At 71.6% G+C, this 56,241-nt stretch carries 51 protein-coding genes and 5 pseudogenes (2 of these 56 cut by a window edge); 26 read left to right on the forward strand and 30 right to left on the reverse strand.

Translation table 11 applies throughout. The annotated features are described in order from the left end of the window. From ACFY9S_RS19145 to ACFY9S_RS19155, 3 genes are all read right to left on the reverse strand, one after another. Positions 1-560: the 5' portion of an ATP-binding cassette domain-containing protein gene (locus ACFY9S_RS19145; RefSeq protein WP_391129775.1), read on the reverse strand. Its footprint begins 310 nt before the window's first position; the window shows 560 of its 870 coding nt (coding positions 1-560); its start codon is at positions 558-560; its stop codon lies beyond the left edge, outside the window. A gap of 240 nt (positions 561-800) precedes the next feature. Continuing rightward, positions 801-1,334 (reverse strand): DUF1360 domain-containing protein, encoded by a 534-nt coding sequence (locus ACFY9S_RS19150; RefSeq protein WP_391129778.1) that lies wholly within the window; start codon positions 1,332-1,334, stop codon positions 801-803. Next, complete coding sequence (locus tag ACFY9S_RS19155; RefSeq protein WP_391129781.1) at positions 1,327-2,307, reverse strand: Rieske 2Fe-2S domain-containing protein; 981 nt, start codon at positions 2,305-2,307, stop codon at positions 1,327-1,329. The genes ACFY9S_RS19150 and ACFY9S_RS19155 overlap by 8 nt, the downstream gene beginning before the upstream one ends. Positions 2,308-2,680: 373 nt before the next feature. Between ACFY9S_RS19155 and ACFY9S_RS19160 the strand changes: the two genes are divergently transcribed. Together ACFY9S_RS19160 and ACFY9S_RS19165 are read left to right on the forward strand one after the other, a co-directional pair. After that, the gene (locus ACFY9S_RS19160; protein WP_391129784.1) at positions 2,681-3,013 is read left to right on the forward strand and encodes a universal stress protein; all 333 of its coding nucleotides are present in this window, start codon (positions 2,681-2,683) and stop codon (positions 3,011-3,013) included. 26 nt (positions 3,014-3,039) lie between these two features. Then, entirely contained in the window at positions 3,040-3,315 is a 276-nt protein-coding gene (locus ACFY9S_RS19165; protein ID WP_391129787.1) for a hypothetical protein, read from the forward strand. Positions 3,316-3,508: 193 nt separating this feature from the next. Here ACFY9S_RS19165 and ACFY9S_RS19170 read toward each other — a convergent pair whose 3' ends face one another. From ACFY9S_RS19170 to ACFY9S_RS19195, 6 genes and pseudogenes are all read right to left on the reverse strand, one after another. Continuing rightward, on the reverse strand, positions 3,509-4,030 hold the full coding sequence (locus tag ACFY9S_RS19170; protein ID WP_391129790.1) for a YetF domain-containing protein: 522 nt from the start codon (positions 4,028-4,030) through the stop codon (positions 3,509-3,511). 160 nt (positions 4,031-4,190) lie between these two features. Beyond that, positions 4,191-6,473 carry a protein translocase subunit SecD gene (gene secD, locus ACFY9S_RS19175; protein WP_391129793.1) on the reverse strand — a complete coding sequence of 761 codons (2,283 nt, stop codon included), beginning with the start codon at positions 6,471-6,473 and terminating at the stop codon, positions 4,191-4,193. Between the two features lie 575 nt (positions 6,474-7,048). Continuing rightward, positions 7,049-7,279 (reverse strand): annotated as a pseudogene (locus ACFY9S_RS19180) (response regulator transcription factor); the annotation flags it as partial. 522 nt (positions 7,280-7,801) lie between these two features. Beyond that, the gene (locus ACFY9S_RS19185; protein ID WP_391129796.1) at positions 7,802-9,337 is read right to left on the reverse strand and encodes a potassium/proton antiporter; all 1,536 of its coding nucleotides are present in this window, start codon (positions 9,335-9,337) and stop codon (positions 7,802-7,804) included. 1,155 nt (positions 9,338-10,492) lie between these two features. Beyond that, positions 10,493-10,795, reverse strand: a complete 303-nt coding sequence (locus tag ACFY9S_RS19190; RefSeq protein WP_391129799.1) for a DUF3040 domain-containing protein — start codon at positions 10,793-10,795, stop codon at positions 10,493-10,495. Positions 10,796-11,346: 551 nt separating this feature from the next. Continuing rightward, positions 11,347-12,243, reverse strand: coding sequence for a universal stress protein (locus ACFY9S_RS19195; RefSeq protein ID WP_391129802.1), 897 nt, complete (start codon positions 12,241-12,243; stop codon positions 11,347-11,349). A 289-nt stretch (positions 12,244-12,532) separates the two neighbouring features. On the opposite strand from ACFY9S_RS19195, the gene ACFY9S_RS19200 reads away from it, so the two are divergent. Next, entirely contained in the window at positions 12,533-13,264 is a 732-nt protein-coding gene (locus ACFY9S_RS19200) for an alpha/beta fold hydrolase (RefSeq protein WP_391129805.1), read from the forward strand. Positions 13,265-13,552: 288 nt separating this feature from the next. Here ACFY9S_RS19200 and ACFY9S_RS19205 read toward each other — a convergent pair whose 3' ends face one another. Genes ACFY9S_RS19205 through ACFY9S_RS19220 form a run of 4 tightly spaced genes read right to left on the reverse strand, consistent with a single transcriptional unit; the run spans position 13,553 to position 15,755 of the window. After that, positions 13,553-14,170, reverse strand: a complete 618-nt coding sequence (locus ACFY9S_RS19205) for a hypothetical protein (RefSeq protein ID WP_391129808.1) — start codon at positions 14,168-14,170, stop codon at positions 13,553-13,555. A gap of 52 nt (positions 14,171-14,222) precedes the next feature. After that, positions 14,223-15,014: a hypothetical protein gene (locus ACFY9S_RS19210; RefSeq protein WP_391129811.1), complete on the reverse strand. Its 792-nt coding sequence runs from the start codon at positions 15,012-15,014 to the stop codon at positions 14,223-14,225. Beyond that, complete coding sequence (locus ACFY9S_RS19215) at positions 15,011-15,385, reverse strand: TraR/DksA C4-type zinc finger protein (RefSeq protein WP_391129814.1); 375 nt, start codon at positions 15,383-15,385, stop codon at positions 15,011-15,013. Before ACFY9S_RS19215 ends, ACFY9S_RS19210 begins: the two co-directional genes overlap by 4 nt. A gap of 34 nt (positions 15,386-15,419) precedes the next feature. After that, positions 15,420-15,755 (reverse strand): TraR/DksA C4-type zinc finger protein, encoded by a 336-nt coding sequence (locus ACFY9S_RS19220; RefSeq protein ID WP_391129817.1) that lies wholly within the window; start codon positions 15,753-15,755, stop codon positions 15,420-15,422. A gap of 178 nt (positions 15,756-15,933) precedes the next feature. On the opposite strand from ACFY9S_RS19220, the pseudogene ACFY9S_RS19225 reads away from it, so the two are divergent. The 3 genes and pseudogenes from ACFY9S_RS19225 to ACFY9S_RS19235 all read left to right on the forward strand — a co-directional run. Then, positions 15,934-16,122 (forward strand): annotated as a pseudogene (locus ACFY9S_RS19225) (glycoside hydrolase family 15 protein); the annotation flags it as partial. Between the two features lie 768 nt (positions 16,123-16,890). Next, entirely contained in the window at positions 16,891-17,805 is a 915-nt protein-coding gene (locus ACFY9S_RS19230; RefSeq protein ID WP_391130401.1) for a HipA family kinase, read from the forward strand. Next, positions 17,802-18,134 (forward strand): SelT/SelW/SelH family protein, encoded by a 333-nt coding sequence (locus ACFY9S_RS19235; protein WP_391129820.1) that lies wholly within the window; start codon positions 17,802-17,804, stop codon positions 18,132-18,134. The genes ACFY9S_RS19230 and ACFY9S_RS19235 overlap by 4 nt, the downstream gene beginning before the upstream one ends. A 1-nt stretch (position 18,135) precedes the next feature. On the opposite strand, the gene aceB is transcribed toward ACFY9S_RS19235, so the two are convergent. After that, positions 18,136-19,761 (reverse strand): malate synthase A, encoded by a 1,626-nt coding sequence (aceB, locus tag ACFY9S_RS19240; RefSeq protein WP_391129823.1) that lies wholly within the window; start codon positions 19,759-19,761, stop codon positions 18,136-18,138. Positions 19,762-19,969: 208 nt separating this feature from the next. Then, entirely contained in the window at positions 19,970-20,584 is a 615-nt protein-coding gene (locus ACFY9S_RS19245; RefSeq protein ID WP_391129825.1) for an NTP transferase domain-containing protein, read from the reverse strand. A gap of 243 nt (positions 20,585-20,827) precedes the next feature. Between ACFY9S_RS19245 and ACFY9S_RS19250 the strand changes: the two genes are divergently transcribed. After that, a complete protein-coding gene (locus ACFY9S_RS19250; protein WP_391129828.1) occupies positions 20,828-21,157 on the forward strand; it encodes a DUF5955 family protein in 330 nt (109 codons plus the stop codon). A gap of 455 nt (positions 21,158-21,612) precedes the next feature. Here ACFY9S_RS19250 and ACFY9S_RS19255 read toward each other — a convergent pair whose 3' ends face one another. Beyond that, complete coding sequence (locus tag ACFY9S_RS19255) at positions 21,613-22,410, reverse strand: IclR family transcriptional regulator (RefSeq protein WP_102912795.1); 798 nt, start codon at positions 22,408-22,410, stop codon at positions 21,613-21,615. 256 nt (positions 22,411-22,666) lie between these two features. Between ACFY9S_RS19255 and allB the strand changes: the two genes are divergently transcribed. Both allB and alc read left to right on the forward strand, forming a co-directional pair. After that, positions 22,667-24,007 (forward strand): allantoinase AllB, encoded by a 1,341-nt coding sequence (allB, locus tag ACFY9S_RS19260; protein WP_391129831.1) that lies wholly within the window; start codon positions 22,667-22,669, stop codon positions 24,005-24,007. A 38-nt stretch (positions 24,008-24,045) separates the two neighbouring features. After that, complete coding sequence (gene alc / locus ACFY9S_RS19265; protein WP_391129833.1) at positions 24,046-25,161, forward strand: allantoicase; 1,116 nt, start codon at positions 24,046-24,048, stop codon at positions 25,159-25,161. Between the two features lie 57 nt (positions 25,162-25,218). On the opposite strand, the gene ACFY9S_RS19270 is transcribed toward alc, so the two are convergent. Next, positions 25,219-25,962, reverse strand: coding sequence for an SDR family oxidoreductase (locus ACFY9S_RS19270; protein ID WP_391129836.1), 744 nt, complete (start codon positions 25,960-25,962; stop codon positions 25,219-25,221). A 199-nt stretch (positions 25,963-26,161) separates the two neighbouring features. Here ACFY9S_RS19270 and ACFY9S_RS19275 point away from each other — a divergent pair, with 199 nt between their 5' ends. After that, positions 26,162-26,788, forward strand: coding sequence for a dihydrofolate reductase family protein (locus ACFY9S_RS19275; protein ID WP_391129839.1), 627 nt, complete (start codon positions 26,162-26,164; stop codon positions 26,786-26,788). A gap of 138 nt (positions 26,789-26,926) precedes the next feature. Here the strand turns inward: ACFY9S_RS19275 and ACFY9S_RS19280 are convergent. Further along, positions 26,927-28,524: pseudogene (locus ACFY9S_RS19280) on the reverse strand (IS200/IS605 family accessory protein TnpB-related protein); the annotation flags it as partial. Between the two features lie 187 nt (positions 28,525-28,711). After that, positions 28,712-28,912: a hypothetical protein gene (locus ACFY9S_RS19285; RefSeq protein WP_391129842.1), complete on the reverse strand. Its 201-nt coding sequence runs from the start codon at positions 28,910-28,912 to the stop codon at positions 28,712-28,714. A 217-nt stretch (positions 28,913-29,129) separates the two neighbouring features. Between ACFY9S_RS19285 and ACFY9S_RS19290 the strand changes: the two genes are divergently transcribed. Together ACFY9S_RS19290 and ACFY9S_RS19295 are read left to right on the forward strand one after the other, a co-directional pair. Then, entirely contained in the window at positions 29,130-30,365 is a 1,236-nt protein-coding gene (locus ACFY9S_RS19290) for a histidine kinase (RefSeq protein ID WP_391130404.1), read from the forward strand. Between the two features lie 46 nt (positions 30,366-30,411). Beyond that, positions 30,412-31,089 (forward strand): response regulator, encoded by a 678-nt coding sequence (locus tag ACFY9S_RS19295; protein WP_391129845.1) that lies wholly within the window; start codon positions 30,412-30,414, stop codon positions 31,087-31,089. A 16-nt stretch (positions 31,090-31,105) separates the two neighbouring features. On the opposite strand, the gene ACFY9S_RS19300 is transcribed toward ACFY9S_RS19295, so the two are convergent. Beyond that, positions 31,106-32,125, reverse strand: coding sequence for a Gfo/Idh/MocA family oxidoreductase (locus tag ACFY9S_RS19300; RefSeq protein WP_391129848.1), 1,020 nt, complete (start codon positions 32,123-32,125; stop codon positions 31,106-31,108). A gap of 128 nt (positions 32,126-32,253) precedes the next feature. Here ACFY9S_RS19300 and ACFY9S_RS19305 point away from each other — a divergent pair, with 128 nt between their 5' ends. From ACFY9S_RS19305 to ACFY9S_RS19325, 5 genes are all read left to right on the forward strand, one after another. Then, positions 32,254-32,991, forward strand: coding sequence for a UTRA domain-containing protein (locus ACFY9S_RS19305; RefSeq protein ID WP_391130407.1), 738 nt, complete (start codon positions 32,254-32,256; stop codon positions 32,989-32,991). A 156-nt stretch (positions 32,992-33,147) separates the two neighbouring features. Continuing rightward, positions 33,148-34,296, forward strand: coding sequence for an ROK family glucokinase (locus ACFY9S_RS19310; protein ID WP_102913129.1), 1,149 nt, complete (start codon positions 33,148-33,150; stop codon positions 34,294-34,296). Then, positions 34,293-34,874 (forward strand): sugar kinase, encoded by a 582-nt coding sequence (locus ACFY9S_RS19315; protein WP_102913130.1) that lies wholly within the window; start codon positions 34,293-34,295, stop codon positions 34,872-34,874. Before ACFY9S_RS19310 ends, ACFY9S_RS19315 begins: the two co-directional genes overlap by 4 nt. A 148-nt stretch (positions 34,875-35,022) precedes the next feature. Then, a complete protein-coding gene (locus ACFY9S_RS19320; RefSeq protein WP_391129853.1) occupies positions 35,023-37,875 on the forward strand; it encodes an SNF2-related protein in 2,853 nt (950 codons plus the stop codon). A 383-nt stretch (positions 37,876-38,258) separates the two neighbouring features. After that, on the forward strand, positions 38,259-40,637 hold the full coding sequence (locus ACFY9S_RS19325) for an SWIM zinc finger family protein (protein WP_391130410.1): 2,379 nt from the start codon (positions 38,259-38,261) through the stop codon (positions 40,635-40,637). 17 nt (positions 40,638-40,654) lie between these two features. Here ACFY9S_RS19325 and ACFY9S_RS19330 read toward each other — a convergent pair whose 3' ends face one another. Continuing rightward, positions 40,655-41,680, reverse strand: coding sequence for an RNA polymerase subunit sigma-70 (locus ACFY9S_RS19330; RefSeq protein WP_391129856.1), 1,026 nt, complete (start codon positions 41,678-41,680; stop codon positions 40,655-40,657). A gap of 348 nt (positions 41,681-42,028) precedes the next feature. Between ACFY9S_RS19330 and ACFY9S_RS19335 the strand changes: the two genes are divergently transcribed. From ACFY9S_RS19335 to ACFY9S_RS19355, 5 genes are all read left to right on the forward strand, one after another. Then, positions 42,029-42,592, forward strand: coding sequence for a hemerythrin domain-containing protein (locus ACFY9S_RS19335; protein ID WP_391129859.1), 564 nt, complete (start codon positions 42,029-42,031; stop codon positions 42,590-42,592). A gap of 502 nt (positions 42,593-43,094) precedes the next feature. Further along, complete coding sequence (locus tag ACFY9S_RS19340) at positions 43,095-43,298, forward strand: cold-shock protein (protein WP_067443276.1); 204 nt, start codon at positions 43,095-43,097, stop codon at positions 43,296-43,298. Between the two features lie 119 nt (positions 43,299-43,417). Beyond that, entirely contained in the window at positions 43,418-43,906 is a 489-nt protein-coding gene (locus ACFY9S_RS19345; protein ID WP_391129862.1) for a GNAT family N-acetyltransferase, read from the forward strand. 13 nt (positions 43,907-43,919) lie between these two features. Beyond that, the gene (locus ACFY9S_RS19350; protein WP_391129865.1) at positions 43,920-44,123 is read left to right on the forward strand and encodes a hypothetical protein; all 204 of its coding nucleotides are present in this window, start codon (positions 43,920-43,922) and stop codon (positions 44,121-44,123) included. A gap of 50 nt (positions 44,124-44,173) precedes the next feature. After that, entirely contained in the window at positions 44,174-44,482 is a 309-nt protein-coding gene (locus ACFY9S_RS19355) for an SCO5918 family protein (RefSeq protein WP_391129868.1), read from the forward strand. Between the two features lie 689 nt (positions 44,483-45,171). On the opposite strand, the pseudogene ACFY9S_RS19360 reads toward ACFY9S_RS19355, so the two are convergent. Together ACFY9S_RS19360 and ACFY9S_RS19365 are read right to left on the reverse strand one after the other, a co-directional pair. Continuing rightward, positions 45,172-45,663 (reverse strand): annotated as a pseudogene (locus tag ACFY9S_RS19360) (sugar phosphate nucleotidyltransferase); the annotation flags it as partial. A 19-nt stretch (positions 45,664-45,682) separates the two neighbouring features. Beyond that, positions 45,683-48,934, reverse strand: a complete 3,252-nt coding sequence (locus ACFY9S_RS19365; protein WP_391129871.1) for a BTAD domain-containing putative transcriptional regulator — start codon at positions 48,932-48,934, stop codon at positions 45,683-45,685. Positions 48,935-49,080: 146 nt separating this feature from the next. Here ACFY9S_RS19365 and ACFY9S_RS19370 point away from each other — a divergent pair, with 146 nt between their 5' ends. The 4 genes and pseudogenes from ACFY9S_RS19370 (at position 49,081) to ACFY9S_RS19385 (ending at position 52,732) form a co-directional block, all read left to right on the forward strand. Next, positions 49,081-49,665, forward strand: a complete 585-nt coding sequence (locus ACFY9S_RS19370; protein WP_391129874.1) for an NAD(P)H-dependent oxidoreductase — start codon at positions 49,081-49,083, stop codon at positions 49,663-49,665. Positions 49,666-49,725: 60 nt separating this feature from the next. After that, a complete protein-coding gene (locus ACFY9S_RS19375; protein WP_391129876.1) occupies positions 49,726-51,306 on the forward strand; it encodes an MFS transporter in 1,581 nt (526 codons plus the stop codon). Between the two features lie 197 nt (positions 51,307-51,503). Continuing rightward, positions 51,504-52,151: pseudogene (locus ACFY9S_RS19380) on the forward strand (methyltransferase); the annotation flags it as partial. A gap of 254 nt (positions 52,152-52,405) precedes the next feature. After that, a complete protein-coding gene (locus ACFY9S_RS19385) occupies positions 52,406-52,732 on the forward strand; it encodes a methyltransferase C-terminal domain-containing protein (RefSeq protein ID WP_391130412.1) in 327 nt (108 codons plus the stop codon). A gap of 253 nt (positions 52,733-52,985) precedes the next feature. Here ACFY9S_RS19385 and ACFY9S_RS19390 read toward each other — a convergent pair whose 3' ends face one another. The 7 genes from ACFY9S_RS19390 to ACFY9S_RS19420 form a co-directional block, all read right to left on the reverse strand. Next, positions 52,986-53,399, reverse strand: coding sequence for a hypothetical protein (locus tag ACFY9S_RS19390; protein ID WP_391129878.1), 414 nt, complete (start codon positions 53,397-53,399; stop codon positions 52,986-52,988). A 779-nt stretch (positions 53,400-54,178) separates the two neighbouring features. Next, positions 54,179-54,400 carry a hypothetical protein gene (locus ACFY9S_RS19395; protein WP_391129881.1) on the reverse strand — a complete coding sequence of 74 codons (222 nt, stop codon included), beginning with the start codon at positions 54,398-54,400 and terminating at the stop codon, positions 54,179-54,181. A 53-nt stretch (positions 54,401-54,453) separates the two neighbouring features. Next, a complete protein-coding gene (locus tag ACFY9S_RS19400; RefSeq protein WP_391129884.1) occupies positions 54,454-54,789 on the reverse strand; it encodes a YnfA family protein in 336 nt (111 codons plus the stop codon). 11 nt (positions 54,790-54,800) lie between these two features. Beyond that, positions 54,801-55,115: a hypothetical protein gene (locus ACFY9S_RS19405; protein ID WP_391129887.1), complete on the reverse strand. Its 315-nt coding sequence runs from the start codon at positions 55,113-55,115 to the stop codon at positions 54,801-54,803. Then, entirely contained in the window at positions 55,096-55,545 is a 450-nt protein-coding gene (locus ACFY9S_RS19410; protein WP_391129890.1) for a MerR family transcriptional regulator, read from the reverse strand. Before ACFY9S_RS19410 ends, ACFY9S_RS19405 begins: the two co-directional genes overlap by 20 nt. A 94-nt stretch (positions 55,546-55,639) precedes the next feature. After that, positions 55,640-55,894 carry a hypothetical protein gene (locus ACFY9S_RS19415; protein ID WP_391129893.1) on the reverse strand — a complete coding sequence of 85 codons (255 nt, stop codon included), beginning with the start codon at positions 55,892-55,894 and terminating at the stop codon, positions 55,640-55,642. Between the two features lie 243 nt (positions 55,895-56,137). Then, a protein-coding gene (locus ACFY9S_RS19420; protein ID WP_391129896.1) for a hypothetical protein crosses the window boundary here: on the reverse strand, positions 56,138-56,241 show its 3' portion. Its footprint extends 565 nt past the window's final position; 104 of the gene's 669 nt are visible here — the last part of the coding sequence; its start codon lies off the right edge, out of view — the gene reads right to left on this strand; it ends in the stop codon at positions 56,138-56,140.

Genomic DNA, 56,241 nt, shown 5'->3' on the forward strand with positions numbered 1-56,241 from the left:
AGGTCGAGATAGGTCGTCGGCTCGTCCAGCAGCAGGACGCCGGTCTCCTGGGCGAGGCAGCTCGCGAGCCACACGCGCTGCAACTGCCCGCCGGAGAGGTGGTCGGCGCCGCGCTCGGCGAGGTCCGTCACCCCGGTGAGCGCCAGCGCCCGTTCGACGGCGGCGGGCGCGTCGGGGTCCGGCCGGCCGAAGCGGCCCCGGTACGGATAGCGGCCGAACTCGACGAGATCCCGCACGGTCAGCCCGCTCGGCGTGGGGCGCCCCTGTGTCAGCAGGGCCACGTGCCGGGCGAACTCCCGGGCGGACAGGGCGAGGCCGTCGGTGTCGCCGTCGATGCTGAGCTCGGCACGGCGGGCCCGCTGCAGCCGGGCGATCGTCCGCAGCAGCGTCGACTTCCCGCTGCCGTTGGGACCGACCAGGACGGTCACCTCGCCGGGGCGCAGCGCCATCGCCGCGTCGTGCACGACGTCCGTGCCGTCGTACGACACGGTCACGCCCGTGGCCGACAGCTGATGCCCGCGCAGACGCGGTCCGCCGGCCGTTTCTTCACCAGATCTCACGCGGCGAAGGTTAGCCTAACCTAATATCGCCTTGACAAGGGGGTGTGGCTTCCGGATCACCCGCGGTGTCCGGCCGCACCTCAGGGCGTCAAAGGGCCGCTGTGATCGCCGGCGACGGACAGGGCCATGGCCGGGCTCCGCGTCCCGGCGGGGCACCGGAGCGGTGGGACGTCGTCATCCGGCCAGGGGGGACGGAGCGGTGGGACGTCGTCATCCGGCCAGGGGCGCCGCCGGGCCGCGTCAGTCGCCCGTCGTCCTGCCCACCAGCGCCCCGTACGCCAGTTGCAGCGCGTCCGCCCCGGCCAGGGCGGACAGCGTGCCCATGGCCGTACGGGTGGCGCGCGGCCAGAGCAGCCGGCCGGCGGTCAGGGCCGAGGCCACCCAGACGCTCATGCAGAACGGACAGGTCGCGAGCTCGCCGACGGTGTGCCTGCCCTGCTCGGGCTGAGCCTCCTCGTGCAACTCGGCCGGGCCCTGCGGCCCGACGTACCGGGTGAAGGGAGCGCGCAGCGGGCTGGTCACCGACGCCTTGCTCAGCAGCCGGCTGAGCCGGAAAGTGGCCACCGACGTCAGGACCAGGTCCCACGGCTCGGGCCGCTCGGGCAGCGGGCGCCCGCTGCGCCGTACCACCGTGGTCAGGGCCGCCGTGTAGGCCGCGAAACCGGCCATGGCCGCGAGATAGCCGCCCAGCGGGCGATCGTGCCCCGCCGCGTAGTCCCGGCGGGTGCGCCGGAGCACTCCGTGCAGCCGGCGCGCGAGGCGGTTGTCAGCCATGGTCGCCGTGCCCACCGGCAGCCCCCGATCGTGTTCCGTGCACCTGCCCGTTCGGCTCCCGGCCGGGCCTCGCGGGCTCCCCGCCGTCCTGGTGCCGCAGGCGCACCTCGACCTCGCCGCCGGTGATCCGCGTTTCGAAGGAGGGCTGGGGGGCGGTGGCCGGTCCGCGTACGTTCCAGCCGTCGGAGAGCCGGAACACGCTGCCGTGCCACGGGCACCGCACACACCCGTCGGCGACGGCGCCCTCGGACAGCGGCCCCGCCAGGTGGCTGCACCGCTCGGCCAGCGCGTGGATCACCCCGCCGGACTCGCGCACCACCAGCACCGGAACGTCGTCCACGCTGCGCCGCACCGGCTCACCGGCCGGGAACTCGTCGACGGTCCCGACCCGGTGCCAGCCCGGGGAGACGACGTTCGGGACCTCTTCGGCGTGATTGGCGCCGGAGGCCTGCCGGTAGGCCAGGTGGCCGCCCAGCATCCCCCCGGCTCCGACCGCCGTGAGCCCGAGGAAGCCGTAGGCCCGGCCCGGCCCCTGGCGCCCCTTGACGCGGCTGACGAGCGAAGCGGCGTACAGACCGACGGCCGCCGTGTTGCACACGGCGTGCACCAGCCCGATCCGCTGCTGGCGGTGGTGCAGCTCCGCCCAGTCCACCCAGCCGGCCACGGCCGCGGGGGCCGCGGCGCCCAGCCCGACCCCGATCAGCAGCCCCGACTCGCGCGAGCGGCCGGGGCGCAGATCCAGGACGGCCGCCGACAGCCAGCTTCCGATCGGCACCTGCACCATCAGCGGATGCACCGGGTGCCCGAGCCACCTGCCGTGCAGCAGGTCCCGGCCACGCCCCAGGGGAAGGGCCCGCACGCCCCTGCGGAGCGTGTCGATCAACGCGTCGGCCCGGGGCTCCCGCTCCAGACGGTCCAGCAACCACAGGACCCGGTTCTGCCGCATCACGCGGCGACGTGGGGTTGCGCTCATGCCCCGCCGGGTCCCCATTGCCACCGACGGCAAACGGAGCGCGCGGACGGCGACGGTCCTGGTCAACCGCCCCGCCGGCTCGGGCGCCGCGGAATACGCGCCGGCGCGGCAGGAGTCGCTCGGCTCGGACGCCCCGCGCTGGTGTACCGCCCGGACGCGAGCCGGTCCAGGACCGCGTCCGGCGCGGGTCGGGAGCGTCCCCGGCCGGTTCCCCGGCGGGGCCGGTGGGCACCCGCCGCGCGCTCACAGACCATGCAGCCACCGCCCGCCGGGGCCGGTGATCTGTCGGGTTCTTCGACTGCTCAGCCATGGGCCGACATGGGTGCAGGCGTCGCCATTCGGTCACGGGGATTCGCGGCGTTCCGATCTACTCATGCTGCTGCGTCGCGCCTGGCGCCGACCGGAACCGACTCCTTTCGACAGAACCATCGCCGAGCAGGCCCTCGTCAACCAGGTGCACCAGGTTCTTGGCAAGTCCGGTGCTGCCAAGGTGCGAAAGCGTCTGGTCAAGGGCAATCCCGTCGAGGTGCTGCCCAGTGAGGCGGAGGGGGCCACGGCCCTCGTCGTGGGCAGCCGGGGGATGGGCGGATTCCGTCGAACGCTCCTGGGCTCCGTGAGTCAGCAGTGTGCGCTGCACGCCACGTGTCCGGTCGTCATCGTTCGTGGGACCGTCGAGGTGACGGACTCCGTCGCACCGGCCGAGTGAGGCGGGGCTCGTCAGCGGACAGGCCCTTGGCGGTCCATTCCCGCAGCGCGCAGTCCCTGCTCCTCTTCCGTGCGGAGGCCACCACCGACCGCTACCGCGGGATCTTCGGCGTGTCGGAGCAGCCGATCGTCTCCAGCGACATCATCGGTGATTCCCGGGCCTCGATCGTCGACGCGGAGATGACCCGGGTCGTGGACGGCACCCTGGTCAAAATCATGAGCTGGTACGACAAAGAGTGGGGCTTCACCCACCAGATGGTTCGCGAGGCGCTCTCCGTGCTCGGCGTCGCTCGACCGCGGTGAGACCACATTCCAGCCCGATCGGGAGCACAAGAAGGCCGATGAGGCGGTGACCGCCAGGTGGTCACCGTGCCCGAGGGCAACCGGCCGAGGTGGCGGTGTGCGCGGGCACCGGATCAATGCCGTTCCGGACTCGCCGCGCTGTGGCGCAGCCCGGGCCGCGCGGCCCAGCCGGGGCTGGTGGTGGTTCGCCGTCCTACAGCACTTCGGGTCGGGCCGGCTCGTCGGTCTCTGTCCCGTTCTGGCGGAGGATGCTGATCATCCCGTTCGGTTCGAGGCAGGCGCGCTGTACCTGCGAGATGTCCTCGATCCCGTGCAGTCGCAGCTGGACCGTTACCTCGCTCCTGGTCATCAGTTCCCGCCGCATGACCTTGTGGTTGAGCCGGCCGTGTTCGATCAGCAGTCGGGGGCGGGCCTTGATGACGCGGCTCAGGCGGGGCCACCGGTAGGCGACAGCGTCCAGCACCAGGCTCCAGAGAATGACCGTGGCTGCCAGGATGACGCCGTCTGTGATGGAGTGGCTTTCGCCCACCAGGCCGGGGGCGACCGCCTGCGCGACCAGCACCACGAGGAAGACGTCGGTGATCCCCAGGCCGCCGGCCTCGCGCTGTCCGGCAGCCCGCATCATCGCCATCAGCACCAGGAAGGTGATCGTGCCGCGCAGGAAGATCTCCAGGACAGGGGTGCTCGGGACGAAGACCGCGTTCCAGTCAGGCATGCACCGAGGTAACCACCTCGCGGCGGCGCCCCTATGGGCGACGCGCGAGGTGCTCTGCCGCACTGGCCGCACATCTGCCCGGCCCGCCGCCGGCGGGTAGGGGCGTCTCCCTGCCGGCGTCATGTTCCGGGGCGGAGCATGACGCCTCACACGTACCGCGTCAGGGCGTTTGCGTGCTCTGAGTGCCCGCTCCGCGGGTGGTTCCCGGTGGCGGGGTGCCGCGGGAGTGGAGTTCGACGGCCAGCGGTGCTGCGGTGAACATCGAGGAGTAGGTGCCGACGACGATGCCGATGAGCAGGGCGAGGGCGAAGTCGGTCAGCGAGTCCCCGCCCAGCAGGGCGAGCGCGGACAGGATGAACGCCGCGCCCATGCCGGTGTTGATGGTGCGCGGAACCGTCTGCAGGATCGCAGTGTTGGTGATGCGCGCGAAAGGTGTCTTGCGCGGCGCGGCAGCGCTCTTCCTGCCCGCCCACAGTTCCCGGATGCGGTCGAAGACGACAACGGAGTCGTTGACCGAGTAGCCGATGACGGTGAGCAGGGCTGCCAGGAACACTCCGTCGATGGGCTTGCCCAGCCAGGCGAACACACCGATGAGGATGAGCGCGTCGTGTGCCATGGCGGCGACCGCTGCCGTGCCGAACGTCCAGCGGAAGCGGACGGCGAGGTAGAGCAGCTGGGCGGCGAGAGCCGCGGCGAGGGCGATGACGGCGCCGCGGCGCAGCTCTGCACCCAGGCTCGGCCCGATCAGTTCGTCCCGCGTTTTCTCCGCGGTGCCGGCCAGGTCGTCGATCGTCTCGGTGATCCGGGCCTCCTCGGCGTTGGAGAGCTCGTCGGTGCGCACGGTCAGGGCGTCTTCCCCGGAGGTCTGGACGACAGCGCGGGGGAAGCCCGCGTCGGCCAGGGCATCACGGGCCCGGTCGACAGACACCGGTGCGCTGGTGGAGTACTCGATGAGCCGGCCGCCGGTGAACTCCACGCCGAAGTTCAGCCCGCGCACGACGATCCCGGAGGTGGCCAGGACGAGGGCCGCGGCGGACAGGGCCAGCCAGCGCCGCCGGTGGCGCATCAGGTCCGGGTTGCGGCGGGAGAGCCAGTTGCGGACCGTGCCGGTGCCGGCGATACCGGTGAAGCGGGGACGTCGTCGTACGGCGCGGCGGGCGACGGCGAAGTCGGCGAGGACGCGGGTGATCACCAGGGCGCTGAGCATGGAGGCGAGCACGCCGATGCCCAGGGTGACGCCGAAACCGCGCACGGGGCCGGAGGCGAGGAAGAACAGCAGTCCGGCGGCGATGAGTGTGGTGATGTTGGAGTCGGCGATAGCGCTGAAGGCGTTGCGGAATCCGGCCGTCAAGGCGGAGCGCAGGCCCTTGCGGCGGCGGGTGGCGTATTCCTCGCGGGCGCGCTCGAAGACGAGGACGTTGGCGTCGACCGCCATTCCGATGGCGAGGACGAACCCGGCGAGCCCGGGCAGGGTCAGCGTGGCACCCAGGGCGGCGAGAGCGGCGTAGGAGATCAGTCCATAGCAGGCCAGCGCCAGTACGGCCAGCGTGCCCATGAGCCGGTAGACGGCGATGAGGAACAGGGAGGTCAGCACGGTGCCGATGACGGCGGCCTGCGCGCTGGCCCGGATGGCCTGAGCGCCCAGAGTGGGGCCGACGGTGCGCTGTTCAACGGTCTCGACCGGCACCGGCAGGGCGCCGCCGTTGATGAGCAGGGCCAGTTCCCGGGCCTCTGACTGGCTGAAGGATCCGGTGATCTGGGTGCTGCCGCCGGTGATGCCGGTGCGGCAGGCGACCGAGGGGTCGACCTGCGGGGAGGAGATGACCTTGTCGTCCAGCACGATGGCGACGCGGCGCGTGGGATCGCCTGCCGGGGCGCAGGCTGCAGCACCGGTCAGATCCGCCCAGCCGCCCGCGTCTTTGAAGTCGACGCTGACGAACCAGCCGCCCACGCCCTGCTGGTCGATCCGCGCTTCGGCACCCTCGACGTCTGCTCCCGTCAGCGCGGAGGGCCCCAGGCGCAGCCGTTGTCCGGATTCGTCGGGCAGCGTGCGTTCCTTTGGCCGCTCGGGCGGTGCCTGTCCGGGTTCGGCCGCGCCGAGCACGGGGTGGAAGGTGAGCTGGGCGGTACGGCCCAGGACGTCCGCGGCCTCACGCGGGTCCTGCACACCGGGCAGCTCGACGATGATCCGGTTGTCCCCGGAACGGGCGATGGCCGGCTCAGCGACGCCGAGTGCGTCGACGCGGCGGCGCAGCACCTCCAGGGTGCGATCGGTTGCCGCCGGGTCTGCCTCGGCGGTGGGCGAGTCACGGGTTTCCAGCACGATCTGCGTCCCGCCGCGCAGGTCGAGGCCGAGGCGGACCGGTACGGCCGCGGCGATGTAGAGCGACAGGGCAACAACAGCGAGGGCGAAGAACGCCCGTACACGCGTGGCGCGCGTCAAGAGTGCCTCCAGCAGACGTACCGCAACCGCCCCGGGCGGCGCGGAAGAAGACAAAGGGGAAGATGTCAGACGCCGGCTGGAGACGGTGGCGCCCGCCCACTGTGCCACGCGGTGTGCTCAGGAGGTCCGGCCGCCTCTGGCGCTTGCGCCGGCAGCGCCCCCGGCTCGGGCTGCGGCAGCACGGGGCATCGTGGGACGGGCGTGCCCCCGGTCGGCGGAGCGTGCCGCTCAGCGGTGGTGTCCCGGAGTGTTCGCGCCGGGACTCCCCGGCTCGTGGTGCACGTGTCGTCGGTGTGCGGGGCCGTACCGCCGCCACTTCCCTGAGCCACCACCGGGATCGAAGCCGTTATGCCGCTGGAAGAGGCGGCAGCTGTGGTGCCGAGCATGCTCAGAAGGCCGAGGAAAGCGACCAGTACAGGTAGCAGCCTGCCGACGGTGTCCGCGCGGCGCGGACAGCCGCACGGGGTGACGGCGCGACGGGACTGGGCCATAGCCGCCTCCTCCTCGGGCTCTGGTCGTCATAGCCCGATCCGGCACGTGGAACCGGGGGCAAGGCTTCGTGAGGTGCGGGCGGTTCAAGGCTCGATCAAACCCGCCCGAATGGCATAACGAGTCAGCTCAAGACGGTCGCGCAGTCCCAGCTTCTGCAGCAGGTTCGCCCGATGACGCTGCACGGTCTTGACACTGATGGACAACGTCCCCGCGATCTCCTTGGAGAAATGGCCCTCGGCGACGAGTTTGAGGACCTCCTCCCGCAGCCGGTCGAGCATGGCGTTGAAGGTGCGGATCAGCTCGGCCACCCTGCCGTGTCCGGCCACGGGCAGGCGCTGGCCCGGACGGAGCAGGTCCACGCTGGTCATGAGTGAGCCGGTCCAGCGGGGCCAGCCCGATACGCAGCAGGGCTGCGTTGGCCACCAGCATGACGATCAGGCCGCCGACCAGGATCACCGCTTCGGTCAGCAGCACCGGCACCGAAACGGTCACCGGTGCCCACAGCGGCAGCGCTGTGGCCATACCGAGCACCACGGCGTCGAATCCGAAGATCCGCCAGAACAACGACACAGCCTGTTCAGTCTCCTTTGGCATACGCCCCTGACGCCACTGTCCGTCAGGGGCGTCCGAGCTCACCGCGCTTGCATCCCGCGCCGGCTTCGTATCAGCCTCCCTGGGCGCGGAGTGCGCGTCGATGGGGTGCGAGACCCATCTCCCCTGACTCCTGCATCACCGAGCCCGCTGCAGATGGGTGCTGATGCCGATGGCTTCCCGTGACCGGGCCGGCAGCAGCGGTCCCGCTACGTGGAGCTGCGGGACTACCCACTCGCGGGCACCTACGACGAGGATCCGCCATGGGGAGCCGGGCCTGTCGAGCCGGGATGGCCGTGTTCGCCGAGCCAGCGGGCGAGTTTGCCGCGCCGGCCGACCGCGCGCAGCCGCCGTTCGGCGGCCTCGCGTACGCGGGGGGTTGTGATCAGGAGCAGTTCGTCTCCGGTACGCAGCATGGTGTCCTGGGTGGGGACGATGGTGGCGTCTTCCCGGACGATCAGCGTCAGGACGGTGGGCGGGGGCAGGCGCAGTTCGAAGACCGCCACCCCGGCCAGGCGAGAGCCCAGTGGAACGGTGACGGTGAGCAGGTCGGCGTCCAGGACGTCCAAGGGGGCGGTTTCCACCTCGATCTCGCGCAGCGCGCCGGGGCGGGTCAGGCCCAGCCATCGAGCGGCGGCAGGCAGGGTGGGACCCTGAATGAGGGTGAAGAGCACCACCAGGACGAACACGATGTTGAGCAGGTCACGCGCACCGGCGATGCCGGAGACGATGGGGTAGGTGGCCAACACGATCGGCACGGCGCCGCGCAGCCCGGCCCAGGAGATGAACGCCTGTTCGCGCCAGGGAATACGGAAGGGCAGCAAGCAGGCCAGGACGGAGATGGGCCGGGCGGCCAGCAGCAGGATCAGGCCGGCTGCGAGAGCCGGAAGGACAGCGGAGGGCAGCTCGCTGGGGGTGACGAGCAGGCCCAGCATGACGAACAGACCGATCTGGGCGAGCCAGCCCGCTCCTTCGGCGAAGGAGCGGGTGGCGGCGCGGTGGGGCAGCTGGGTGTTTCCCAAGACGAGTCCGGCAAGGTAGGCGGCGATGATGCCGCTGGCGCCCACGGCTCCGGCGGCAGCGAAGGCGATGATTCCGAAGCCGACGGTGGCCAGCGGATACAGCCCGGTGGCGGGCAGGGCGATGTGCCGCAGGGCGGCGGCGCCGACGCGGCCGGTCAGCAGCCCGATCGCGCCACCGGTAGCGAGCTGGTACAGCACGTTGCCGAGGATGTGCGCCGGGTCAGGGGTGTCGCCGGTCGCGGTGGAGAAGACCAGCACCAGGATGATGGTGGGCGCGTCGTTGAAGCCGGACTCAGCTTCCACCAGGCCGGTGACCTTCTGCGGCAGCGGCAGCGTGCGCAGGACTGCGAAGACGGCGGCGGCGTCGGTGGAGGAGACGATCGCCCCCAGCAGCAGGGCCAGGCTCCAGTTCAGGCCCAGCAGCCAGTGGGCTCCTACGGCGGTGACCGCGACCGAGACGGCCACGCCCGCGGTGGCGAGCACTCCGGCGGGTGCTACCAGGCGCTTCACGTCCGCCCACCGGGTGGACAGGCCGCCTTCGATGAGGATGACCGCCAGGGCGGCGTTGCCCAGGGACTGGGCGAGCTGGGCGTCGTCGAAGTCCAGACCGATGACGTCCTCACCGGCGATGACACCGACCGCGAGGAACAGCAGCAGGCTGGGCAGCCCCAGCCGGTGAGCGGCGCGTGCAGCGGCGATGCTGGCCAGCAGCACCGTGCCGCCGATCAGCAGCATGAGGTACAGCTCTTGCAACGTCATCCGCACGTCCTCGCGATGCCGGCGGCTGCCTGGTGGGCACGGCGGCCGTGACCGGGATACTCGGGCGCGAGCTGCTGTGCGCGTGAGGGTCGGCAGGAGACCGGGGAAGTACCCGCCGGACGCGGCCAGGACCGGATCCGGCGCGGTGAGCGGATCCCGTCCCTGGGCGAGGTTCGCCGGCGGCTCGGCCATCGCGGCAGCCGGCCACGGTACGGCACGGTCGTATCGATATACGCTCGGTCGGCGAAGGTCGCACCTGTCTGCGGCGCCGTCGAAACAGGGAATCCTGCATCCCGGCCGGAATGCCAGACTGCCGGGCCGACCGCCATCACCTGCCTGGCGCTATGCGTCACCGGCAGGCACCGGGAAGGCAGACCAGCGCTGCTGTCGGCTGTCGAGGCCATCGGCTTCTCCTCGTCTGTGGTCGTGACGATCACACCAGGGAGAAGCAGCACAGCCACGCACGCCCGGCCGAGAACGCGCGATGACTGACGCGGTCGGGCGGACTGCCGGAGCGGCACCCGGCCTGTGCACGCCGCAACAGCGATTCAGCGCCCAAGGTCTGGCCCACGCTGGTCGGCGATGACTCGACCAGGTGAGCAACCAGCTTCGTCGACCTGCGTCTTGTCTCAGGGTCGAGAGCCCCGTACGACGACGTCAGGGGGCAGCAGCGGATTCGTGGCGTGGCCCGGCACTGGAGCACTGGTCCTGGCTGTCGCTCCCGTGCCGACCGGTCCGTGTCGCAGCACAGTGCCGACTCGCGGCGAATCCCGAAGAAGAGCAATGGGGCGCACGTACACATGTTGGCTACGGCGGCGACGGTGAACACCACCAACTGGAGAGGCACCGGAAGCCCGACTGCAACGGCTCCTGAGGGCGACCAACGCGGTCACTCTCAGCATTCCCAGTGCCCGGCAGAGTTAGATCTCCACCACTACCAGCACAGTTGAGATGATCAACCAGATCAGTCATGGAACGATTGCATGCTTCGTGTGGCTGGTGCGGGTGGGCGAATGACGGCGATCACCCCTTGGCCGCTGCTAGGGACAGCCGCGCATCATCGAAAATCGTGAGAGTTCCGTTGAATCTACTCCGTCTTGGCATGTGCCCGTTCCCGCTTCTCGATCGCTTCTCCGGCAGGCCCTGCCAGAGGCTTCACCGGTGCCCCTGGCGTAATGGTTGATAGAAACGTCCCAAGGCGTTGTCGCGGTGGGGATCGAACAGGTGCCCCGCGATACCCGCCACGACCAGGCCCGCTGCGATCAGCAGCCCGTTCGGCAGCACCATGCCAGTGACCACCATGGCCAAAGCCCCGGCCAGGACCAGCCAGGCTGGTCCGTGTCCGTACTCCCGCGGTCGGCGCGGGCGCCCGGAATCCAGGGCCTGGGCGAATCGTGGATCGCTCTGTTCCATCTGCTGTTCGAGATCCTTCAGCAGCCTTTCGTCGAAGTGCGCCACAGCTCCTCCTTCCTCGGACCATCGAGCCGGAATGGCGGCTCCGCTCCAGGGTCTCCCGCATTCCGTAGCGGCTGGAATCGGGACGAGCACCCATTTGTCTCGGAACCCAATGTGCAGGGAGGTTCAGGAATCGGTACGTCCCTGAAGTGGGGTCGTATGCCCGGTCCCTTCAAGCCCTGAGCGGCTCATCCTTTCCGGGTGGCAACAGCGGCACCCGGACGTGTCCTTCCACTACTCCTGCCGCCTGGGTGCTGGAACGCTCTGGCGGGACACACGTCAAGGCACAACATGCGTCAAGACAAGACGGCGGCGCGCTGACATCAGGCGTCCGCGGACGAGAAGGACGAGGTTGGCGATGCGTTCATTGACCGTGCGACCCGGCGAAGAGGACTCCCTGGAGGTGCGGGACGTACCTGAGCCCGTCCCGGCTTCCGGGGAACTGCTGGCGGAGGGACTGGCGGTGGGGGTGTGCGGAACGGACAGGGGGATTGTCCGGGGTGAGTACGGTTGGGCTCCCGGGAGCCCCGCCATGACCGGAGCACACGACGGGATCAGCTGTCGCGCTGAACAGGTACTACGGCGACGGGGCAGTGTGCGGTGTGCAGCACTGCGGCGCTGACCGACCCGAGCAGGAGTCGGCGAATCCCAGTGCGTCGACGGGAGCCGACGACCAGCAGGCACGCACCGGTGGAAGCTTCGACGAGCAGCGGTCCGGGTGAGGAGTGCTCAATGCGCAGGTTCACTTCTACGCCGGGTTGGCGGTCGCGCCGTCTTCTTAGTTCGGAGTCGAAGAACTCCCGCTGGCCGCTTCTGACCCCTGTGGGGTCCACCGGGACGGTTGTGATGGCCCCTGTGGGAGACGTGGCGACATCGAAGGCGCAGTGCACCACGTCGAGACGAGCACCGCGCAGACCGGCTTCCAGATACGCCATGTCCAGGGCCCGCAGCGAGACCTCGTCGGTGTCGACGCCGACCACGACACTATTGTCCGGCCGCTCCGCCGTCTCCGAGGGACGCACGATGATGACCGGGCCCTCGGCGTGTGTGGCGACCTGCCAGCTCACCGATCCCAGTGGCAGCCGGGCAAACCCACCACCGCCCCCATGGCCGATCACGATCAGCTCCGCATCCGCAGAGCGTTCGATCAGCCCGTCCGCCGCAGTACCCATGATCAGCTCGCCGCCGACGAAGAGGCCGGGAACCTCATCGCGGGCCAGTCGCTCGTAATGCTCCACGAGCTGGGCACTCGCCTTGGCCGCAGAGCGGCTCTCCTCCTCGTCGGAGACGGATCCTCCGGGCAGTGGCAGCTCCAAGGCGTGCGCGATGTGCAGGGGGCGTGTGTGCAACGCTGCCTCGCGGGCTGCGAACCGCACGAGATCCTCATGGCCAGGCCCCCTGTCGATACCGGCCACGACGGGGCGCTCCGGCTGCTGCATGGCACTGGTCATGGCTACTCCCGGCGGGCATCGGTCCCAGGGCCGTTACGAGTACCCGAACCCGGGCGGCTCCAGACGCCCGCCGGTGACGCCTCTGGGCGGGGTGGAACGAAGCCCGCAGGGGGCCAGGAATCTCGAGTGGAGCATCTCCGGGCGGCGTTGCTCGGGCATGCGCTGCTGCCGCCCCGTCGCTCGCGCTCCGCCAGGCACCGCAGTTGGGCTGAGCACTCCAGCGTATTCCTTGATCGCGAGGGAGACCGCGCCGGTAGAGTCGGCTGGACGGTACACCCTGGGGGAACCGATGACGGCAGCGGATGCAGTGCCCATAGTCTTCGTTCACGGGACGCGCTTCAGCGCGGGACAGTGGAGCGTGCAGCTTGCTGCACTCCGGGACGAATTCCCGGTAGTCGCCGTCGACCTGCCCGGCCATGGGCAGCGCTCGACTCAAGCCTGGAGCCTGAGCAGGGCGACAGAGATCATCACTTCCGCGGTGGACTCGCTCGACCGTGGGCCAGCTCTGGTCGTGGGGCACTCGCTCGGCGGATACGCCTCGCTTGAGTTCGCGCGGCGTCGTCCAGAACTACTGCGCGGGCTGATCCTCGCGGGAGCCAGCGCCTCCACCCGCGGCCTTTGGGCAGCGCCATATCGGTGGGTCGCCAGACTGGTCCCTCGCGTACCGGCGGATTGGCTGGCCCAGTGGAACGACCGGTTACTGCGGCGGCTCTATCCACCAGAAGTGGTGGAGGCGACCATCCATTCCGGCTACGCCTTCCATACCCTGCCGGCAGCCTGGGGCGAGGTACTGGGACGCTTCGACGCGGGCGCGATGCGCTTTGTCAAAGCTCCGGTACTGATTCTGAACGGCGAGAAGGACGCCGTCTTCCGGAGCGGCGAGGCGGAATTCGCCCGCGCACATTCCCACGCTCGCGTCGAGTTGATCCCGCGGGCAAGACATCTCGCGAACTTCGACGACCCAGACGCCTTCACTGATGCCGTTCGCCGCTTCGCTCGGCAGCTCCCTGCCGTCAGCTGAGTGCGCCATCGCCGGAGGCCCGGCACCCCGTGCCCACCAGCCAATTGCGGTGCTCAGCCACGGAGTCGCTGGGTGGATTACAAAACCGCGCCGGAGTGCTAGTACTTCATCTCCACACCGCGAGCATCCCAGAGAGTCTTCGATGACAGTCCGGCCGGGCCCGGAAGCCATGGAGCGGTCGGCGAGCCGTGCAGTCCGGCCGACGAGGGCCTACCCGGTGCGTGGATTGCGGGCCGCTGGCCTTCCAGAGAGCCGATGACCCAGCCGCCGGCCGGCAGGCGCTCGGACTCATGGGGAGGTGGTCCACCGGCGGGCGGTCTGCTGCCATTCGGTCTCCCATGCGCGCATGCGGCGCTGGTCCAGGACGCGTGCGGTGAGGCGGTAGGCGAGTGTGCCGGTGATGAGCATCGTGATGCCAGTGAGGGCGCCCGCGCCGACGGCGCGGTTGCGGATCCCATCCGGGGGCATGGGCGGTTTGGTCAGCGTTCCTTCGGCGTTGGTCCACACCTCTACGCGGTGCCCGGCCGGAAGACCGGGGTCGACGTCGGTGGTGGCGGTGCGGGCGGTGCCGTCGGGTGCGGTGTAGCGGACCTTGACCGGGTACTGGGTTTCTCTGGCTTCTGCTGAGCCGGGCTCCGGGTGCCCAGGAGCGTCGTTGAGGAGCACGGCCGTGGTGTCACCTCCGGAGCGGGCCTGTTCGTTCGCGGCGGCGGTGAGCCTGTCGTGCACGGTGGTGCCGACCGCCCACGCGGTCAGGGGGGCGGTGATCACCACGGTGATGGCGAGGATGAGGCCGATCCATGCCTGGAGCAGGTCGTTTGGGCGGCGCAGTGGGTTGCGCCGCCACCGCCACCATCGGACGGTGCGGATCGGCGGCGGCTGAGCTCGCGGAATCGGGTCGGGCACGTCGCCTCCAGCCACGAGTCGGGGGGAGCAGGAGCCGCTGGGGGCAGCTCCATCACGGGGTGGGGTGCAAAGGGGGCCCCAGCGAGGGGTGGTGCTGGGCGGAGCGCAGGGCCTCGGCGGCTCCGCGCACGGCGGCCGTGTGCGGCTGGGGCACCGGCTGAACGGGCGCGTGCAGCTGCGCGGACAGCTGGGAGACCAGCTCCGGGCGCAGGGCCCCGCCCCCGGCGAGCAGCGGCCCGCGGTCAAGGGCGTCGACGAACTGCGGCAGCGGATCGTCGCGCATCATCGTGGTGACCACGGCCGTGATGTCAGTGACCAGATCCGCCGGGCCGCTGTCCTCCAGGCCGCGGGTGCCCCTGGCTTCCCGCCGGGCGGTCATGATCTCGCCGTCAGCCAGCAGCGCCACCTCGATCAGGTGGAAGCCGATGTCGATCACGAGCAGCGGACGAAACGGGTCGGCGCCGGTGGCCAGGGCGATGGCCATGACGCTGTCGAGCGCCAGCACGGTGCGCGGGCGCAGCGTCTGAAGGGCGCCCACGGCGGTGGTGTAGTGCTGCTGGCCGCTGAGGACCGGCATGGTGAACGCGATCACCGGCTGCGCGTCCTTGGGGATGCGGTGGGCAAGCAGGCGGGACAGCATCCGCGCGGTACCGGCCGGATCGACGATGGTGCCGCGCTGGACGGGATGGGCGGCGAGGTCGTCCGGGCCGGTGACGGTGGGCACGTCGATGATGCCGTGGCGGCCGGCTGTCCAGGCGCGGGTTCGGGCGCTGCCCAGGTCGATGGCGATCGCGGGGCAGCGTCGGCAGGCCGGCCACCGAGGGCGACGAATGATGGTGATCATGAGCGGGCCTCCCTGACCTGGTGGCAGCGCCCGCAGTAGCGGGCCTGCGGCACGATGCGCAGCCGTGCCGGCTCGATGGGGTGTCGGCACTGCTGGCAGATGCCGTACGTGCCCTGATCCATGCGCTCGAGAGCGGCTTCGACGTCGGCGAGGACCATGCGGGCCGAGGCACACAGCTTGAGGTGGACCTCCAGCTGGGCGACCGCAGCGCGTTCGCGGGCGCGCTGGGCTCGGGCGGGAGCGCCTTGCCAGAGCTGGGCGAGCTGGTCCAGGCGAAAGGCACGCTGTTCGTTGAGGTTCTCCCGCAGCGCAGACAGTTCGGCCGCGCTCAGGCCCGTACTGCTGACGGCATCGATGACCTGCTGGTTCACGACTTCACCACTTTCCACAGGGAGGCCGCGCTGATCAGCCGGCGCGCTGCCGGCAGGGCACGCAGCACCGCGCGTACGGCAGGATCTCCAGCCGCTCCATCGGGATCGACCTGCCGCACCCCTGGCAGATGCCGTACGTGCCCTGCTCCAGCCGCCCGAAGGCGGCGTCGATCTCCATCAGCGCCTGTTCGATCGCCCCCCTCTGCACGACCTGTAGACCATCGGTCTGCGGAACACCACCGGAGGCTTCGTCGACAGCCTGCAGCTGGTCGAGACGTGCGCTGCGCTCGTGTTCCAGACGGTGGCGTGCCTCAGGCACACTGAGGCGTTCGACAGTAGAACCAGCGTGGGCCGTGGAGTTCAGCGACATCACGAAACAGTCCCTTCCCACATCAGCCGAGCAGGGAGACCACCGCGTTCACGGACACTCTCCCCTTGGCCCTCCACCCTCATCGCCAGGGCAGGAGAAGGCCATCGGGCGCAGGCCCCATTTCGTTGAGAACACACAGTGCAGACGGTCCAGCCGGGTGCCGGGCCGGCACGGTTCAGACGGGGGCATCCGGGAGACCCGCGGCGGTCGCAAAAACTTCCTGTACTCGCGCCTGATGTGCTGGGTAGCGATCGTGCGGGCGATCCGCATGGCCAACCGCCGCGGGCTGCCCGCCGACCTGTCCCGCTGGCAGGAGTCCCGCGAGGAGCGCGGGGAATTCGTGGACCCTCGCGATGGATCCATCATGCTTGCCGACTACATCGCCTCGCATTGGGCGCCGGGCACCAGGGGCGTTCCAAGGACCCAGGACAACCAGGAGCGCAGGGCACGCCTTCACACCATTCCGCATCTGGGCGAATTCCCGCTCCGGAACATCACGGCGGCCGAACTTCGCGCGTACATAGCCACGTTGGAGACGACAGTCTCCTCGGTCGACTACCGGCGCGGCATCTTGTCCGAGCTGTCGAGCATTCTGGAGGCTGCCGTCGACGACAAGCGGCTCGCCAGGAACCCCATGAACGCGAAGTCCGTGCGCTGGCCGAAGGCGCCAAAGGAGCGACGCGAAGCGTGGCCGCTGGAGACGGCGCTCCGAGTCCGTGATGGGATCGGTCCGCGGCACCGAATAGCCGGCGTCGGCCAAGGCCGGCGTCATTCCGCCGCGCGCCAAGGGTGCGAAGGACTGGCAGTGGGAGGCGGCGCCGAAGGACGGTTTCCACGAGCTCGGCACACCTACGCCTCGATCATGCTGGAGGCGGGGGAGTCCGTGGTGACGCTGGCGCGATGGCTCGGGCACTCCTCCCCGGCTGTCACGCTTGGTTACTATGCTCACTTCATGCCGGAGGCCGGAAGTAGGGGGCGCACCGCTATTGACGGACTGCTGGGGAGAACGGGAGACGAGCATGCCAGCCGAAACTCCCCAGATTCTCCCCAGGATTGAACGGGGAGGTTTCCCGGATTGCACCGCGTTGGAGCCGGCCGTGAAATGTAAGGCAATCGAAGTGTGGGGCCTTTGAAGATGCTGAGAGAGGTCACCGCGACCCGCTACATCGAACCCCTGCGATCCGGAGGTTCCGTCCCCGGAGTCGTCGAGGCCGACGACCTCGGCACCTACGTCGTGAAGTTCACCGGCTCCGCGCAGGGCCGCAAGGCACTCGTCGCCGAGGTGATCGTGGGGGAGCTGGCCCGCGCCCTCGGGCTGCGCTTCCCCGAGCTGGTCCTGGTGCACTTCGACCCCGCGATCGCTGACGACGAGCCGCATCAGGAGGTGCGGGGCCTGCACGCGGCCAGCGCGGGCCTCAACCTCGGCATGGACCACCTGCCGGGCGCCCGGGACTTCACCCCGGAGATCGCCCGGGTCTTCCCCGTCGACCCGCTGGAGGCGGGGAAGATCGTCTGGCTGGACGCCCTGACCGTGAACGTCGACCGCACGGTCCACAGTTCCAACCTGATGGTCTGGCCCACCCTCGGCGTCGCACCCCCGCGCCTGTGGCTGATCGACCACGGCGCCGCCCTGGTCTTCCACCACCGCTGGGACGCCACCGACCCCCGCAAGGCCTACGACTTCCGGCACCACGCCCTCGGCCACTACGGGCCCGACGTCCGGGCCGCCGACGCCGAGCTGGCGCCCCGCGTCACCGAGGAGCTGCTGCGGCGGATCCTCGCCGAGGTCCCGGACGCCTGGCTGGCCGACGAGCCGGGCTTCGCCACCGCGGACGAGGTGCGCGAGGCGTACGTGACGTATCTGCACGCGCGCGTGCAGGCCTCCCGCCACTGGCTGCCCACAGGCTTCCCCACCCGGGAGGAACTCGCCGCCGAGGAGGCCCTGCGGACGGCGAAGAACCAGCAAGGACGCCCCGCGTGGCTCAAGCAGGTGCCCGACCTGCACGGCAAGCCCGCGGTTCAGCAGGATGGGTCGGTGCACCTCGGATGACGGACGTTCAGCGGATCGAGACCGAACGGTCGGGGGACTCCCCGGGCGCCGCGCGGCGGGTCGAGATCGAGTACTGCACCCGGTGCCGCTGGCTGCCCCGCGCGGCCTGGCTGGCGCAGGAACTGCTCACGACCTTCGAGGCCGAACTCACGGAACTGGCCCTGAAGCCCGGCACGGGCGGGGTGTTCGTGGTCCGCGTCGGCGACGAGGTCGTCTGGGACCGGCGCGAGCAGGGCTTCCCGGAGCCGACGGCCGTGAAGCAGGCCGTACGCGACCGAGTGGCCCCGGGGAAGCCCCTGGGCCACTCGGAGAAGCCGTCCGCGCAGTGAGTCAGCCCTTGAGCTGCTCGTACGCCGGGAGCGTCAGGAAGTCGGCGTAGTCCTCGTCGAGGGAGACCGTCAGCAGCAGGTCGTGCGCCTGCTGCCAGTTGCCGGCCGCGAAGGCCTCGTCGCCGATCTCGGCCTTGATGTTCGCCAGTTCCCCGGCGGCGACCTCGCGGGCCAGATCGGCGGTGACCTGCTCGCCGTTGTCGAGGACGACCTCCGCGTTGATCCACTGCCAGATCTGGGAGCGGGAGATCTCCGCGGTGGCGGCGTCCTCCATCAGGTTGAAGATGGCGACGGCGCCCATGCCGCGCAGCCAGGCCTCGATGTAACGGATGCCGACCTGCACGGCGTTGACCAGGCCCGCGTAGGTGGGCTTGGCGTCGAGCGAGTCGACGGCGATGAGGTCGGCCGCCTTGACGTCGACGTCCTCGCGCAGCCGGTCCTTCTGGTTGGGCTTGTCGCCGAGAACCTTGTCGAAGGACTCCATGGCGATCGGCACCAGGTCGGGGTGGGCGACCCAGGAGCCGTCGAAGCCGTCGCCGGCCTCGCGGTCTTTGTCGGCGCGGACCTTCTCGAAGGCGACCTTGTTGACCTCCGCGTCCCGGCGGGAGGGGATGAAGGCCGCCATGCCGCCGATGGCGTGGGCGCCGCGCTTGTGGCAGGTGCGGACGAGGAGTTCGGTGTAGGCGCGCATGAACGGGGCCGTCATCGTCACCGCGTTGCGGTCCGGCAGGACGAACCTGGCGCCGCCGTCACGGAAGTTCTTGACGATGGAGAACAGGTAGTCCCAGCGGCCGGCGTTCAGCCCGGAGGCGTGGTCGCGCAGCTCGTAGAGGATCTCCTCCATCTCGTACGCGGCGGTGATCGTCTCGATGAGGACGGTCGCGCGGACCGTGCCCTGCGGGATGCCGCAGTACTCCTGCGCGAAGACGAACACCTCGTTCCAGAGGCGGGCCTCCAGGTGGGATTCGGTCTTGGGGAGGTAGAAGTACGGGCCCTTGCCGAGGTCCAGCAGGCGCTGGGCGTTGTGGAAGAAGTACAGGCCGAAGTCGACGAGGGCGCCGGGCACCGGGGTGCCGTCGGCGTCGACGAGGTGACGCTCGTTCAGGTGCCAGCCGCGCGGGCGCATGACGACCGTGGCGAGTTCCTCGTTCGCCTTGAGGGCGTAGGACTTGCCGGACTTCGGGTCGGTGAAGTCGATGGTGCGGGTGTAGGCGTCGCTCAGGTTGACCTGGCCGAGGACCACGTTCTCCCAGGTGGGCGCTGAGGCGTCCTCGAAGTCCGCGAGCCACACCTTTGCGCCCGAGTTGAGGGCGTTGATGGTCATCTTGCGGTCGGTGGGACCGGTGATCTCGACCCGGCGGTCGTTCAGGGCGTCCGGGGCCGGGGCGACCTTCCAGGAGTCGTCGGCGCGGATCGCGGCCGTCTCCGGGAGGAAGTCGAGGGTGGAGGTGCGGGCGATCTCGGCGCGGCGCTCGGCGCGGCGGGCGAGGAGCTCGTCACGCCGGGGTGTGAACCGCCGGTGCAGCTCGGCCACGAAGGCGAGCGCCGCTTCGGTGAGGACCTCCTCCTGCCGGGGCAGGGGCTCGGCGTCGACGATGGCCAGCGGGGACGGCGCTGGTGCGGACATGAACGGTCACTTCCTTCAGCGAGCTGTGAAGACGAGCCGGCGTGCTTGGCACCGGGTGCCAGTCTTCCCGGATACGGCGTTCGGCGTCCGCGGAGCAGACGGACGCTTCTGAACAGTGGATACTAGTTTCCTCATGGTGGAAGTTCAATCGTCTGTTGATGTCGAGATTCTCCGGGTCGAGGCAAGGTGGCGCTCCGTGCCACCCCGCTCACTCCAGGTGGGCCAGATCGGCTTCGGTGTCGATGTCGAAGGGCCGGGCGACGTCCCCGCACTCGACGAGGGCGACCTCCGGCCGGTGCTCCTTCAGGTAGGCGCGTGCCCCTCGGTCTCCTTGCGCAGTCGCGGCGATGCCCGCCCAGTGGGCGGCGCCGAACAGCACCGGATGGCCGCGCACGCCGTCGTACGAGGCGGAAACGAGCGATTCCGCGCCGGTGTGGGCCGCGAGGACCCGGGTCACCGCCTCCGGTCCGACGCCGGGCTGGTCGACCAGTGACACCAGGGCGGCCGAGGCGCCCGTACCGGCGAGCGAGCCGAGCCCGGCGCGCAGGGAGGTCCCCATGCCCTGCTCCCAGTCGGGGTTGTCGACCAGGACGCATCCCGGCAGCGAGGCCCGGGCGCGCACCTCGTCGGCCTGGGCGCCCAGGACCACGTGGACGGTCGCGCAGCCGCCCTCGCGCAGCACCCGCACCGCGTGCTCCACGAGAGGCCGTCCCCGGTGCGGGAGCAGTGCCTTGGGCCGCCCGCCGAGCCGCCGTCCGCCACCGGCCGCCAGCAGCAGTCCCGCAACCGCCGGTGCCTCGTTCGTCGTCTCCCGTGTCGTCATGGCTCCTGCATACCGCACGCCCCGTACAGGGGTGCGACAGTGCGGGGGGCGCGTCGGACGGGCGTGCGCCTCGGGCCAGAAAGTCACTCAGCGAAACAAGTCGATGACGCAATGGACTGGCGCCCGGCGGTCCGCGTCGTTTACTGTCGCCCGCACCGACCGGCCGGGTCTCCGACGGCTGCCCGGTGTGGGGGACTTGGCGTCGGAAGGGCATGCGCACGGTGAGGTGCGAGGGGGAGGACTGTGTTGCGGAGCGTCGAGCAGAAGCGGCAGGGGCCCGTGACCGGCGGCGACGAGGACCCGCGCGTGACGGAGCTGCGCTCCGCCGTGTCGCGGCTGCGCCGCCGGCTGGCCGCCCATCCCGGCGAGTTCGCCGACCGGACCATCGCCGAGGAGGAGCTGGCCGCCGTGGCCGCCATGGCCGCCGAGGGCATCCCCGAGATTCCCTGTCTGCGCCGCTCCCTGCTGCTGATCGCGGGCGCGATCGGCTCGGTGAGCGCGCTGTCCGCGGAACTGACGGAGGTCCGGCGGGCGGTGGATCTCTTCGGCGGGCAGGTGCGGGGCCAGGGCTAGTCCCTCCCTGCGCGCCCGGGGCCCGGGAGACGCCGGGCCGGCTCCGGGCCGTGGGGTTCCCGTGCTGACGCGGGGCTGATCCGAGCTGTGGCGTTCCGTGCGGACCGGACGCCGGGCCGGCCCGAGCGCCGGGTGCCGAGCTGACGTCGGGCTGTCCGGGCCGCCAGGTTTCCGTGCGGACTCCGGGCTGGTCCGGGCCGCGGGGGTGAGTGCGGACGCCGGGCCGGCCCGAGCGCCGGGGGCCGTGCGGACGTTGGGCGACCCGAGCGCCGGGTTCAGCGCTGACGCCGGGCTGTCCGGGCCGCCAGGATCCCGTGCGGATTCCGGGCTGGTCCGGGCCGCGGGGGTGAGTGCGGGCGCCGGGCCGGTTCGCGCGCAAGGGCGCGCGCGGAGTCGTCGTCGTCACGGCCCCGTCAGGGCGCGGTGGGGGTGCCGGGCCCTGCGGGTTCGTGCCGCTATGCGGGGCTCTGACTCGCGAGCGCCTCGGACAGTTCCCCCGCGACCTGCTGGAGCACCGGCACGATCTTGTCCGTCGCCGCCTCCGTGACCCGTCCCGCCGGGCCCGAGATGGAGATGGCCGCGGCGGTGGGGGAGTCCGGTACCGGGACCGCGAGGCAACGGACCCCGATCTCCTGCTCGTTGTCGTCGATGGCGTAGCCCTGCCGGCGCACGTCCTCCAGGGCCGCGAGGAAGCCGTCGGGCGTCGTGATCGTCTTCTCCGTTGCTGCGGGCATGCCCGTACGGGAGAGCAGCGCCCGCACCTCCTCCGGCGGGAAACCGGCGAGAAGGGCCTTGCCCACGCCCGTGGAGTGCGGCAGCACCCGCCGGCCGACCTCCGTGAACATCCGCATCGAGTGCTTCGACGGCACCTGGGCCACGTAGACGATCTCGTCCCCGTCCAGCAGGGCCATGTTCGCCGTCTCGCCGGTCTCCTCGACCAGTCGCGCCAGGTACGGCCGCGCCCAGGTGCCCAGCAGCCGGGAGGCCGACTCGCCGAGGCGGATCAGGCGCGGGCCGAGTGCGTACCGCCGGTTGGTCTGCTGACGTACGTACCCGCAGGCCACCAGCGTGCGCATCAGCCGGTGGATGGTCGGCAGGGGCAGGCCGCTGCTCGCGGACAGCTCGCTCAGGCCCACTTCCCCGCCCGCGTCCGCCATCCGTTCGAGCAGGTCGAAGGCGCGCTCCAGGGACTGGACGCCGCCGTTGGCGGAGGACCGGGCGGAGTCGGTGGTGCTGGCGCTGGACGTCGGCACGGCGCGTTCCTTTCGGGGCGGGCGGGAAGGGCAGAAGCCTACCCGGGAGTCGGTTGACTCCCCGCTTGTACATAGCTACGTTCTGCGTACTGGAAGTCTAATTCCGCTTTGTGGAAACGTCCAGGAGTATGCGCCAAGGGGCACCGCGGTCAAGTGTGCCCTTGACGTCGGGTAAGAGGGAGTGAAGACTCCTTCAACAGAAAGTTGAATTCCGTTACGCGGAAGTAGCGGAAGTGACGGGACGTAAGGGGTTCGGGTGTCCGACGCTGAACTGGTGCTTCGCTCGACGCGTGTCATCACTCCCGAGGGGACGCGCGCCGTATCGGTCGCGGTCGCCGACGGCACGATCACGGCCGTCCTCCCGTACGACGCGCCCGTACCGGAGAGCGCCCGCCTGGAAGACCTGGGCGACCACGTCCTGCTGCCCGGCCTCGTCGACACGCACGTGCACGTCAACGACCCGGGCCGGACCGAGTGGGAGGGCTTCTGGACCGCCACCCGCGCCGCGGCGGCCGGAGGTATCACGACCCTCGTCGACATGCCCCTGAACTCCCTCCCGCCGACCACGACCGTCCCGCACCTGCGCACCAAGCAGCGGGTCGCCGCCGACAAGGCGCACATCGACGTCGGCTTCTGGGGCGGCGCGCTGCCCGGCAACATCAAGGAACTCCGCCCGCTGCACGAGGCGGGCGTCTTCGGCTTCAAGGCGTTCCTGTCGCCGTCCGGCGTGGACGAGTTCCCGCACCTGGAGCGGGACCCCCTCGCCCGCACCATGGCCGAGATCGCCGCCTTCGACGGACTGCTCATCGTGCATGCCGAGGACCCCCGCCTCCTCGCCTCCGCCCCGCAGCAACCGGGCCCCAGATACGCCGACTTCCTCGCCTCCCGCCCCCGGGACGCCGAGGACACCGCCATCGCCCAGCTCATCCGCGAGGCGAAGGCGCTCCACGCGCGCGTGCACGTCCTGCACCTGTCCTCCAGCGACGCCCTGCCGATGATCGCCGAGGCGCGGGCGGAGGGCGTGCGCATCACCGTGGAGACCTGCCCCCACTACCTGACCCTCACCGCCGAGGAAGTCCCCGACGGTGCCAGCGAGTTCAAGTGCTGCCCGCCGATCCGCGAGGCCGCCAACCAGGACCTGCTCTGGCAGGCGCTGGCCGACGGCACCATCGACTGCGTCGTCACCGACCACTCCCCGTCCACCGCCGACCTCAAGACCGGCGACTTCGCGACGGCCTGGGGCGGCATCTCCGGGCTCCAGCTGAGCCTCGCCGCGGTGTGGACCGAGGCCCGCAGGCGCGGGCACGGCCTGGAGGACGTGGTGCGCTGGATGTCCGCGCGCACCTCCGAACTGGTCGGGCTCGACGACCGCAAGGGCGCCATCGCGGTGGGCCGCGACGCCGACTTCGCCGTCCTCGCACCCGACGAGACCTTCACCGTCGACCCGGTCGCCCTCCAGCACCGCAACCGCGTCACGGCCTACGCCGGCAAGACGCTGCACGGCGTGGTCAAGTCCACCTGGCTGCGGGGGCAGCGGATCGTCGCGGACGGCGAGTTCACCGAACCGAAGGGGCGGCTTCTCACCCGGACCCACTGAAGCCCATCCCGGACACCCGAAAGGAAGACCTGATCATCGTGACGGCGATCCCCAGCTTCACCGGCGACGCGAACCCCTACCAAGGCGGCGACCCGTACGCGGACTACCGCACCGCCGACTTCCCCTTCACCCAGTGCACCGACCTCGCCGACCGGCGCCTCGGTGCCGGTGTCATCGCCGCCAACGACGAGTTCTTCGCCCAGCGCGAGAACCTGCTGGTGCCCGGGCCCGCCCAGTTCGACCCCGAGCACTTCGGGCACAAGGGCAAGATCATGGACGGCTGGGAGACGCGCCGCCGCCGGGGCGCCTCCGCCGGCCACCCCTGGCCGACCGCCGAGGACCACGACTGGGCGCTGGTGCGTCTCGGCGCCCCGGGCGTGATCCGCGGGATCGTCGTCGACACCGCCCACTTCCGCGGCAACTACCCGCAGGCCGTGTCCGTCGAGGGCACCCGCGTCATCGGCTCCCCGTCGCCGGAGGAACTCCTCGGGGACGACGTCAAGTGGACGACCCTCGTCCCGCGCACGCCGGTCGGCGGCCACGCGGCGAACGGATTCGCCGTCGACGTCGAGCAGTGCTTCACCCACCTGCGGGTCAGCCAGCACCCCGACGGCGGCATCGCTCGCCTGCGCGTCCACGGCGAGGTCGTCCCCGACCCGGCATGGCTGGAGGCGCTGGGCACCTTCGACGTCGTCGCCCTGGAGAACGGCGGCCGGGCAGAGGACGCCTCCAACCGCTTCTACTCGCCCGCCTCCAACACCATCCAGCCGGGCCGCTCCCTCAAGATGGACGACGGCTGGGAGACCCGCCGCCGCCGCGACCAGGGCCACGACTGGATCCGCTACCGGCTGGCCGCGCAGGCGCAGATCCGTGCCCTGGAGATCGACACCGCCTACCTCAAGGGCAACAGCGCCGGCTGGGCGTCGGTGTCGGTCAGGGACGGCGAGGACGGCGACTGGCAGGAGATCCTGCCCCGCACCCGCCTCCAGCCCGACACCAACCACCGTTTCGTCCTGCCGGCCCCGGCCGTCGGCACGCACGCGCGCGTGGACATCTTCCCCGACGGAGGCATCTCCCGGCTCCGCCTGTTCGGCTCCCTGACCCAGGAGGGCACGGGCCGGCTGGCGGCACGCCATCAGGAACTGGGCGGCTGAACCACGCCGTGACCGTGGGGCGCACCGGCCGGACAGCACCGGTGCGCCCCACGTACCTCACGCCGCGTGGCCTCCGTCCACCGAGAACTCCGCCCCGGTCACATACGTCGCCCCCGCCAGGTAGGCGACCATCGACGCCACCTCGTCCGCCGTCCCGAACCGCCCCAGCGCCGTCATCGCCGCCTGGCCGGCCGCGTACGGCCCGTCCGCCGGGTTCATGTCCGTGTCGATCGGGCCGGGAAGGACGAGGTTCGCCGTGATCCCGCGTCCGCCCAGCTCCCTGGCCAGCGCCTTCGTCAGACCGGCCAGGGCCGCCTTGCTCGTCGCGTAGAGCGTCCCGCCGGGCCCGGGCACCCGCTGCGCCATGCAACTGCCGATCGTGATGATCCGCCCGCCCTCGGGCATCCGCGCCGCGGCCGCCTGAGAGGCCAGGAAGACACCCCGTACGTTGACGTCGAGGACCCGGTCCACATCCGCGAGCGACAGGGCCTCCAGTGGCCCGAGCACCCCCACACCGGCGTTGTTGACCAGGATGTCGAGCCCGCCCAGCGCCTGCGCCGCCGCGTCCACCACTTCGGCCGCCTCCGTCGCCTGCGCCGCGTCCGCGCGCAGCGCCACCGCCCGGCGCCCCAGCGCCTCAACGGCCCGTACGACGTCCCCGGCCGCCTCCTTGCCGTTCACATGGCCGACGGCCACGTCCGCGCCCTCCCGCGCCAGCCGCACCGCCGTCGCCGCGCCGATTCCACGGCTCCCGCCGGTCACGAGAGCCACCTTGCCGTGCAGAGTTCCTTGAGAAGTCATGGGTCCATCCCAGCGTCCGCACGACACCGGCGCTGGCGGCGAACGGACGTCGAGGTGAGACCGGCGACAACGCCGTGCGGGTGGCCGCAGGCCTTCCAGTGCTCCACTGGGCGGGCGTACGGCCCAGCGATGAGTTGCGGAGGCCGGTGGGGTCTGAAGTGATGACATCAGGACCCACACCAGGAAGCAGGCACCCGCCATGGGCAAGCTCGTCTCCACCCTCTTCGTCACCCTCGACGGCGTCTACCAGGCCCCGGGCGGGCCGCAGGAGGACACACGGGGCGGTTTCACCCACGGCGGCTGGAGCTTCCCATACGCCGACGAGGACTTCGGCCGGTTCATCGGCGAGGTCTTCACCCGCCCGGGGGCCTTCCTGCTCGGCCGCCGCACGTACGACATCTTCGCCACGTACTGGCCCAGGGTGACCGACCCGGCCGACCCGGTCGCCTCCCGGCTCAACTCCCTGCCGAAGTACGTGCCTTCCTCGACCCTGACGGGCCCCGGCTGGGCGGGCACCACGGTGCTGACCGGTGATCTCGCCGAGGACCTCGCTGCCGTGAAGGAGCGCACCGACGGCGAGGTCCAGGTACACGGCAGCGGCGCCCTCGTCCGGTCCCTGCTGGCGCTCGACCTCGTGGACACGCTGCACCTGCTGACCTTCCCGGTCGTGCTCGGCTCCGGCTTCCGGCTGTTCACGGAGGGCGCCGTACCGACCGCGTTCGAGCACACCGGCGGGAGCGTCACCGGCGCGGGTGTGTCGGTCCAGACGTACGACCTGAAGGGCCGCCCGGAGTACGGCGAGTTCGGCCTGCCGGAGGACGCGTGAGGGTGCGGGAGCGCGGGTGAACTTCCCGCGAACGCAGATCGTCGCGGCAGCGACCGACGCCAAGCCGAGAATGCGCTACACCGGCGGCCCTCTGGCCTTCGGCGTACCCCTCCGTGATCAAGGCGACGGCTTGCGCCAGACCGTCCGTGCAGTCGCGTACGGCCGCGCTGACCGACTCCAGCGGGAGCATGTCGTGCTGAACCGTTCTTGGACGGTCCGATGCCCCGCAGCATCACTCTGGTGCTGCGGGGGCGGTGCCGTCCGTCGCCTGATCGGTGTCCGAGGGCGCGTCGCCCGACCGCGATGCTCGCCGCATCGTGCCGGGAAATCGTGCGGGCCGGAGTGCTCAGCGGTTTCTGCCAGTGCTGGGCACCCCACCGGGAGGTATAGGCAGGGTCGACCGCGACGACAGCGATGGCTTGTTCGGCGGCCATCGACACCAACCGGGCGCGGAGTTTCGCGGTCGGGAAGCGGGAGATCAGCCGGCGGAAGCGTTTGCTGCGGCCGTGCTTCTCCCGGCTGGTGCCGTCGGTGAAGTCGAGGTCTTCGATGGCGATCGCGGCCGCCCCACACCGTTGCGTGTAGTGCAGCAACCGGGTCAGGGCGTGCCGGAGCTGCGCGTTCCGGTGATCCGCGCTACCGGACAGGTCGTAGAAGAAGCGCTGTGGTGCGCCGACCGGATTGCCGTGCACATCGAGTCGCCAGGCGGCCAGGTGGTCATCGTTCATGTCCACCCCCACCACCCCCCGGGCCAGCGCCGCCTCAAGCGGGAGTACCGGGGTGGCGGCGCGCTGCCAGGAGGCTGTGACATACCAGCGGCCGCGTCCGGTGTCGTGGTGGATGCGGTACGCCACCGCCCGATTCGCGGTGATCCGGTCGCGCCACTGCGTGTCCCGGTGCTGGAACCGCACGGTCGCCTCCAGCACATACCGGCCGTGCGCAGCGTTCGCCAGATGAGCCAGCGGGGCGGGAAGCTTGATCGAGAGCTGTCCGGTGTCGGTGACGCGGATGGTCTCGTTGCCGAAGCGCTTGCCGGACTCCCCGTCCGCGGCCAGAAACATCCGCTCCGCTTCCCACCGCTGCCGCCACCGCTGTTCGCTCAGCCCGGCCGCCGCCAGGTGGTGGCGGGTGCGGGCGAGGCGCTTGCCGCCGCGCACCACCCGTACCCGGCCCGCCGCCCAGTCCGCCTCCACCACCGCGAGACGGTCCCTCAGAACCTGCAGGCGACGCGCCTTGGCATGCCACTCGCCCCGGGAGGCATACCCGCGCACCAGCCCTGCCCGCTTGTCGGCCCTGGCGCCCAGCGGACGGGCAAGCCGCGCCTCGACCGAGCCGATCTGCCCCCGCAGCCAGCCCATATGGACGGCCTGTCCGCGCCGCGCCAGCGCCCACTGGTCATGGGTGGCCTTGGTGATACTGCCTGCCCAGCGCGCCGACGAGCGCCCGGTCAGTTTCCGCTTGCGCACCGCCCACGACGTGGCATCGTGCGCCACGCCCTGCCGGGTCCGCTCCGCGAGATCACCGGCGGCCAGTGACCCCAGCAACGTTCCGACCTCGGTCAGCACCACCGCATCCGCCGCCGACACCCGCAACCGGTCCCGGATGGCCACCCCGGAAGGACCGGGCACCGCGAACGACGCCGTCAACTCGCTTAACGCGCCCGCCCGTTCACCCCCGCCCGCCCCGAAAGCCTCCGTCACGACACTCAACGAGCACCACTCGCAAAGGTCACCCATTCGACCCAGGAACTCTCGTTCCCCTCTCGCAGCGGGACGCAGAGCACACCGCATCCGAGAAGACCGGCCCGTACAACCAGGCCCAAACCAGCACTCACCCACACTCATCAGAAGTCACTACCGCGCAGTCTTCCGGCAGCAGTCCACAACCCCGCCCCGGCCGCGGGCCGGACATCCGTCAGGCCGCTCAGACGGACTTCCGGCTCCCGGCCGCCGCGAACAGGGCGACCCCCAGCACGAGCAGCGCGACGCTCGCGTAGATCTCGTAGCCGTCGAGGAACCCCAGTCGCCGCACCAGGCCCCAGTGCCAGTCGGTGAACTCGTGCACCAGGCCCGCCACTCCCTGGACCAGGGCGAGGAAGCCGAGAACCTCCAGTACCTGCTTCATGCCGTCAGCCTCGCCCCGCGCGCTCCCCACGCACATCGGCCGCTAGGCGGGCCCCCGAGGGCGGAAGTTCCCGCTCCGGTGCCACGACGGCATCGAAAGTCTGCGCCGGGGCGACTTTGGTCGACGATCCCGCGCGAGGGCGGGTGCGGCGGGCTTCCGCTGCGTAGATTTGGCCCTCGTGAGTGGTGACGACGTGGGGCACGCCTCCCCCCTGCCGATGGGAGAGACGCCCGCGCTGTGCACCGGGCGCAGATGGTTCTTCCCGTCGGCCCTCCTGCACGAACTCGACCCCGACGCCGCACGGGCCGGGCGGCGGCCCCGGCGCACCGCCCGCGACTGGGTCGTCGACTTCTCCTGCTTCCTGCTGGCCGTGGTGGTGGGCGCGACCGCCGTGGAGGCGCTCGCCGACAACCCCCACGTGCCCAACGAACTCGCCGTCGTGGACCAGCTGATCGGTGCCCTGGCCTGCGCGGCGGTCTGGCTTCGGCGCCGCTGGCCGCTGGGGCTGGCCGTGGCGATGACGCCCGTCACCTTCGTCTCGGACACCGCGGGCGGCGCGGGTCTGATCGCCTTGTTCACCCTCGCGGTGCACCGCCCCTTCCGCTCCGTGGCCTGGGTGGGCGGTATCAACGCGGCGCTGGTCCCGCTCTACTACTGGCTGCGCCCCGAACCGGACGTCCCCTACCTGTTGATCGTCCTCTTCGTCGTGCTGCTCACCGTGGCGATCGTCGGCTGGGGCATGTTCGTACGGGCCAAGCGGCAGCTCATGGTGAGTCTCCGGGACCGCGCCCGGCGCGCCGAGACGGAGGCGCGGCTGCGGGCCGAGCAGGCGCAGCGGCTGGCCCGCGAGGCCATCGCGCGGGAGATGCACGATGTGCTCGCCCACCGGCTGACCCTGCTGAGCGTGCACGCCGGTGCCCTGGAGTTCCGGCCCGACGCGCCCCCGGCCGAGACGGCCCGGGCGGCGGGCGTGATCCGGGAGAGCGCGCACGACGCGCTCCAGGACCTGCGGGAGATCATCGGCGTGCTGCGCGCGGGCGAATCCGACGACACCGGCCGGCCGCAGCCGACCCTCGCGGCGGTGGACGCCCTGGTCGCCGAGTCACGGGAGGCGGGCATGAAGGTCGCCCTGAACCACCGCGTGGAGGATCCCGCCGCCGTCCCGTCCTCCGTCGGCCGCACCGCCTACCGGATCGCCCAGGAGGGCCTGACCAACGCGCGCAAGCACGCGCCCGGAACGGAGGTCACGGTGACCGTCACCGGCGCGCCGGGCACCGGCCTCACCGTCTGTGTGCACAACCCGCCGCCCGAGGGCGAGGTGCCACCCGTCCCCGGCTCCGGTCAGGGCCTGATCGGCCTCACGGAGCGGGCGACCCTGGCGGGCGGCCGGCTGGAGCACGGGCCCACCCCGCAGGGCGGGTTCGAGGTGTCGGCCTGGCTGCCGTGGAGGTGACGACTTGTGCGCCGCCGCCCGGCCCGGTCGTGATTACTTAGGGCCCATGACTGCGATCAGACTGCTCCTCGTCGACGACGATCCGCTGGTGCGGGCCGGGCTGTCCTTCATGATGGGCGGCGCCGACGACATCGAGATCGTCGGCGAGGCCGCCGACGGCGCCGAGGCGGAGGCCCTCGTCGACCGCACCCGCCCGGACGTCGTCCTCATGGACATCAGGATGCCGACGGTGGACGGTCTCACGGCCACGGAGCGGCTGCGCGCCCGCGCCGACGCCCCCCAGGTGGTGGTGCTCACCACGTTCCACGCCGACGAGCAGGTGCTGCGCGCGCTGCGCGTGGGTGCCGCCGGGTTCGTCCTCAAGGACACCCCGCCGGCCGAGATACTCGCGGCGGTGCGCCGGGTCGCGGCCGGCGACCCGGTCCTGTCGCCCACGGTCACCCGCCAGCTGATGCGGCACGCCGCCGGCACGGCGGCCGACACCCGCCGCACCCGAGCGCGGGAACGCCTGGCCGTCCTCAACGACCGCGAGCGCGAGGTCGCCGTCGCGGTCGGCCGGGGCCTGTCCAACGCCGCGATCGCCACCGGCCTGTTCATGAGCGTCGCCACCGTGAAGACGCACGTCTCGCGCATCCTGGCCAAGCTGGACCTCAACAACCGGGTGCAGATCGCGCTGCTCGCCTACGACGCGGGGCTCCTGGAGGGGGAGCAGGAAGAGCGCTGACCGCCGCTGCTCGCCGTCAGACGAACGCGGGGGAGGTGCCGGCGATCTCGGCGAGGTGCACCGGCCTGCGCTCCCGCCGCGACAGCTCGCACGCCTCGGCGATCCGCAGCGCCTGCAGCGCCTCGCGCCCGTCGCAGGGATTGGCCCGCTCGCCCCGGACGACCTCCACGAACGCGTTCAGCTCGGCCTCGTAGGCGGGGCCGAAGCGCTCCAGGAAGCCCGTCCACGGCTTGTCCGCGGCCGGTGGCCCGGTCGGCTCGGTGGAGGCGATCGGCGTACGGTCGTCCAGGCCGACCACGATCTGGTCGCGCTCCCCGGCGAGCTCCATGCGCACGTCGTAGCCGGCCCCGTTCATCCGGGTCGCGGTGAGCGTGGCGAGCGTGCCGTCGTCCAGGGTGAGCAGCGCGGCGGCGGTGTCGACGTCGCCCGCCTCGCGGAACATCCGGGGACCGGCGTCGGACCCGGCGGCGTAGACGTCCGTCACCTCCCGGCCGGTCACCCAGCGCAGGACGTCGAAGTCGTGGATCAGCGTGTCCCGGTACAGCCCGCCGGACAGCGGCAGCCACGCGGCGTCCGGCGGCGCCTGGTCGCTGGTCAGGGCCCGCACGGTGTGCAGCCGCCCCAGCCGGCCGGAGCGCACGGCCTCGCGCGCGCCCGTGTAGCCCGCGTCGAAGCGGCGCTGGAAGCCCATCTGGAGAACCGTCCCGGCCGTCTCGACCTCCGAGATCGCGCTCAGGGTCCCCGGCAGATCCAGCGCGATGGGCTTCTCGCAGAACACCGGCAGGCCCGAGCGTGCTGCCCGACCGATCAGTTCGGCGTGGGCCGACGTCGCGGTCGTGATCACGACCGCGTCGACCCCCCAGCGGAAGATCTCCTCCACGCCGGGCGCCGCCGTCTCACCCAGCCGGTGCGCCAGATCCTGGGCCCTCGCGGAGTCCGCGTCCGTGAGGATCAAGGAGCCGACGTCGCGATGACGGCTGAGCGTGTTCGCGTGGATGGTGCCGATGCGGCCCGTACCGATGACGCCGATGCGCATGAAAACAAAGTGCGTGCCCAACTCGCCGCTGTCAATCTGTATGTCCGGACAATCTGACTACACGACTTCCCGTCAACAGCGCGCGGAGCTACGCTCGGCCCGTGCCGAAACCAGAAGTGGACCCGACCGTGCAGCTCGAGCTGAGCGTGGACCGCAGCTCTCCCGTGCCGTTGTACTTCCAGCTGTCACAGCAGCTGGAGGCCGCGATCGAGCACGGCACGCTGACCCCCGGCAGCCTGCTGGGCAACGAGATCGAACTCGCCGCCCGGCTCGGCCTGTCCCGGCCGACCGTCCGTCAGGCCATCCAGTCGCTCGTCGACAAGGGCCTCCTCGTCCGTCGCCGCGGCGTGGGCACCCAGGTCGTGCACAGCCAGGTCAAACGCCCACTGGAGCTCAGCAGCCTCTACGACGACCTGGAAGCGGCGGGCCAGCGCCCGGCCACCCGGGTCCTCGTCAACAAGCTCGTCCCCGCCTCCGCCGAGATCGCCGCCGCACTCGGTGTCGCCGAGGACAGCGACGTCCACCGCGTGGAGCGCCTCCGCCTCGCCCACGGCGAGCCCATGGCCTACCTCTGCAACTTCCTGCCCCCCGGTCTCTTCGACCTCGACACGGACCAGCTGGAGACCACGGGCCTCTACCGTCTGATGCGAGCGGCGGGCATCACCCTGCACAGCGCCCGCCAGTCGATCGGCGCCCGGGCGGCGACGACGGCGGAGGCGGACCGCCTGGCGGAGGAGACGGGCGCGCCGCTGCTCACCATGCAACGCGTCACGTTCGACGACACGGGCCGGGCCGTGGAGTACGGCACACACACCTACCGCCCGACGCGCTATTCGTTCGAGTTCCAGCTGCTCGTACGGCCGTGACGGTCATGCCGCTGAGGGGCGCGGGGCTGTGCCCATGTGCGGCTCAGCCGCGTGGGCGCGAGCAACTCACCACTCACCGCACCCGGCAATGATCCGCGCCACCCCGCCCCTGCCCCGCTCCGCACACGCCCCCGCCGTGAGGCAGAATCGGCGGCGATGAGCACCTACCGCGACTTCACCGCCCCCATCGGCTCCCGCCGTGCCACCGTGCTCCGCACCGTCGGCACCCGGGAGCGCCGCTCGCACCTCACGGCGCCCCGCGTGCCCACGGTCGGCATCGACATCGGCGGTACGAAGGTGATGGCGGGCGTCGTCGACGCCGACGGCAACATCCTGGAGATGCTCCGCACGGAGACCCCGGACAAGTCCAAGAGCCCCAAGGTCGTCGAGGACACCATCGCCGAGCTGGTCCTGGACCTCTCCGACCGGCACGACGTGCACGCCGTCGGCATCGGTGCGGCCGGCTGGGTGGACGCCGACCGCAACCGCGTGCTGTTCGCCCCCCACCTGTCCTGGCGCAACGAACCGCTCCGCGACCGCCTCTCGGGACGGCTCTCCGTACCCGTCCTCGTGGACAACGACGCCAACACCGCCGCCTGGGCGGAATGGCGCTTCGGCGCCGGCCGCGACGAGGACCACCTCGTCATGATCACCCTCGGCACGGGCATCGGCGGCGCGATCCTGGAGGACGGCCAGGTCAAGCGCGGCAAGTACGGCGTCGCCGGCGAGTTCGGCCACATGCAGGTCGTGCCCGGCGGCCACCGCTGCCCCTGCGGAAACCGCGGCTGCTGGGAGCAGTACAGCTCCGGAAACGCCCTGGTCCGCGAGGCCCGCGAGCTGGCCGCCGCCGACTCGCCCGTCGCGTACGGGATCATCGAGCACGTCAAGGGCAGCATCGGCGACATCACCGGTCCGATGATCACCGAGCTGGCCCGTGACGGCGACGCCATGTGCATCGAACTGCTCCAGGACATCGGCCAGTGGCTCGGCGTCGGCATCGCCAACCTCGCCGCCGCCCTCGACCCGTCCTGCTTCGTGATCGGCGGCGGTGTCTCGGCCGCCGACGACCTGCTGATCGGCCCGGCCCGGGACGCCTTCAAGCGGCACCTCACCGGCCGCGGCTACCGTCCCGAGGCCCGTATCGTCCGGGCCCAGCTCGGGCCCGAGGCCGGCATGGTCGGCGCCGCCGACCTCGCCCGGCTGGTCGCCCGCCGCTTCCGCCGGGCCAAGCGCCGCCGCGTGGAGCGCTACGAGCGGTACGAGCGCTACACGCAGTCGCTCCGCAGTACCCAGGAGACGCCGTGACCGCATCCCTGCCCCACCAGGGATCCTGGCCCGACGAGCCGGACCGTCCGGTCGAGGACCGCCGTCACATGATCCGCCGCAGGGCCCTCACCCTGCTGATCATCGTGCTGCTCATCGGTGTCCCGGCCGGCTACCTCGTGATCTCCGCGAACCAGAGCCGCGACAGCGGCAGGGACAAGGAGGCGAAGTACTCGGCGACCGGCCTGACCGAGGGCTGGCCCTCCAAGCTCCAGCGCCGGATCTACCAGGTGCCCGTCCCGCACCCGGCCTGGCACGTGGCGTACTACGAGACCAACAACTGGAAGACCAGCCGCCTCTACACCCAGTTCGAGACCAACGCCGCCGGCCTGGACGCCTACCTGACCGGCCTGGGCGTGACCCGGAAGGACCTGAAGCAGGGCGCCGTCACCATCGGCGCCCGCGACCGGAAGGTCACCGGCTGGAAGTTCGCCACGACCGATGCCTGGTACGGCTTCGTCCACCGGCAGAAGAACCCGGCCCCGACCCACGACGTGGTCGTGGACCTGTCCAACCCCGCGTACCCCTGGGTGTACGTCGTAGCCCGGACCGTGCCCTAGCCTCCGGCCCGGTGCCGGTGCCGGTGCCGGTGCCGGTGCCGGTGCCGGTGCCGGGAGGCCTGGGCTGGTGCCGGGGCCGATTGTCAGAGCCCGCCCGTAGAGTCGGAGACGACTGATCCGACATGCGGGGCGGGAGGTGGCAGGACGTATGGGTAAGACGGCTCCGACAGCCGAACGGTCCGGGGACGCGACGGTCCCGGTCCGCCTCCCGGCCGTCTTCCTGCCCGCGCCCCTCCCGCGCGAGGGACGCATCGCCTTCTGGGACCCCGAGGGCGAACCCCTGCCCGCCGGGGACCCGGAGCACACCGCCGCCACCCAGCTGACCGTCGTACGACGGCACGGCGCCGCCGGGGTCCGGCGGCGCACCACCCCCGCGCTGACCCTCCCGCTCGACGCGGCCCTGCCGCTCCTCGTGCGCGCCCGGCACGACCCGGCGGCCCACCCCGCCACGGCCTGCTGGGGCGCGGCCGCCCTGCACGCCCTGCGGCTGACCGCCCGCGGCAGGCTGCTGCCCGGCCTGACCGCCACGGGCCACGACGCCTGGCGCGCCGGCCCCCTCGACCCGGACGACATCGGGCACCTGCGCGCCGTCGCAGCCGCCCTGCCCCACGAGGGCCACGCCGTGCCGCTGCCCGGCCCCGGCCCGATCCGGCTGCCCGAACCGGAAGCACTGGTACGCGCCTTCCTGGACGCGGTCGCCGACACCCTGCCCCGCACCCCGGCCGCGCCCCACACCTCCGGCAGGCCCTTCGCGGCCCGCGAGCCCCAGCATCTGCCCGCCGCCCACGACTGGGCCGCCGAGGTCGCCGCCGGCATGGACGCCGGCGTGCGCATCTCGCTCCGCCTCGACCTGTCGGCGTACGACCTGTTCGACGACACCTCCGACGGCCGTGCCCGCAGTGCCGGCGCCGCGATCGTCCAGGTGCACAGCCTCGCCGACCCCACCCTCGTCGCCGACGCGGCGGCCCTGTGGGCGGGGCAGGCCGGCGACGCCTTCGGGCCCCGCGCGCGCGTGGACGCGGCCCTCGCCGTCCGCCGCGCGGCCCGCGTCTGGCCCCCGCTCGACCGGCTCGCCGACCAGGACGTGCCCGACGTGCTGGCCCTGACCGAGGACGAGCTGAGCGACCTGCTCGGGGTCGCGGCGACCCGGCTCGCCGCGGCCGGAGTCGCCGTGCACTGGCCGCGGGACCTCGCGCAGGACCTGTCCGCCGCGGCGGTGGTCCGCCCGGCCCCCGGCTCGGCGACCGACGGCACCGGCTTCTTCGAGAGCGAGGACCTCCTCCAGTTCCGCTGGCAGCTGGCGCTCGGAGGCGACCCGCTCACCGACACCGAGATGGACGCCCTCGCCGAGGCCCACCGCCCGGTCGTGAGGCTGCGCGACCAGTGGGTGCTGGTCGACCCGGCGCTCGTGCGCAAGGCCCGCAAACGGGACCTGGGCCTGCTCGACCCGGTCGACGCGCTGTCCGTCGCCCTCACCGGCACCGCCGACGTCGACGGTGAAACGGTCGAGGCCGTCCCCGTGGGCGCGCTGGCCGCCCTGCGCGACCGCCTGACCGCGGGGATCCACCCGGCGGAACCGCCCCCGGACCTGCGGGCCACCCTCCGGGACTACCAGCTCCGTGGCCTGGCCTGGCTCGATCTGATGACCACCCTCGGTCTCGGCGGCTGCCTCGCCGACGACATGGGCCTGGGCAAGACGGTCACCCTCATCGCCCTGCATCTGAAGCGGGCCCGCCGTGAGCCGACACTGGTCGTCTGCCCCGCCTCCCTGCTGGGCAACTGGCAGCGGGAGATCATCCGCTTCGCCCCGGGCGTGCCCGTCCGCCGCTTCCACGGCCCGGACCGCAGCCTCGACGGCCTGGACGGCGGATTCGTCCTCACCACCTACGGCACCATGCGCTCGGCGGCCCCCGCCCTGGCCGGGCGAGCCTGGGGCATGGTCGTCGCCGACGAGGCGCAGCACGTCAAGAACCCCTACTCGGCCACCGCCAAGGCGCTGCGCACGATCCCGGCCCCCGCGCGCGTCGCCCTGACCGGCACGCCCGTGGAGAACAACCTCTCGGAGCTGTGGGCCCTGCTCGACTGGACGACCCCCGGCCTCCTCGGCCCGCTCAAGTCCTTCCGGGCCCGGCACGCGCGTGCCGTGGAGACCGGCGAGGACCAGGAGGCGGTGGAGCGCCTCGCCCGACTGGTCAGGCCCTTCCTGCTGCGCCGCAAGAAATCCGACCCGGGCATCGTGCCCGAGCTGCCGCCCAAGACGGAGACCGACCACCCCGTCCCGCTCACCCGTGAACAGGCCGCGCTGTACGAGGCGGTGGTCCGCGAGTCGATGCTCGCCATCGAGACCACCGAGGGCATGCCCCGCCGCGGCCTGGTGCTGAAGCTCCTCACGTCGCTGAAGCAGATCTGCAACCACCCGGCGCTGTTCCTCAAGGAGGAGCACCACCCGGCCGCCGGCGACCGGCTCGCCGCCCGCTCCGGGAAACTCGCCCTGCTCGACGAGCTGCTGGACACGCTGCTGGCGGAGGACGGGTCCGCCCTCGTCTTCACGCAGTACGTGGGGATGGCCCGCCTGATCACCTCCCACCTGGCCACCCGCGCGGTCCCGGTCGACCTCCTCCACGGCGGCACGCCGGTCCCCGAGCGGGAGCGCATGGTGGACCGCTTCCAGGCCGGTTCGACGCCCGTGCTGGTGCTGTCCCTCAAGGCGGCGGGCACCGGCCTCAACCTCACCCGGGCAGGACATGTCGTGCACTTCGACCGCTGGTGGAACCCGGCCGTCGAGGAGCAGGCCACCGACCGTGCCTACCGGATCGGCCAGACCCAGCCGGTGCAGGTGCACCGCCTCATCACCGAGGGCACCGTCGAGGACCGTATCGCCGAGATGCTCCAGTCCAAGCGCGCCCTGGCCGACGCGATCCTCGGCTCCGGCGAGTCCTCCCTCACGGAACTGACGGACCGGGAGCTGTCCGACCTGGTGTCCCTGCGGAGGTCGTCATGACACCCGGCCCGGCCGACGAGGCCCGCCGGGCCCTGCGGGAGGCCCGGCAGCGGGCGGCCCAGGACCCCGACCGGGCAGCCGCCGCCCGTCCTGAGCCGTCCCCTGCCGGGGGAGCCACAGACCAGGACACGACACCCGCACCGGCAGCCGCGGCACGCGAGGCGCTGCGGCGGGCGGTGGCCGAGCAGCGGGGGAGCGGGTGGGGGGACACCGGTGCCTCCGAGGTCGCTCACTCCTCCGAGGGTGCCGGCGCGCCCGGGGACGCCGATGCCCCCGAGGCTGCCGCTGGTGGGCGAGGCGACCGGGGTGCGCCCCAAGTCTCCGGTGCCACGGTAGAGGCCGGGGGCGCCGGAGACTCCGAAGAGGCCGGTGGGCAGGACAGCATGACTGCCCCCGAGTCGGTCTCCGGGTCGGGCGGAGGACCGGAGGTCGCCGACGCGCCCCGCATCGCCGGCGCGCCCGGGGACACCGCGGCGGCCGCGACGCCCAGGTCACGCACGTCCAGCGGCCCGCAGACGAGCCCGGCGGGGGCCACCCCGGCCGGTGCGGCTCCCGTGGGATCCGATGCCCAGGCGGGTACCGAGCCACGCGCGGCGGACGTCGCGCGCGAGGCGTTGCGCGCGGCGCGGGACGACGCGCGGCGGGCCCGGGAGGAGACAGAGCGGGAGGGGGTCCGACGCAGGCGCCGGGCTCGGCAGAGTGCCGTGGACGACAGGGCAGCGGCTGCGCGACGGGCGGGCGCGGACGCCAACGCCCGGGCGCGTGACCTACGGCAGTTGCTGTCCGACGCCTTCCGGATGCCGGACCTGGCGGACACGGACACGGACACCGACGACGATGAGCTGGCGACCGGACCGCGGGGCCGGTCCTCTCGCATGGTCGACCTGCTGTACGGCCCCGACGACGGGGGCCCGGAGAGGCCCGGCACCGCCGACAGCCCGGAACCCCGGCCGCAACCCTCGGCCGCCCCGACCGGGACGAGCGACTCGGTGCCGGGTGACTCGCACCCGGCCCTGCGCACCGATGGCCCGGCACGCCGTGACGGGGACCTGGCCCCGCACCTTGATGGCCGGGCAGGGCGTGACGTGGACCTGGCTCCGCGCGCCGACGAATCGGCACGGCGTGACGGGGGCTCGGTTCTCGATGGCCCGGCACGCCGTGAGGGGGACCTGGCCCCGCAGCTGGATGGTCAGGCAGGGCGTGACTCGCACCCGGCCCTGCGCACCGATGGCCCGGCACGCCGTGATGGGGACCTGGCCCCGCACCTTGATGCCCCGGCACGCCCGCACCCCGACGACCCGGTACCCCGTGATCCCGACCCCGCCCCGCACACCCCCGCCCCCATGGCGCCGCCCCTGGCACCGGATCCCGCCCCGGCCCCGCCAGGAGCCCGGTTCCACCACCCCGTTCCGTCGGGCTCCGGGCCGGTCGGTCCCACGCCGCCCTCGACCCCACCGACGCGCTCTGCGTCTCACGCCCCCCGCTCTGCCCGGTCCACCCCTTCCATGGCCGCCCCCACCCGTGACCACGAACTCCGCCGCACCTTCCCGCCCTTCCCACCCCGGGACGGCGACCGTTTCGCCGAGAGCTGGTGGGGAAACGCCTGGGTCGGTGCGCTGGAGCAGGGCGCGCTGGACGTGAAGCGGCTGGAGCGCGGGCGGGCGTACGCGGGGCAGGGACATGTCGACGCCATCACCGTGACGCCCGGGCTCGTGCTGGCCTACGTCCAGGGCAGCCGCCCCCGCCCGTATCGCGTCCAGGTACACCTGCGTACGCTCGACGACACCGACTGGGACCGCTTCCTGGACGTGGCCGCCGACCGCCCGGGGCACATCGCAGCGCTGCTCGACAGGGAGATGCCGCAGTCCCTCGCGGAATGCGGCGTGCCGCTGCTGCCCGGCCCCGGGGACCTGGAGCCCCGGTGCAGCTGCCCCGACCGCGGTCACCCCTGCAAGCACGCGGCCGCCCTCTGCTACCAGACCGCCCGGCTGCTCGACGCCGACCCCTTCGTCCTGCTCCTGCTGCGCGGCCGGGGCGAGCGGGAACTGCTCGACGCGCTGTCCCGGCTGAGTGCCACCCGCGTGGCGCGCGCCGCGCGGGACAAGGGACCGGCGCCCCTGCCCGGCGTGCGGGCCGCGGAGGTTCTCGCCTCGCGCGCCCTCCCGCCCCTGCCCGCGCCCTTGCCCCCGCCTGCGCACCCCGAGCAGCCCCCGGCCTACCCTGCGGCCCCCGGCGGCCCGGACCCCTTCGCGCTGGACCAGCTCGCCACGGACGCCGCAGCCCGCGCCCACGCCCTGCTCTGCACCGGCCGTGACCCGGTCGGGCGGCTGACCTTCTGGCAGGACGCGGTGCGCCTGGCCGCGGCCCGCCCCGGGGTGGGACTCACCGCCGGCACCCGGTCGCTCTACTCGTCCCTCGCCTCGGCGGCGGGCCGCACCCCGTCCGAGCTGGCCCGGGCGGTCGCCGCCTGGCGTCAGGGAGGATTGGAGGGCCTCGCCGTACTGGAGGAGCCGTGGGACCCCCCGGCCGGGCGGTTCGACCGGGCCCGCCCCCTCCTGCTCGCCGCCGACCTGCCCGCCTTCCGCCCCTGGCGCAACCACCTCACCCACCCCCGGGGCCACCTCCAGCTCCGCCTCGGCCGTGACGGCCTCTGGTACGCGTACGAGTCCGAGCCGGGCCACGACGACTGGTGGCCGAGAGGCACTCCCGACCTGGACCCGGTCGGGGCCCTCACCGGCCTCGGTCTGCCGAGCGATACCTGAACGCACCCCGGTGCCGACTACTCCGCGAAAGGTCCTGTGCCGTCCGCCGCCAGCCGCTCGGGCAGTCCGAGCCGTGGGAACCGGTCGTCGTGGAAGGTGACGATCTCGGCGATCGCCCCGCCGGTGACGCGCAGGACATCGATCGTCAGCGGCAGGTATGCGCCCTCCCCGTCCCGCCAGAGGTAGAAGGCGACGGCGGGCTGCCGGTTCACTGAGGTCGGGACGGCGCGCAGGCCCTTCATGCCCTCGAAGCCGCTCTCGACCCAGTCGTTCACCACCGTGTCGCGGCCGACGTACAGGCCCGGCGTGGGCGGCATCGAGCAGCGGACGTCGTCCCGCAGCATCGCGGCGAGCGCCGGGATGTCCGTGGCCACGCTGGCATCGGTGAAGCGGCGCACCAGCTCGCGCGTCCCGGCGTCCTGCTCGCCGCCGGTCCAGTCCTGCCGCTCGGCGGGCAGATGCTCCCGCATGCCCGCGCGGGCTCGCTGCAGCGCGCTGTTCACGGAGTTGACGGAGTCCCCGAGGGCCTCCGCGACGTCCTTCGCCGGCCAACCGAGCACGTCCCGCAGAATCAGCACGGCACGCGGGCGCGGCGCGAGGTGCTGGACCGCGATCACGTACGCCAGCTCGATCGTCTCCCGCGCGACGGCGACGGTCTCCGGCTCGTCCGCGTCGCCGGCGGGCAGCTCGTCGAGCAGCCGGTCCGGGTAGGGCTGCAGCCACAGCACCTCACCCCCGGTCGCGGGCTCCGGGCGGCGCTTGGCGAGCAGGTCCAGGCAGGCGTTGGTGGCGATCCCGTACAGCCAGGCGCGGAACGTCGACCGCCCCGCGAAGGTCTCGCGCCGCCGCCAGGCACGCAGGAACGTCTCCTGCACGGTGTCCTCGGCGTCCTCGAACGACCCGAGCATCCGGTAGCAGTGCACGTGCAGCTCCCGCCGGTGCCGCTCCGCCAGCCCCGAGAACGCCGACTCGTCGACCTCGCCCAGCCCGCTCCCGCCCGGCCCGCTCACGCCCAGCTCCTCCAGCCGTGTGTCCGCACTCATCACGTCATCCTTCCGCCTCGTCGTGTCCCGTCCTAGGTGTGACGGGCTCGGGCGCGAAAACTCATCACCTCACACGACCGAACGTTTCCGTCCTCGGCGGGGCCGGGCTGTCGACCTGGTGAGAACGAGGACGGTCTGTGCCCTTGCCCACGGCAGCCTGCCGCGTGTCCCGCGACGCCCTTCGGGCACTCGGCCTCACGACGGTGACCGGGTGAGGCATTGCTGGAACCGCTCCCCGACCGCGCCGGCCTGGGCGGTGATCCGGGCGGTGATCCGGGCGGAGCACTGGGCAGAGCCGGTCGGCCCCCGGTTACGGAAACGACATGGCTACAAGGAGTGGAGAACCCCATGGGACACGGCGGCAACGTCATCCAGGAACTGACCACGGATCACCGCGAGGTGGACGAACTCTTCTCGCAGATCGAAGCCCTGCCGGGAGCGGACGGGCAGCGACGGGAACTGGCGGACCGGCTCACCATGGAGCTGATCCGGCACTCGGTGGCCGAGGAGGAATACCTGTACCCGGCGGTGCGCCGGTACGTCGACGGGGGAGACGACCTCGCCGACAAGGAGATCGCCGACCACGGCGAAGTCGAACGCATGCTCAAGGAGCTCGAAGACTGCCGGCCCGGGGACGGACGTTTCGACACGCTGATCCTGCGACTGAAGAACTCCGTCACGGCCCATGTCAGCGACGAGGAGAACCGGCTCTTCCCGATGCTGGCCGACGTCTGCTCCGCCGACGCCCTGGAAGAGCTCGGCGAGAAGGTCCGCTCGGCCAAGCAGCACGCTCCCACCCGCCCGCACCCCTCCGCGCCGGACACCCCACCCGCCAACAAACTCCTCGCGCCCGGTACCGGCATGGTCGACCGCCTGCGCGACATGCTCAGCGGGCGCGGCAAGCAGTATTGACAGGACCCAGAGAGCCTCTGGCGCTTCCCGGCCCGGCATGCGACCGGGTCGACGGTCAGCGCGGGAACCCCGGCACGCAGAGCGAGCACCATCCGGTGCAGCCGGTCGGTGACGACCAGGTCGGCCGCCACCCAGGGACCCGTGGAACGGGCGGTGCTCGGCATGCTCCGCGACGGACACCCGTCCGAGGGCCGTGAGAGACCTTCAGCCTCTGCGTCGGTGCGGCAGAGGTAGCTCTGCGGCTCGTTCGGACCAGAGCCCCCCCGGCCCGTGCCCATCGCCTGCACGGCCTTCATGACGGCCGCGCAGGCTTCTGCCGTGTTTCCGCTAGCGGCTGCCGCCGAGCCGGTATAGCGTTGTGATCAGCAGTCGTGGTTCCGAAGTCCCGTTCGCCCGTGATCGCCATCACGGGCGTTCTTGCTGTTCAGCGCCGCTCCGGACCAGGGCGATCACCTCCGGGTGCGCAGGTCGCGGGCCCGGCATTCTCTCGAAGGAGACGGTCATGGCCACCGGCACTGTCAAGTGGTTCAACAGCGAGAAGGGATTCGGCTTCATCGAGCAGGACGGAGGCGGCCCCGACGTCTTCGCCCACTACTCCAACATCGCCGCCCAGGGCTTCCGCGAGCTGCAGGAGGGCCAGAAGGTGACGTTCGACGTCACCCAGGGCCAGAAGGGCCCGCAGGCGGAGAACATCCGCCCCTCCTGATCCCGCAGCCTCGGTAAGGCCGGTTTCCCTTCGGGGAGCCGGCCTTACCGCCTGTCGGACTCGTGCCCGAGCAGCCGAACCGCCGCAGAAGGCACCCCACGGTGCGAAATACTCTCCCCATGAGTCCACGCAGGTCCCCGAGCAGCCGGCCGGTCACGATCCGGAGGGCCGTCGCGCGGGACGCCAAACGGCTCACACGGCTCGTACGCGGCTCAGGAGCCTACGAGGGCGAGTACGCATCCGCAGTCGCGGGCTACAGGGTGGGCCCTGACTACATCGAGGCCCACCGCACCTTCGTAGCCGTCGGCGCCGACGAGCAGGGAGACCGGGTCCTCGGGTTCTACTCGCTCGTCCTCGCTCCACCGGAGCTCGACCTGCTGTTCGTCGCCGACGAGGCGCAAGGACGGGGGATCGGACTACGGCTCGTCGCGCACATGCGGGGCGAGGCCCGTGCCGCCGGGCTGGACCGGGTCAAGGTCGTGTCGCATCTTCCCGCCGAGGGCTTCTACCACCGTGCCGGTGCGGTGCGAACCGGGACCGCGCTCGCGAACCCGCCCGCCGTGCCGTGGGACCGTCCCGAATTCGAGTTCCGCATTCCCTCGGAATGACGGGATGTGCCGGTTGGAGAGGCACCGCCTTCGCCAGAGTTCCGACTACACGGACCGTGTCCGCCTGCGCGACATCCTCGGCGACCACGGTTCGTTCGCCTCATCCGTGACCATGATGGCCGAAGCCGAGTACGCGATGTGCACCCGTCGGCTCGGTATCCTGTCGGTGGTCGACGAGCAAGGCAGCGCCCCGGGCGTCCTCGCCCTCTCCCGCTGAAACACCCCGCCCCTGGTCGGACCGTTCTTTCCTTCTCCCTGTGAGGCCACATGCGCTGCGTCATCGCCCGCTTCCCCTTCGAGCTCACCAAGGCCGGCGTGCTGGAATCGATGAAGGGCGTCAAGCCCGAACCGGTCACCGGCGAATCGGTGATCATCGGCCGCCGCCACTACCCCGTCAAGCAGGTCGGCCAGGTCATCACGCGCCAGGACCGCCGTGACTTCAGCGCCGCCGAAGTCCTGCGGGCCATGGCTCAGCTCGGCTTCACCTGCCGCGCCGTTCCCAAGGAAGCGCCCCTGGGCATGCTCAGCCCGATGCAGCACGCCTCCGCGATGCTCGGCACCCCCGCCACGGCCTGACCGGGTAAACGGACACGAGCCGACACCTGAGCAGCAGTGTGGGCCCGACCGGTACGCCGGTCGGGCCCACACCGCGTGCAGCGGGTTCCCGTCGCCGTTGCCCCGCAGGACGGCCGAGTCCGGGAAGTCGACGATGCTCGCCCACCGGAGATCCGGTGGGCGGCCACAGCCGGGGCGCCGGGTGCGGGAGGGGCGCGTGGACGGACGGAAGGATCCGCCCACGGCCCACCTGAAGACGAAGAACCCCGTGAAGCGCAGGAGGCCTTGAGGGCCGACGAGGTCTGTCAACCGGTCAGGCCGGCCTCGGGCCGGGAGGGTTCAGCGGCGCGCGGCGGTCGGCTCGGAGGTCACCGTGGAGGTGAACGCCACCCGGCCCGCCTGGACGGCGCTCACTTTGACGCGGTTCCTGCCCCACGCGTCCGGCTCGGCGGGCTCCGCCGTGATCAGGCAGGGCTGGTCGAACTCGACGTAGCGCAGGAAGGTCGTGTCGAAGCAGACAGCCGTGGAGGACCGGGACAGGAACCGCGCGTGCGCGGCCTGACCGGCCGCCCACCAGCCGGGTGGTTCCGGTACCAGTCGACCGTCTCGCGCAATCCCTCCTCGAACGGCACCCGCGGCTCGAAGCCCAGCTCCTCGCGGATCTTGGTGCCGTCGAGGGAGCTTCGCTAGCCTTCACGCAGGCCCCGTTTCTCCGCCAGCCACTGGATGGCCTCGGTGATCTCCAACTCCCCCCGGGCGCTCGGCCGGATCCGGTCGACCGCCCGGTGAATGACGGACGTGAAGACATAGACACCGATCAAGGCGAGATCACTGCGCGGTACGGCCGGCTTCTCGGCCAGCCTGGTCACCGTGGCCGACGCGTCGACCTCGGCGACCCGAAAGCCCGCGGGTCGGCGACCTTCTGGACGACGATCTGGCGTCGGGACGTTGCGCGGCGAACGTGCGGGCGATCTCGGTGATTCCTTCCGGCAGCACATTGTCGCCGAGGTACATCAGGAAATCGTCGTCGCCCAGGAATTCCCGTGCGATCAGCACGCAGTGGGCCAGTCCGAGCGGCTGGGCCTGCGGAAGGTAGGTGATCCGGGCTCCGAACCGGGCGCCGTCACCGATTACTTCGCGGATCTGGTCCGCCCGGGGCCGACGACCACGCCGATAACAACCGCACGGGCCCCGGGCCGCACGGGCCCGGGGTTGCGACTGTCAGCCGGCCGGGGGCTGCTGTGCGGCCTCCTCGGGACTCAGCGTCCCGCCCTGCTCGAAAGCGGCAGTGAAGCCGTCCTCGCCCAGCCGCGCACGGGCGCCCGAGGCGATCCGGTCCACGTCGTCGCGCTCACCCTCGGGCAGGGGAGTGCCCACCCGGGCCCGGGCCGCGGCGGCCGCGCCGAGGAGACGCGCGGCCCTCTCGGCGCGGCCCGCCAGGAGTTCCGCGCCGGCCAGGCCCTCGAGGCCCAGGGCGACCGCGCGCGGATCACCCGACTCCCGCGCCGCCGCCAGGCCGTCCCGTTGCAACGTCTGGGCGGTGCGCACATCGCCGCGCAACTCCGCGATGAACCCCAGCTCGGCGAGGATCAGCGACGGCACGCCGGGCTGGTAACCCATGCGCCGGTGCACGTCGAGCACGTTGCGCATGTGATGCTCGGCGGTGTCCAGATCGCCCTGCCGGCGGGCCCCCATCCCGAGCCCGATCTCGGCGAACTGCTCGCCGAAGTCGTCCGACTGCTCCACGGCGAGCCGTCTGGCCCGCTCGTGGTACTCCCCGGCCATCGCGTAGTCACGGGTGAGCAGGGAGATCCGGCCCAGTCCCGAGAGATGGAACGACACCTCGGGCCACAGCCCGAGATCCTCCGCCATGCGCAGCCCGTCGCGCAGGAGCCGCCCGGCCTGCCGGTAGTCACCGACCACCTCCGCCAGGGTCTGCAACGGCACCATGGCACGCAACTGCCCCCACCGGTCGCCCAGTTCGCGGAAGATCGCCAGGCTCTGCTCGCCGTACCTGCGCAGGGTGCCGAAGTCGCCGCGCAGCTTGGCGATGAAGGCCTGGCTGCTCAGCGCCGCCGCGGTGCCCCAGCGGTCCTCCAGCGAACGGAAGGTCATCAACGCCCGCTCGATCAGTTCCTCACTGGGCGTCAGGTCCCCCACGCCGTACAGGTTGGACCCCAGGAACCACCGGGCGTGCGCCTCGCCGGCAGGCTCGTCCAGCTCCTCGTAGGGGCGCAGCGCGGCACGGTACTCGGCCAGCGGGTCCTTGCTGCCGCCCAGGAGCAGCCTGGTTCCGCCCAGCCCGGCGGTCGCCTCGGCGACCGCCGGGGTGGCGGGGGCCCGCGGAACGAGGGACAGGGCCGTGGCCAGGGACCGTTCCGCCTCGCGGTTGCGGCCCCGCAGGTGCCAGTACCACGCCAGGGCGTTGACCAGCCGCAGGGCCCCCTCGCCGTCCTCGCTGTGCACGGCGCTCTCCAGTGCCGTGCGCAGGTTCGCCGTCTCGGCGTCGAGGCGGCGCAGCCACTCCCGCTGCCCGTGGCCGCGCAGATGCGGCCTGGCGCGCTCGGCGACACAGGTGTAGTAGGCGCGGTGGCGCACCTGCAGGGCCTCCAGCTCACCGGCCTCGCGCAACTGCTCCAGGCAGTACGCCGTGACCGACTCCAGCAGCCGGTAACGCGGCCCGTCGACCCCGTCGGTCACGACCACCAGGGAGCAGTCCACCAGACGGGCCAGCAGGTCGAGGACCTCCGCGCGGTCCACGCCGGGACCCGCGCACAGCTCCTCCGCCGCCGCGAGGGAACAGCCGTCGGCGTGCACGGCCAGGCGGTGCAGGACGGCGCGCTCCCGCGTGCCGAGCAGGTCGCAGCTCCAGTCGATGACCGCGCGCAGCGTACGGTGGCGCGCCGGGGCGTCCCGGGTCCCGGCGGCCAGCACCGTGAACCGGTCGTCGAGGCGGGCGGCCAGCTCCCGCACACCCAGAGCGCGCACCCGGGTGGCCGCCATCTCCAGGGCGAGAGGAATACCGTCGAGACGCCGGCAGATGGAGACCACGAGGCCGATGGTCTCCTCGCTCAGCCGGAAACGGGGAGCCGCGGCGCTTGCCCGCGCCGCGAACAGTTCCACGGCGCTGAACCGCAGTGCGTCCTCGGTGCTCAGGCCGTCGGCGGACTGCGGCAGGGTCAGCGGAGGCACCTCCACGAGCTGCTCCCCGCCGACGTTGAGCGGAGCCTGACTGGTCGTCATGAGATGCAGCCGGGGCGCCGCCTTCAGCAGCCGTGCCGCCAACTCGGCGACGGGCTCGACGACATGCTCGCAGTTGTCGAGGACCAGCAGGGTTCGCTCGTCGCCAAGGGCGTGCACCACCCGAGCGGTGGAGGACAGCGGGTCGCCGTCCGGGGCGGTGCGGGAGGTGATGTCGTCGCGCACGCCGAGCACGGCCTCGACCACCTGGTGCACCTCGGTGGCCGACGTGGGGGAGCGGTCGAGGGAGGCGAACTCCGCAAGACGGACGCCGCCGGGGAAGGCCGGGCCTAGCCCGGCCGCGGTCGCCAGGGCCAGCCGGGTCTTGCCCACGCCGCCGGAGCCGGTCAGGGTCACCAGCCGGTGCCGGTCGACGAGTTCACGCAGTCGCTCGACGAGCGCGTCCCGGCCGATGAGATCGACGGGCGGGGCGGGCAGGTTCGTCGGCGGGCGGGCCGCGGTGGTGCTCGGCGACGGCACGGCCGCCAGGTCGGGGCTCTGCGTGAGGATGGCCTGGTGCAGCGATGCCAGCTCGGGCGACGGGTCGACACCCAGGTCCTCGGCGAGCCGCTCGCGCAGTTCGGCGTAGCTGGTGAGGGCGGCGCTCTGCCGGCCCGCGAGATACAAAGCCCGGATGTGGGCCGTACGCAACCGTTCGCGCAGCGGATGCAGGGCCACCAGGTCCGCCAGCTCGTCGGCGACCAAGGCGTGTTCGCCGAGTTCCAGCCGGGTCTCGGCCTGTTCCTCCAGTGCCGTCAGGCGCTGCTCCTCGAGCCGGCCGGCCGCGTTCCGGGCGAACTCCTCGTCGACGAAGTCGGCGAACGCCGCACCCCGCCACAGGGCCAGCGCCTCGGTCAGCAGCTTCGTCCGGGCGCGGGGATCGGTGCTGCGCCGGGCGCGGGCCGTCAGGTCGGTGAAGCGGTCGGCGTCGACGGCACCGGACGGAACCCGAAGCTCGTAGCCGGGTGCGCGGGAGACCACCAGGTCCCGGCCGCCGGGCGCGGCGTCCTCCAGGGCCCGGCGTAACTGCCACACCTTGTTCTGCAGCACACCCACGGGGTTGTTCGGCAGATTCTCGCCCCACAGGTCGTCGATCAGCCGGTCCACGGACACGGGCCGACCGCGGTGGACCAGCAAAGCGGTGAGCAGAGCACGAACCTTCAGCTCCGGCACCCGCACCTGCCGGCCCTGGGCCGTCCACACCGCAAGCGGGCCGAGCACCCCGAAACGCATGTGATCACGCTAGCCGAAGGGGGCGGTCCGCGACAGGACGAGGCCGAGTGAAGAGCGGCCGAGAGCGACCGAGAGCGGACCGGGATCGGACCGGGGGCGGCGTCGGGCACGGTGACGACCGAGGAGCCGAGCACACGGAGGGAACCATGCCTGAGCCCACACTGCGGGTGTCCGTCATCATCGGCAGTGTCCGAAACGGCCGCTTCGGTCCCACGGCGGCGCGTTGGATCGCCGACGAGGCCGCCAAGCGCGAGGACCTCGCCGTCGACGTGATCGACCTGGCGACAGCGTGGCTGCCCGAGGTGCTGCCGGCGGACGAGCACGCGGAGCGGCCCGCCACCGTCCAGGACCTGGCGCCGTGGCTGTCCCGCGCCGACGCGTTCATCATCGTGACGCCGGAGTACAACCACAGCTTCCCCGCCTCGCTGAAGAACGCCATCGACTGGTACGTCGACGAGTGGAAGGCCAAGCCGGTCGCGTTCGTCTCCTACGGAGGCATCGCCGGCGGTCTGCGCGCCGTCGCCCATCTGCGGGACGTGTTCCCCGGGCTGCACTCGGTGACGGTGCGGGACTCCGTCGCCTTCCCCGAGTACCGCACGCGCTTCGACGACGAGGGCCGGCCGGTGAACGCGACGGAGTACGAGACCGCCGCCAAGACGATGCTCGACCAGCTGACGTGGTGGGGACGCACACTGCGCGACGCGCGGGCCGTGCGGCCCTATCCCGGCTGAGGCTCCCATCACCGTTCCCGTGGTCCGCACCACATCGCCCCGACCCCTGGAAGGACACCCATGTCATCTCATGTCTCCCCGGCGGCGCCGGCGAAGGCAGGAACCCGCGAGTGGCTGGGTCTGGCCGTGCTCGCCCTGCCCACGCTGCTGCTGGCGCTCGACCAGAGCGTGCTGTTCCTCGCGCTGCCGCACCTGGCGGAGTCCCTGCATCCCACCGGCACCCAGACGTTGTGGATCATGGACATCTACGGCTTCATGATCGCCGGTTTCCTGGTCACCATGGGAACGCTCGGCGACCGCATCGGCCGGCGCAAGCTGCTGCTGATCGGCGCCGCGCTCGTCGGTGCCACCTCGCTCCTGGCGGCCTACTCCACCAGCGCGGAGATGCTGATCGCCGCCCGGGCGCTGCTGGGTGTCGCCGCGGCCACGCTGATGCCCTCCACGCTCGCCCTGATCAGCAACATGTTCCAGGACCCGGGCCAGCGCGGCCGGGCCATCGCGGTGTGGGCCAGCTGCTTCATGGGCGGCACCGCGCTCGGCCCCATGATCGGCGGCGTGATGCTGGACCAGTTCTGGTGGGGCTCGGTCTTCCTGCTCGGCGTGCCCGTCATGATCATCCTGCTGGTCGCCGGTCCCGTCCTGCTGCCCGAGTACCGTGACCCCGACGGCGGCAGGCTGGACCTGTTCAGCGTCGCGCTGTCGCTGGCCACCATCCTGCCGGTCATCTTCGGCCTCAAGGAGATCGCCCGCTACGGCTGGCAGCTGCTCTCGCTGCTGGTGATCGCGGCCGGTGCGGCCGTCGGCGCGGTGTTCGTCCGCCGGCAGACCCGGCTGGCGCACCCGCTGCTCGACCTGCGCCTGTTCCGCTCCGGGGCCTTCACCTCGTCGTTGCTCGTGCTGATGCTGGCGATGGCCACCATGGGCGGCAGCTACCTGTTCATCACCGGGTTCCTGCAGATGGTCGAGGGCCTGTCGCCCACCGCCGCCGGCATGTGGATGGTGCCCTCGGCGCTCGCCTCGATCGTGGCGGCGCTGATCGCTCCCGGTCTGACCAAGCGGCTGCCCATGGGAGTGGTGATCGGCAGTGGTCTCGCCCTGACGACCGTCGGCTACCTCCTGGTCGCGTTCGTCGACCCGGTGGGCGGACTCCCGCTGCTGATCACCGGCTTCGTGATCGCCTTCTTCGGCACAGGACCGATCGGCGCCCTGGGCACCAACCTCGTGGTCAGCTCCGCACCCCCGGAGAAGGGAGGTTCCGCGGCCTCCCTGTCCGAGACCAGCGGCGAGTTCGGGGTGTCGCTCGGCGTGGCGGCGTTCGGCAGCCTGGGCACCGCGCTCTACCGCGGTGACATCACCGTCCCGCAGGGAGTGCCGGCCGAGCACGCGGAGACGGTGCGCGGCGGCATGGAGGGCGCGATCGTCGCCGCCCAGGACCTTCCCGCGGACCTGCGCGACCAGGTGCTCGCGGCGGCGCGCGAGGCGTACACCGCCGGGCTCAACGTAGTCGGCGTCGTCTGCGCCACGCTCATCGCCGTCACGGCGGTACTCGCCGTGACCCTGCTGCGCAAGGTGGGCGGCACCCCGCCCCCGCAGGACGACCCGGTCGCCTCCCACGGGGAGTCGGTCCCGGCACGTTCCTGACCGGACACCCCACAGCGCGGTCCCTTCGCCACCTCGGCGGAGGGACCGCGCTGTGCCCGTTCCGGCGCCACCGGTGGACCTGACACATGAAGCGGCCCCTTCATGGACCCCCTCCACGGCCGTGGACAGCATGGTCATGTGCGTTCGCACGTGCCGGCGCCAAGCCGCCCGCCCACGAAATGCAAAGGGGTCCGTCCATGGTCCAGTGTCGAATCTGCGGTGGCCCGGTCGAGGAGTTCATCGACTTCGGCCGGCAACCGGTATCCGATTCCTTCGTGACACCCGAGACGGCCGGCAGCGAGTTCTTCTTCCGGCTGGCCGCGGGCGTCTGCACCGAATGCACCATGGTGCAGCTCATCGAAGAGGTGCCGCGCGAGAAGATGTTCCACGAGGACTACCCGTACCGCTCCGCCGGTTCGGTGGTCATGCGCGAGCACTTCGAGAAGTACTCGAACCAGCTGCTGGGCAGCGAACTCACCGGCGACGCCCCCTTCGTGGTGGAGATCGGCTCCAACGACGGGACGATGCTCAAGACCATCGGACGGGCCGGCGTGCGCCATCTCGGCGTGGACCCCTCGGCGCAGGTCGCAGAGTTCGCCAAGGAACAGGGCGTGCGGGTGCGTACGGACTTCTTCCAAGAGGCCAGCGCACGGGAGATCGCCGAGGCCGACGGTCCCGCCGACGTGATCTTCTCCGCGAACACCGTCAGCCACATCGCCTACATCGGCTCGGTGTTCCGGGGCGTGGACGCGCTGCTCGGCCCCGACGGCATCTTCGTGATCGAGGACCGCTACCTCGGCTCGATCATCGCCCAGAACGCCTTCGACCAGATCTACGACGAGCACTTCTACCTCTTCTCGGTCACCTCCGTGCAGGCCATGGCCCGGCGCTACGGCTTCGAACTGGCGGACGTCCAACCGCTGTCCGTGCACGGCGGATCGATGCGGTACACCATCGCCCGCCCCGGGCGGCGGACCGTCTCCGCAGCGGTGACCGAGCACGTCCACCACGAGCGCGAGGCGGGCCTGGCCCGGACGGAGCCCGGACGGAGACCTACCACCGCTTCGCGGAGCACGCGCGCGACAGCTGCCGAGACCTCGTGCGGCTGCTCACCGAACTGCGCGAGCAGGGCCGGTCGGTGGTCGGCTACGGCGCCACCGCCAAGAGCGCCACCGTTCTCAACCACTGCGGGATCGGGCCCGACCTCGTTCCGTTCATCTGCGACAACACGCCCGCAAAGCACGGCCGACTCGCCCCGGGTGCCCACATTCCCGTCCGCCCGTCCGAGGAATTCTCCCGGCCGTACCCCGACTACGCCCTTCTCTTCGCCTGGAACCACGCCGAGGAAATCATGGCGAAGGAAAGGGAGTTCCGGGCGGCGGGCGGCAAATGGATCCTCTACGTGCCCGACGTCCACCTCGTCTGAACGACCGCCAGGGACCGCGACACGGGGCACCGAGCCCCCCGAACTCCAACCGGAAGGTGTCATGAAAAAGTACGCCGGCAAGAAGGCCGTGGTCACCGGTGGCACGCACGGCATCGGCATGGCCGTGGTCAAGAAGCTCCTCGAAGGCGGAGCGGAGGTGCTGCTCACCGGACTCAACGAGAAGAACATCGGCCGCGCGCTGCGCACGCGGCCGGGGCAGGCTCGTCTTCCGCCGCTCCAGCGGAGCGGGTCCCTATTGCGTGGACCGCAAGGCGTCGAGTCGCATGAACCCCGTGAAGCGCACAGCGAACGAGGGTGAGACCTCGTCGTCGAGCGATCCCCGCACGCCCGCCCTCACATCGGCGTCGGGCCTTCCGAACACCTCGAAGCGCTCCACCCGGCAGTGCTTCATCACTTCCTTGATGTACGGCTCGGACATCCTCCAATGCGCACGGACGGAATCCGAATCCCGGTACATCTGGAAACTGTGTGCGAGCAGCTTCTGTTCGTCGATGAACACCTCCACCATGACCTGGGGACCGTGCTGCTCCACGAACCGCACAGCCTTCTCGACGGCTTCCCGGTAGGCATCGAGATGCCCCTCGGTGATGCGCATGGTGTTGCGGAAGAGAAGCATTCCCCTGTCCGGTGCGTCCACGTCGTTCACGCCTTCAGCCTCCACGGCGATCGTCTCAGGGCCACGACAATGCACCATGTTCCCCGCTCGGCACCGGCAGACTCGCCCACATCGCGCCCGACCACGCCCAGGACGCGGAGTGCGTGTGACGACGGCTCAGTCGGTAGGCGCTGCAACCTGGTTCGCGGTGCAGCCGGACGGCGGCAGAGGCAGGAAACGGCAGTTGCCGTAGGCGAAGTACTACGGATCGACGCACACCGGCGGGACGCTGGACGACCCCGGCGCGCTCGAGGTGCGGACGTAGAGGTCAGCCGCGGTGGAGGCGCCCGTCGCGGTGCAGACCGCTCGGGCGATTCGACTCAAGGCTTTGGAGGTAGTCGATTCGCCTCCGCGTCTGTTCGGGCGTCTCGTCCTGCGTCCACGCTTCGCGCTCTCGGGCGGTTCGAGGGTTGGCCGAGGGGGTGCGTCCTTGGCCATCTGTCACCTCGAACCGACCACCTTGCCCATCTCCGTGACGAGCGTCCTGCCCGCCATTCGCAGAAAGGACTGACAGGCAGACGATCCCGACTCCGACAACCACGCTCGAAAGTACGGCTTTTCGGTGCACGGCCATCTCGGTCCACCCTGCAACTCGGGGGATGACAGTCTAACGACGCCAGCCAGCCATGGCGACGGTACGTCGCACAACCCTCGAGCTCGCGCGGAGGCTCCTCCCGGTAGCCGAGGTGGAGTCTCCAAGGTTGTTGCCGCTGGTCGGCTTGACCGGAGCCGCATTCCTGGACACCCATGGCCTTGACCTCCTGCCCAAATCAGTGGCCTGGACGGTGAAGCCCTCGCGGGCGAAGAACAGGGCGTCGCGGGCCGTGCCCGGTGTCCAGCTCCAGCACGTTCTTGGCCCCGGCCGCCTGGAAGGCGGAGGCGGCGTTGACCACGGGCTCGGACGGTTTCTCGCCGTACATGCCCGGGTGGGCGGCGTACGTGTCCTGCCAGTGCCGCCGCTGGCTATGGGCCAGACCCTGCTCGTCCGCCACGATCCCAAGCCTTCCCGGTGTGTCCGTGTGGAGCCTGCACCTGCGGCCGGCCGTCAGTGGCTGCGGGGGGCGTACATGATCACGGCCATACCGGCGAGGCACACCAAGGCGCCGGTGATGTCCCAGCGGTCGGGCCGGTAGCCGTCGGCGACCATGCCCCAGGCGATCGACCCGGCGACGAAGATCCCGCCGTACGCGGCGAGGATGCGCCCGAAGTTCTCGTCGGACTGGAAGGTCGCCACCACCCCGTACAGGCCCAGGGCGATGACGCCCGCCCCGATCCACACCCACCCCTTGTGCTCGCGGATACCCTGCCAGACCAGCCAGGCACCACCGATCTCGAAGAGAGCGGCGACGACGAACAGGGCAACGGAACGAGCGATGGTCATACCCACTGACCCTAGCGGCGGCCCGGACCGCTGATCTTCAGCAGGTCGGTGGACGAATCGCAACCGCATCCGCCCGCACCTGCGGTGTTCGGCGCGCAGGAGCAGGCGCGACGGCTCTGGCCGAGCCACCAGGTTCCGGCGGCGAGCACCGCCGGGACGATGGCGAGGTCGGGCAGCCAGCCCACCACTGCCCCGGCGCCCGCGCCGACGATTCCTGCCGTGATCAGGACGGGGATCGCGCAGCACGCCATGCAGGCCAGGGCGGCCAGGCCCCCGAGCGCCCTGGGCATGCGGTGGGGGCGGGGGTCAGCAGCAGGGGCCGGCATGGCGGTTCTCCTCGGCGAGGTCGGTGAAGGGGATGGGGCAGCAGGCGTTGGACGCGCAGACGGTCAGGTCGTCGCAGCCCGCCTCGACGGCCGCGGCCAGGGCGGCGCGGATGGTGGTCAGGTCCGCGATCTTCGCGTCCACCTCGGCGAGTTTGGCAGCCGCGCGGTCCTGGAGGCCCGGGACGGGGCGGCCGTGGCGGTGGCGGCCGGCCTCCAGCAGTTCGGTGACCTCTCCCAGCGTGAACCCGAGCCGCTGGGCGGCCTTGATGACCCGCAGGGCGGTGACGGCCTCCTCGTTGTAGAGGCGGTGGCCACCAGGGCTGCGGCCGGGTTCGGCGAGCAGGCCGCGCCGCTCGTAGTAGCGCAGTGTCTGAATGTTCACCCCGGCCGCGGCAGCGACCTGCCCGCTGCGCAGACCTGCGCCGATCACGCACATCCCGGCCGGCCGTAGTGGCGGCCCGCTCGTGGAGGGCGTCCAGCACCGCCTCGTGCGCACCGTGGACCTCGACGTGCAGGCGGATCTGCTACGGGCCGGGGCTGAGGGTGAAGTGGAAGAACGAGCAGCAGCCGCTCTCCCGGGCCACCAGGTCGCGCACCCTCTCCTCCACGCTCTCACCGCCGGTCAACACCAGCTCCAGCCTCAGCCGGTCCGGCCGGGATGAGCCGACCAGCCGCTCGGCGAACAGTGCGTCGAATTCCGCGACCCGCAGCGGCTGCTCGGCGGTGGGCAGCGTGCGGGACTGCGGTACCCAGGTCGCCATCGTGACCACTCCGGTCATCGTGTCCCCGCACCCGTGTGGACGGGGGCATCTCCGGCGGTAAACCTGTACCTGGGTACAGGTTGCAAGCCGGGCCGGCCGAGCGTTCGGCAGCAGTCGCAGCGGATGCGGCAGCCGCACGTGGATCAAACGGCCCGGGTGAGTGGGGTGCCAGTCGATTCCGTACCTCCGCGTGATGGCGGAGGCCCGGTACAAGGGCGAGGCGGGCATGACCGCTGGGGGCCTTCAGAGCCGGCGGCAGGGTCAGCGCCCGTCGCAGCAGCTGTCGCCGTCGTGGCCGGAGCCGCGGGCGAGTGGCAGTGTCCTCAGCGGGCGGCTCTGGGCGGGGACGGGTGTGGCGACGGCTC

The sequence above is a fragment of the Streptomyces sp. NPDC012474 genome, from assembly GCF_042955185.1.
Taxonomy (GTDB): Bacteria; Actinomycetota; Actinomycetes; order Streptomycetales; family Streptomycetaceae; genus Streptomyces; species Streptomyces cahuitamycinicus.

What these genes read in the sequence shown, in the direction of transcription:
- ACFY9S_RS19150 (WP_391129778.1), bottom strand. Translation starts at nt 1,334, where the DNA reads ATGGCTGACAACCGCCTCGCGCGCCGGCTGCACGGAGTGCTCCGGCGC.
- ACFY9S_RS19155 (WP_391129781.1), bottom strand. Translation starts at nt 2,307, where the DNA reads ATGAGCGCAACCCCACGTCGCCGCGTGATGCGGCAGAACCGGGTCCTG.
- ACFY9S_RS19160 (WP_391129784.1), top strand. Translation starts at nt 2,681, where the DNA reads ATGCTGCTGCGTCGCGCCTGGCGCCGACCGGAACCGACTCCTTTCGAC.
- ACFY9S_RS19170 (WP_391129790.1), bottom strand. Translation starts at nt 4,030, where the DNA reads ATGCCTGACTGGAACGCGGTCTTCGTCCCGAGCACCCCTGTCCTGGAG.
- ACFY9S_RS19185 (WP_391129796.1), bottom strand. Translation starts at nt 9,337, where the DNA reads ATGACGTTGCAAGAGCTGTACCTCATGCTGCTGATCGGCGGCACGGTG.
- ACFY9S_RS19195 (WP_391129802.1), bottom strand. Translation starts at nt 12,243, where the DNA reads ATGACCAGTGCCATGCAGCAGCCGGAGCGCCCCGTCGTGGCCGGTATC.
- ACFY9S_RS19200 (WP_391129805.1), top strand. Translation starts at nt 12,533, where the DNA reads ATGACGGCAGCGGATGCAGTGCCCATAGTCTTCGTTCACGGGACGCGC.
- ACFY9S_RS19210 (WP_391129811.1), bottom strand. Translation starts at nt 15,014, where the DNA reads ATGATCACCATCATTCGTCGCCCTCGGTGGCCGGCCTGCCGACGCTGC.
- ACFY9S_RS19220 (WP_391129817.1), bottom strand. Translation starts at nt 15,755, where the DNA reads ATGTCGCTGAACTCCACGGCCCACGCTGGTTCTACTGTCGAACGCCTC.
- ACFY9S_RS19230 (WP_391130401.1), top strand. Translation starts at nt 16,891, where the DNA reads ATGCTGAGAGAGGTCACCGCGACCCGCTACATCGAACCCCTGCGATCC.
- ACFY9S_RS19235 (WP_391129820.1), top strand. Translation starts at nt 17,802, where the DNA reads ATGACGGACGTTCAGCGGATCGAGACCGAACGGTCGGGGGACTCCCCG.
- aceB (WP_391129823.1), bottom strand. Translation starts at nt 19,761, where the DNA reads ATGTCCGCACCAGCGCCGTCCCCGCTGGCCATCGTCGACGCCGAGCCC.
- ACFY9S_RS19245 (WP_391129825.1), bottom strand. Translation starts at nt 20,584, where the DNA reads ATGACGACACGGGAGACGACGAACGAGGCACCGGCGGTTGCGGGACTG.
- ACFY9S_RS19270 (WP_391129836.1), bottom strand. Translation starts at nt 25,962, where the DNA reads ATGACTTCTCAAGGAACTCTGCACGGCAAGGTGGCTCTCGTGACCGGC.
- ACFY9S_RS19275 (WP_391129839.1), top strand. Translation starts at nt 26,162, where the DNA reads ATGGGCAAGCTCGTCTCCACCCTCTTCGTCACCCTCGACGGCGTCTAC.
- ACFY9S_RS19285 (WP_391129842.1), bottom strand. Translation starts at nt 28,912, where the DNA reads ATGAAGCAGGTACTGGAGGTTCTCGGCTTCCTCGCCCTGGTCCAGGGA.
- ACFY9S_RS19290 (WP_391130404.1), top strand. Translation starts at nt 29,130, where the DNA reads ATGGGAGAGACGCCCGCGCTGTGCACCGGGCGCAGATGGTTCTTCCCG.
- ACFY9S_RS19295 (WP_391129845.1), top strand. Translation starts at nt 30,412, where the DNA reads ATGACTGCGATCAGACTGCTCCTCGTCGACGACGATCCGCTGGTGCGG.
- ACFY9S_RS19300 (WP_391129848.1), bottom strand. Translation starts at nt 32,125, where the DNA reads ATGCGCATCGGCGTCATCGGTACGGGCCGCATCGGCACCATCCACGCG.
- ACFY9S_RS19310 (WP_102913129.1), top strand. Translation starts at nt 33,148, where the DNA reads ATGAGCACCTACCGCGACTTCACCGCCCCCATCGGCTCCCGCCGTGCC.
- ACFY9S_RS19320 (WP_391129853.1), top strand. Translation starts at nt 35,023, where the DNA reads ATGGGTAAGACGGCTCCGACAGCCGAACGGTCCGGGGACGCGACGGTC.
- ACFY9S_RS19325 (WP_391130410.1), top strand. Translation starts at nt 38,259, where the DNA reads ATGACTGCCCCCGAGTCGGTCTCCGGGTCGGGCGGAGGACCGGAGGTC.
- ACFY9S_RS19330 (WP_391129856.1), bottom strand. Translation starts at nt 41,680, where the DNA reads ATGAGTGCGGACACACGGCTGGAGGAGCTGGGCGTGAGCGGGCCGGGC.
- ACFY9S_RS19335 (WP_391129859.1), top strand. Translation starts at nt 42,029, where the DNA reads ATGGGACACGGCGGCAACGTCATCCAGGAACTGACCACGGATCACCGC.
- ACFY9S_RS19340 (WP_067443276.1), top strand. Translation starts at nt 43,095, where the DNA reads ATGGCCACCGGCACTGTCAAGTGGTTCAACAGCGAGAAGGGATTCGGC.
- ACFY9S_RS19345 (WP_391129862.1), top strand. Translation starts at nt 43,418, where the DNA reads ATGAGTCCACGCAGGTCCCCGAGCAGCCGGCCGGTCACGATCCGGAGG.
- ACFY9S_RS19355 (WP_391129868.1), top strand. Translation starts at nt 44,174, where the DNA reads ATGCGCTGCGTCATCGCCCGCTTCCCCTTCGAGCTCACCAAGGCCGGC.
- ACFY9S_RS19365 (WP_391129871.1), bottom strand. Translation starts at nt 48,934, where the DNA reads ATGCGTTTCGGGGTGCTCGGCCCGCTTGCGGTGTGGACGGCCCAGGGC.
- ACFY9S_RS19370 (WP_391129874.1), top strand. Translation starts at nt 49,081, where the DNA reads ATGCCTGAGCCCACACTGCGGGTGTCCGTCATCATCGGCAGTGTCCGA.
- ACFY9S_RS19375 (WP_391129876.1), top strand. Translation starts at nt 49,726, where the DNA reads ATGTCATCTCATGTCTCCCCGGCGGCGCCGGCGAAGGCAGGAACCCGC.
- ACFY9S_RS19400 (WP_391129884.1), bottom strand. Translation starts at nt 54,789, where the DNA reads ATGACCATCGCTCGTTCCGTTGCCCTGTTCGTCGTCGCCGCTCTCTTC.
- ACFY9S_RS19405 (WP_391129887.1), bottom strand. Translation starts at nt 55,115, where the DNA reads ATGCCGGCCCCTGCTGCTGACCCCCGCCCCCACCGCATGCCCAGGGCG.
- ACFY9S_RS19415 (WP_391129893.1), bottom strand. Translation starts at nt 55,894, where the DNA reads ATGACCGGAGTGGTCACGATGGCGACCTGGGTACCGCAGTCCCGCACG.